Annotated in this window: 57 protein-coding genes (1 of these 57 cut by a window edge); 35 read left to right on the plus strand and 22 right to left on the minus strand. The window is 60.9% G+C overall.

Going from position 1 to position 54,608, the window contains the following annotated elements; translation table 11 throughout:
- Window positions 1-202: 202 nt before the first annotated feature.
- Window positions 203-1,432: an aromatic amino acid transport family protein gene (locus HMPREF3056_RS02695; RefSeq protein WP_049156031.1), complete on the plus strand. Its 1,230-nt coding sequence runs from the start codon at window positions 203-205 to the stop codon at window positions 1,430-1,432.
- 224 nt (window positions 1,433-1,656) lie between these two features.
- On the opposite strand, the gene HMPREF3056_RS02700 is transcribed toward HMPREF3056_RS02695, so the two are convergent.
- From HMPREF3056_RS02700 to HMPREF3056_RS02720, 5 genes are all read right to left on the minus strand, one after another.
- Window positions 1,657-2,430, minus strand: a complete 774-nt coding sequence (locus HMPREF3056_RS02700) for a nuclear transport factor 2 family protein (protein ID WP_070701095.1) — start codon at window positions 2,428-2,430, stop codon at window positions 1,657-1,659.
- A 9-nt stretch (window positions 2,431-2,439) separates the two neighbouring features.
- Entirely contained in the window at window positions 2,440-3,816 is a 1,377-nt protein-coding gene (locus tag HMPREF3056_RS02705; protein WP_070754052.1) for an NAD-dependent succinate-semialdehyde dehydrogenase, read from the minus strand.
- A 148-nt stretch (window positions 3,817-3,964) separates the two neighbouring features.
- Complete coding sequence (locus HMPREF3056_RS02710; protein ID WP_070754053.1) at window positions 3,965-5,005, minus strand: histidinol-phosphate transaminase; 1,041 nt, start codon at window positions 5,003-5,005, stop codon at window positions 3,965-3,967.
- 13 nt (window positions 5,006-5,018) lie between these two features.
- Window positions 5,019-6,356, minus strand: a complete 1,338-nt coding sequence (locus HMPREF3056_RS02715; RefSeq protein ID WP_070754054.1) for an aromatic amino acid transport family protein — start codon at window positions 6,354-6,356, stop codon at window positions 5,019-5,021.
- A 12-nt stretch (window positions 6,357-6,368) separates the two neighbouring features.
- A complete protein-coding gene (locus HMPREF3056_RS02720) occupies window positions 6,369-8,054 on the minus strand; it encodes a thiamine pyrophosphate-dependent enzyme (RefSeq protein WP_070754055.1) in 1,686 nt (561 codons plus the stop codon).
- A 129-nt stretch (window positions 8,055-8,183) separates the two neighbouring features.
- Here HMPREF3056_RS02720 and HMPREF3056_RS02725 point away from each other — a divergent pair, with 129 nt between their 5' ends.
- Window positions 8,184-9,065 (plus strand): LysR family transcriptional regulator, encoded by an 882-nt coding sequence (locus tag HMPREF3056_RS02725; protein WP_232745467.1) that lies wholly within the window; start codon window positions 8,184-8,186, stop codon window positions 9,063-9,065.
- Window positions 9,066-9,494: 429 nt separating this feature from the next.
- On the opposite strand, the gene HMPREF3056_RS02730 is transcribed toward HMPREF3056_RS02725, so the two are convergent.
- Window positions 9,495-10,130, minus strand: a complete 636-nt coding sequence (locus HMPREF3056_RS02730) for a GntR family transcriptional regulator (protein WP_070512278.1) — start codon at window positions 10,128-10,130, stop codon at window positions 9,495-9,497.
- Between the two features lie 185 nt (window positions 10,131-10,315).
- On the opposite strand from HMPREF3056_RS02730, the gene HMPREF3056_RS02735 reads away from it, so the two are divergent.
- The 5 genes from HMPREF3056_RS02735 to HMPREF3056_RS02755 are packed head-to-tail and all read left to right on the plus strand — an operon-like array spanning window position 10,316 to window position 14,853.
- Window positions 10,316-11,320, plus strand: coding sequence for a TRAP transporter substrate-binding protein (locus HMPREF3056_RS02735; RefSeq protein ID WP_070754056.1), 1,005 nt, complete (start codon window positions 10,316-10,318; stop codon window positions 11,318-11,320).
- Window positions 11,313-11,852: a TRAP transporter small permease gene (locus tag HMPREF3056_RS02740; protein ID WP_070512270.1), complete on the plus strand. Its 540-nt coding sequence runs from the start codon at window positions 11,313-11,315 to the stop codon at window positions 11,850-11,852. Before HMPREF3056_RS02735 ends, HMPREF3056_RS02740 begins: the two co-directional genes overlap by 8 nt.
- Window positions 11,849-13,117, plus strand: coding sequence for a TRAP transporter large permease (locus tag HMPREF3056_RS02745; RefSeq protein ID WP_070754057.1), 1,269 nt, complete (start codon window positions 11,849-11,851; stop codon window positions 13,115-13,117). The genes HMPREF3056_RS02740 and HMPREF3056_RS02745 overlap by 4 nt, the downstream gene beginning before the upstream one ends.
- A 13-nt stretch (window positions 13,118-13,130) precedes the next feature.
- Complete coding sequence (locus HMPREF3056_RS02750) at window positions 13,131-13,889, plus strand: HpcH/HpaI aldolase family protein (protein WP_070512263.1); 759 nt, start codon at window positions 13,131-13,133, stop codon at window positions 13,887-13,889.
- Window positions 13,882-14,853, plus strand: coding sequence for a C-terminal binding protein (locus tag HMPREF3056_RS02755; protein WP_070512259.1), 972 nt, complete (start codon window positions 13,882-13,884; stop codon window positions 14,851-14,853). The genes HMPREF3056_RS02750 and HMPREF3056_RS02755 overlap by 8 nt, the downstream gene beginning before the upstream one ends.
- A gap of 145 nt (window positions 14,854-14,998) precedes the next feature.
- On the opposite strand, the gene HMPREF3056_RS02760 is transcribed toward HMPREF3056_RS02755, so the two are convergent.
- From HMPREF3056_RS02760 to HMPREF3056_RS02770, 3 genes are read right to left on the minus strand one after another with little or no spacing between them, the layout of a single operon-like run.
- On the minus strand, window positions 14,999-15,721 hold the full coding sequence (locus HMPREF3056_RS02760) for a sulfite exporter TauE/SafE family protein (RefSeq protein ID WP_070512256.1): 723 nt from the start codon (window positions 15,719-15,721) through the stop codon (window positions 14,999-15,001).
- Window positions 15,722-15,745: 24 nt separating this feature from the next.
- A complete protein-coding gene (locus HMPREF3056_RS02765; RefSeq protein ID WP_070512253.1) occupies window positions 15,746-16,456 on the minus strand; it encodes a TIGR03089 family protein in 711 nt (236 codons plus the stop codon).
- Window positions 16,457-16,501: 45 nt separating this feature from the next.
- Entirely contained in the window at window positions 16,502-18,154 is a 1,653-nt protein-coding gene (locus HMPREF3056_RS02770; protein WP_246822459.1) for an LCP family protein, read from the minus strand.
- An 89-nt stretch (window positions 18,155-18,243) separates the two neighbouring features.
- On the opposite strand from HMPREF3056_RS02770, the gene HMPREF3056_RS02775 reads away from it, so the two are divergent.
- From HMPREF3056_RS02775 to HMPREF3056_RS02785, 3 genes are all read left to right on the plus strand, one after another.
- On the plus strand, window positions 18,244-19,119 hold the full coding sequence (locus tag HMPREF3056_RS02775) for a glycosyltransferase family 2 protein (RefSeq protein WP_168167366.1): 876 nt from the start codon (window positions 18,244-18,246) through the stop codon (window positions 19,117-19,119).
- A 55-nt stretch (window positions 19,120-19,174) separates the two neighbouring features.
- Complete coding sequence (locus tag HMPREF3056_RS02780) at window positions 19,175-20,269, plus strand: mannose-1-phosphate guanylyltransferase (RefSeq protein WP_049156050.1); 1,095 nt, start codon at window positions 19,175-19,177, stop codon at window positions 20,267-20,269.
- Window positions 20,270-20,770: 501 nt separating this feature from the next.
- A complete protein-coding gene (locus tag HMPREF3056_RS02785) occupies window positions 20,771-21,019 on the plus strand; it encodes a WhiB family transcriptional regulator (protein WP_005528147.1) in 249 nt (82 codons plus the stop codon).
- A gap of 97 nt (window positions 21,020-21,116) precedes the next feature.
- On the opposite strand, the gene HMPREF3056_RS02790 is transcribed toward HMPREF3056_RS02785, so the two are convergent.
- The gene (locus HMPREF3056_RS02790; protein WP_070512251.1) at window positions 21,117-21,587 is read right to left on the minus strand and encodes a metallopeptidase family protein; all 471 of its coding nucleotides are present in this window, start codon (window positions 21,585-21,587) and stop codon (window positions 21,117-21,119) included.
- A gap of 93 nt (window positions 21,588-21,680) precedes the next feature.
- Between HMPREF3056_RS02790 and HMPREF3056_RS02795 the strand changes: the two genes are divergently transcribed.
- Together HMPREF3056_RS02795 and HMPREF3056_RS02800 are read left to right on the plus strand one after the other, a co-directional pair.
- Window positions 21,681-22,124: a DUF3499 domain-containing protein gene (locus tag HMPREF3056_RS02795; RefSeq protein ID WP_080975101.1), complete on the plus strand. Its 444-nt coding sequence runs from the start codon at window positions 21,681-21,683 to the stop codon at window positions 22,122-22,124.
- Window positions 22,125-22,229: 105 nt separating this feature from the next.
- A complete protein-coding gene (locus HMPREF3056_RS02800; protein ID WP_070545219.1) occupies window positions 22,230-23,597 on the plus strand; it encodes a phosphomannomutase/phosphoglucomutase in 1,368 nt (455 codons plus the stop codon).
- Between the two features lie 138 nt (window positions 23,598-23,735).
- On the opposite strand, the gene HMPREF3056_RS02805 is transcribed toward HMPREF3056_RS02800, so the two are convergent.
- Window positions 23,736-25,088 carry an FAD-dependent oxidoreductase gene (locus tag HMPREF3056_RS02805; RefSeq protein WP_070545217.1) on the minus strand — a complete coding sequence of 451 codons (1,353 nt, stop codon included), beginning with the start codon at window positions 25,086-25,088 and terminating at the stop codon, window positions 23,736-23,738.
- Between the two features lie 229 nt (window positions 25,089-25,317).
- On the opposite strand from HMPREF3056_RS02805, the gene HMPREF3056_RS02810 reads away from it, so the two are divergent.
- The 4 genes from HMPREF3056_RS02810 to HMPREF3056_RS02825 are packed head-to-tail and all read left to right on the plus strand — an operon-like array spanning window position 25,318 to window position 28,931.
- Complete coding sequence (locus HMPREF3056_RS02810; RefSeq protein WP_070754059.1) at window positions 25,318-26,988, plus strand: nitrite/sulfite reductase; 1,671 nt, start codon at window positions 25,318-25,320, stop codon at window positions 26,986-26,988.
- Complete coding sequence (locus tag HMPREF3056_RS02815) at window positions 26,985-27,239, plus strand: hypothetical protein (protein WP_070754060.1); 255 nt, start codon at window positions 26,985-26,987, stop codon at window positions 27,237-27,239. Before HMPREF3056_RS02810 ends, HMPREF3056_RS02815 begins: the two co-directional genes overlap by 4 nt.
- 11 nt (window positions 27,240-27,250) lie before the next feature.
- Window positions 27,251-27,943 carry a sirohydrochlorin chelatase gene (locus HMPREF3056_RS02820; RefSeq protein ID WP_070754061.1) on the plus strand — a complete coding sequence of 231 codons (693 nt, stop codon included), beginning with the start codon at window positions 27,251-27,253 and terminating at the stop codon, window positions 27,941-27,943.
- Window positions 27,936-28,931 (plus strand): sulfite exporter TauE/SafE family protein, encoded by a 996-nt coding sequence (locus HMPREF3056_RS02825; protein WP_070754062.1) that lies wholly within the window; start codon window positions 27,936-27,938, stop codon window positions 28,929-28,931. Before HMPREF3056_RS02820 ends, HMPREF3056_RS02825 begins: the two co-directional genes overlap by 8 nt.
- A gap of 9 nt (window positions 28,932-28,940) precedes the next feature.
- Here HMPREF3056_RS02825 and cobA read toward each other — a convergent pair whose 3' ends face one another.
- Window positions 28,941-29,669: a uroporphyrinogen-III C-methyltransferase gene (gene cobA / locus HMPREF3056_RS02830; protein ID WP_052750512.1), complete on the minus strand. Its 729-nt coding sequence runs from the start codon at window positions 29,667-29,669 to the stop codon at window positions 28,941-28,943.
- A gap of 29 nt (window positions 29,670-29,698) precedes the next feature.
- Between cobA and HMPREF3056_RS02835 the strand changes: the two genes are divergently transcribed.
- Window positions 29,699-30,652, plus strand: coding sequence for an exopolyphosphatase (locus HMPREF3056_RS02835; protein ID WP_246818603.1), 954 nt, complete (start codon window positions 29,699-29,701; stop codon window positions 30,650-30,652).
- 15 nt (window positions 30,653-30,667) lie between these two features.
- Window positions 30,668-31,915 (plus strand): mannose-6-phosphate isomerase, class I, encoded by a 1,248-nt coding sequence (gene manA / locus HMPREF3056_RS02840; protein ID WP_046647440.1) that lies wholly within the window; start codon window positions 30,668-30,670, stop codon window positions 31,913-31,915.
- Between the two features lie 16 nt (window positions 31,916-31,931).
- Here the strand turns inward: manA and HMPREF3056_RS02845 are convergent, their stop codons facing one another.
- Window positions 31,932-32,855 (minus strand): DNA-directed RNA polymerase II, encoded by a 924-nt coding sequence (locus HMPREF3056_RS02845; protein WP_046647441.1) that lies wholly within the window; start codon window positions 32,853-32,855, stop codon window positions 31,932-31,934.
- A gap of 331 nt (window positions 32,856-33,186) precedes the next feature.
- Here HMPREF3056_RS02845 and HMPREF3056_RS02850 point away from each other — a divergent pair, with 331 nt between their 5' ends.
- The 7 genes from HMPREF3056_RS02850 to hpf all read left to right on the plus strand — a co-directional run bounded on the left by HMPREF3056_RS02850 (window position 33,187) and on the right by hpf (window position 39,830).
- A complete protein-coding gene (locus HMPREF3056_RS02850) occupies window positions 33,187-33,540 on the plus strand; it encodes a DUF4259 domain-containing protein (RefSeq protein WP_046647442.1) in 354 nt (117 codons plus the stop codon).
- 9 nt (window positions 33,541-33,549) lie between these two features.
- Window positions 33,550-34,167, plus strand: coding sequence for a dTMP kinase (locus HMPREF3056_RS02855; RefSeq protein WP_049156073.1), 618 nt, complete (start codon window positions 33,550-33,552; stop codon window positions 34,165-34,167).
- Between the two features lies 1 nt (window position 34,168).
- Window positions 34,169-34,855 carry an MtrAB system response regulator MtrA gene (mtrA, locus tag HMPREF3056_RS02860; RefSeq protein WP_046647444.1) on the plus strand — a complete coding sequence of 229 codons (687 nt, stop codon included), beginning with the start codon at window positions 34,169-34,171 and terminating at the stop codon, window positions 34,853-34,855.
- Window positions 34,856-34,924: 69 nt separating this feature from the next.
- Complete coding sequence (gene mtrB, locus HMPREF3056_RS02865) at window positions 34,925-36,598, plus strand: MtrAB system histidine kinase MtrB (RefSeq protein WP_304440002.1); 1,674 nt, start codon at window positions 34,925-34,927, stop codon at window positions 36,596-36,598.
- Window positions 36,595-38,304: an MtrAB system accessory lipoprotein LpqB gene (gene lpqB / locus HMPREF3056_RS02870; protein ID WP_070517840.1), complete on the plus strand. Its 1,710-nt coding sequence runs from the start codon at window positions 36,595-36,597 to the stop codon at window positions 38,302-38,304. Before mtrB ends, lpqB begins: the two co-directional genes overlap by 4 nt.
- 34 nt (window positions 38,305-38,338) lie before the next feature.
- On the plus strand, window positions 38,339-39,019 hold the full coding sequence (locus HMPREF3056_RS13695) for a ComF family protein (protein ID WP_070701069.1): 681 nt from the start codon (window positions 38,339-38,341) through the stop codon (window positions 39,017-39,019).
- Window positions 39,020-39,191: 172 nt separating this feature from the next.
- Window positions 39,192-39,830: a ribosome hibernation-promoting factor, HPF/YfiA family gene (hpf, locus tag HMPREF3056_RS02880; protein ID WP_046647448.1), complete on the plus strand. Its 639-nt coding sequence runs from the start codon at window positions 39,192-39,194 to the stop codon at window positions 39,828-39,830.
- Window positions 39,831-39,950: 120 nt separating this feature from the next.
- On the opposite strand, the gene HMPREF3056_RS02885 is transcribed toward hpf, so the two are convergent.
- Window positions 39,951-40,262: a hypothetical protein gene (locus HMPREF3056_RS02885; protein WP_141759833.1), complete on the minus strand. Its 312-nt coding sequence runs from the start codon at window positions 40,260-40,262 to the stop codon at window positions 39,951-39,953.
- Between the two features lie 307 nt (window positions 40,263-40,569).
- Between HMPREF3056_RS02885 and secA the strand changes: the two genes are divergently transcribed.
- The gene (secA, locus tag HMPREF3056_RS02890; protein WP_070517842.1) at window positions 40,570-43,134 is read left to right on the plus strand and encodes a preprotein translocase subunit SecA; all 2,565 of its coding nucleotides are present in this window, start codon (window positions 40,570-40,572) and stop codon (window positions 43,132-43,134) included.
- Window positions 43,135-43,295: 161 nt separating this feature from the next.
- Window positions 43,296-43,655 carry a hypothetical protein gene (locus HMPREF3056_RS02895; RefSeq protein ID WP_046647451.1) on the plus strand — a complete coding sequence of 120 codons (360 nt, stop codon included), beginning with the start codon at window positions 43,296-43,298 and terminating at the stop codon, window positions 43,653-43,655.
- Between the two features lie 42 nt (window positions 43,656-43,697).
- On the opposite strand, the gene HMPREF3056_RS02900 is transcribed toward HMPREF3056_RS02895, so the two are convergent.
- Entirely contained in the window at window positions 43,698-44,135 is a 438-nt protein-coding gene (locus tag HMPREF3056_RS02900; RefSeq protein WP_046647452.1) for a hypothetical protein, read from the minus strand.
- A 217-nt stretch (window positions 44,136-44,352) separates the two neighbouring features.
- Between HMPREF3056_RS02900 and HMPREF3056_RS02905 the strand changes: the two genes are divergently transcribed.
- The 4 genes from HMPREF3056_RS02905 (at window position 44,353) to HMPREF3056_RS02920 (ending at window position 46,367) form a co-directional block, all read left to right on the plus strand.
- Complete coding sequence (locus tag HMPREF3056_RS02905; protein ID WP_010189184.1) at window positions 44,353-44,763, plus strand: HAD-IA family hydrolase; 411 nt, start codon at window positions 44,353-44,355, stop codon at window positions 44,761-44,763.
- A 12-nt stretch (window positions 44,764-44,775) separates the two neighbouring features.
- The gene (locus tag HMPREF3056_RS02910; RefSeq protein WP_185963766.1) at window positions 44,776-45,282 is read left to right on the plus strand and encodes a DUF6912 family protein; all 507 of its coding nucleotides are present in this window, start codon (window positions 44,776-44,778) and stop codon (window positions 45,280-45,282) included.
- An 84-nt stretch (window positions 45,283-45,366) separates the two neighbouring features.
- Window positions 45,367-45,708: a hypothetical protein gene (locus HMPREF3056_RS02915; protein WP_070517843.1), complete on the plus strand. Its 342-nt coding sequence runs from the start codon at window positions 45,367-45,369 to the stop codon at window positions 45,706-45,708.
- Between the two features lie 53 nt (window positions 45,709-45,761).
- A complete protein-coding gene (locus tag HMPREF3056_RS02920; RefSeq protein ID WP_070512186.1) occupies window positions 45,762-46,367 on the plus strand; it encodes a hypothetical protein in 606 nt (201 codons plus the stop codon).
- A 17-nt stretch (window positions 46,368-46,384) separates the two neighbouring features.
- On the opposite strand, the gene rsgA is transcribed toward HMPREF3056_RS02920, so the two are convergent.
- Both rsgA and aroA read right to left on the minus strand, forming a co-directional pair.
- On the minus strand, window positions 46,385-47,407 hold the full coding sequence (gene rsgA, locus HMPREF3056_RS02925) for a ribosome small subunit-dependent GTPase A (RefSeq protein ID WP_070517844.1): 1,023 nt from the start codon (window positions 47,405-47,407) through the stop codon (window positions 46,385-46,387).
- Window positions 47,400-48,704 (minus strand): 3-phosphoshikimate 1-carboxyvinyltransferase, encoded by a 1,305-nt coding sequence (gene aroA / locus HMPREF3056_RS02930; RefSeq protein ID WP_070754063.1) that lies wholly within the window; start codon window positions 48,702-48,704, stop codon window positions 47,400-47,402. The genes rsgA and aroA overlap by 8 nt, the downstream gene beginning before the upstream one ends.
- On the opposite strand from aroA, the gene HMPREF3056_RS02935 reads away from it, so the two are divergent.
- A complete protein-coding gene (locus tag HMPREF3056_RS02935; RefSeq protein WP_070754064.1) occupies window positions 48,703-49,365 on the plus strand; it encodes an SOS response-associated peptidase in 663 nt (220 codons plus the stop codon). The genes aroA and HMPREF3056_RS02935 overlap by 2 nt on opposite strands.
- Before the next feature lie 23 nt (window positions 49,366-49,388).
- Here the strand turns inward: HMPREF3056_RS02935 and ybaK are convergent, their stop codons facing one another.
- On the minus strand, window positions 49,389-49,892 hold the full coding sequence (ybaK, locus tag HMPREF3056_RS02940) for a Cys-tRNA(Pro) deacylase (RefSeq protein ID WP_070754065.1): 504 nt from the start codon (window positions 49,890-49,892) through the stop codon (window positions 49,389-49,391).
- 37 nt (window positions 49,893-49,929) lie between these two features.
- On the opposite strand from ybaK, the gene HMPREF3056_RS02945 reads away from it, so the two are divergent.
- Both HMPREF3056_RS02945 and rsrA read left to right on the plus strand, forming a co-directional pair.
- The gene (locus HMPREF3056_RS02945) at window positions 49,930-50,535 is read left to right on the plus strand and encodes a sigma-70 family RNA polymerase sigma factor (RefSeq protein WP_049156090.1); all 606 of its coding nucleotides are present in this window, start codon (window positions 49,930-49,932) and stop codon (window positions 50,533-50,535) included.
- On the plus strand, window positions 50,535-50,807 hold the full coding sequence (gene rsrA, locus HMPREF3056_RS12930; protein WP_080975102.1) for a mycothiol system anti-sigma-R factor: 273 nt from the start codon (window positions 50,535-50,537) through the stop codon (window positions 50,805-50,807). The genes HMPREF3056_RS02945 and rsrA overlap by 1 nt, the downstream gene beginning before the upstream one ends.
- A 72-nt stretch (window positions 50,808-50,879) precedes the next feature.
- On the opposite strand, the gene HMPREF3056_RS13925 is transcribed toward rsrA, so the two are convergent.
- Window positions 50,880-50,954, minus strand: a complete 75-nt coding sequence (locus HMPREF3056_RS13925; RefSeq protein ID WP_012714902.1) for a 50S ribosomal protein bL37 — start codon at window positions 50,952-50,954, stop codon at window positions 50,880-50,882.
- Between the two features lie 95 nt (window positions 50,955-51,049).
- On the minus strand, window positions 51,050-51,307 hold the full coding sequence (locus HMPREF3056_RS02950; RefSeq protein WP_042529827.1) for a WhiB family transcriptional regulator: 258 nt from the start codon (window positions 51,305-51,307) through the stop codon (window positions 51,050-51,052).
- A 562-nt stretch (window positions 51,308-51,869) separates the two neighbouring features.
- Between HMPREF3056_RS02950 and HMPREF3056_RS02955 the strand changes: the two genes are divergently transcribed.
- The gene (locus tag HMPREF3056_RS02955; RefSeq protein ID WP_070754066.1) at window positions 51,870-52,328 is read left to right on the plus strand and encodes a hypothetical protein; all 459 of its coding nucleotides are present in this window, start codon (window positions 51,870-51,872) and stop codon (window positions 52,326-52,328) included.
- Here HMPREF3056_RS02955 and HMPREF3056_RS02960 read toward each other — a convergent pair.
- Both HMPREF3056_RS02960 and HMPREF3056_RS02965 read right to left on the minus strand, forming a co-directional pair.
- Window positions 52,325-53,611, minus strand: a complete 1,287-nt coding sequence (locus HMPREF3056_RS02960; protein ID WP_070754067.1) for an Rv3212 family protein — start codon at window positions 53,609-53,611, stop codon at window positions 52,325-52,327. The genes HMPREF3056_RS02955 and HMPREF3056_RS02960 overlap by 4 nt on opposite strands.
- Window positions 53,608-54,608 carry the 3' portion of a DEAD/DEAH box helicase gene (locus HMPREF3056_RS02965; protein ID WP_046647464.1) on the minus strand. Its footprint extends 379 nt past the window's final position, so 1,001 of the gene's 1,380 nt are visible here — the last part of the coding sequence; the start codon falls outside the window, past its right edge; the stop codon is at window positions 53,608-53,610. Before HMPREF3056_RS02965 ends, HMPREF3056_RS02960 begins: the two co-directional genes overlap by 4 nt.

Genomic DNA, 54,608 nt, shown 5'->3' on the forward strand with positions numbered 1-54,608 from the left:
GGCGTGCTCATCCTCACCTGCGGCCTCGACCACAACGTCATCCGCTTCCTGCCCTCCCTGGCCATCCCGGAAGACTTGTGGCGTGAGGCGCTGCAGGTCGTCGTCAAGCAGTTCAACGAGTACAAGTAGCTCACTCTTTCGCTCACCCGGTTCTTTCCGGGTGAGCTCCTGTTTTATTAGTCCTTAGTTATCGGAGAAGTTTTTGTCCAACAACATTTCTGTGTCGCAGAAGGATGAGTCCACGGCGGAGTTCAAACCCGCGCTGTCCTTCGTGCAGGGCATCGCCCTTATCTTCGGCACCAACATCGGTGCTGGAGTCCTCTCTATTCCTTATGCCGCCCGCAACGGAGGGTTCCTCGCACTCGTTATTGCTCTGCTGATAGCAGGTACCCTCACGACCATTTCCATGCTGTACGTGGCGGAGACAGCCATGCGCACCAAGGCGCCGCTGCAGGTTTCCGGATTGGCGGAGCATTACCTGGGGCAGTGGGGCCGCTGGTTGGTTTTCGTGGCCATCATCGTCAACGGTATCGGCGCGCTCATTGCCTATGCCGCTGGTTCGGGTGACTTGATCAACAACATCTTCGGGTTGCCGCCGCTTCTTGGCACGTTGATCTTCTTCGGCTTCGGTTCGTGGGTGATGTACCGCGGCCTGCACACCACGGGTGCAGCTGAGGGAGCCATCACTGCCGGTATGGCGATCATTATCGCGGTGCTGTGTGGATGGACAATCCTGGGACCGGGTATCAAGGCTGAGAACCTGCTGGTTCTTCATCCCTTCTTCATCGTCCCGATTCTGAACCTCGCGGTTTTCTCCTTCCTAGCGCAGTACGTGGTTCCGGAACTGGTGCAGGGCATGGACCCAGCCAAGCCACAGCAGACCGCGCAGGCAATTGTGCTCGGCATGGTGGTGACGGGCTTTACCTTGGCGTTGGTTCCTTTTGCCGCCCTTGGTCTGCTTGGCATGGAGGTCACCGAGGTGGTGACCATTGCCTGGGGTGAGGCACTGGGGCCGGTGGCCTACTACTTGGCCAATATCTTTGCGCTGGCGGCCATGCTGACGTCGTTCTTGGCGATTGGTTTTACCACCATGCGCAACGTCCTCGACATCTTCCACTGGGAAGGCGTGAAGGGACAGCGCATCGTGGCAGTGGCGCTGACGGTTGTTCCGCCATTGGTGATTTCCATTGCTGGCCTCGGCGGTTTCGTTGCGGCATTGTCCTATGCCGGTGGCTTCGCAGGCGCCATCATGTCCGTCATCCCGGTGATGCTGCTGCACGCCTCCCGTAAGAAGGGCGACCGCGACCCGGGTTGGAACGTGGGCGGACTCGCACACCCGGTAATTCAGGGCACCATCATCGTGGTTTATGTCTTGGCCTTCATCTACTCGATCATTTCCATCCTCGGGTTGGTGCCGGCAGGCTGGGCTTAGGGCCGGCTTTAGATGCGGCACTTTTAGACGCGACGAACTCGCCTAGTTGCCAAAGTTCGGGCCAGATCCTGAGTCAGGAGCGTTGGTTTTGGCAGAACGGGCAGTTGTAGCCCGGCCCTGGAACTAGACCATGCCGAAAACACGAAAAGGCTGGGCTGCTCCCCATATCAAGGAGCGGCCCAGCCTTTCGGCATGCTGCCTAGGTTTGCAACTGAGGCTACGGCCTAGAAGATGCCGTGCTTATGAAGCGCCTCGTCATCGGACGGGACCTCAGAAATGGCATCCCACATTTCGACGAGCTTGCCGTCCTCGACGCGCCACAGCTCGCAATAGGAATGGCGCGCACCAGCGATGCTGCCTTCGGAATGGGTCAGAACGAACTGTCCTTGTGCAACCGTGCGGTGGATGCGCTCATACTCTAGACCTTCGCCATCCTCCTGCAGCTTGGTGAGGAAATCGACACAGTTCTGAGCGCCATCGGCGATATCAGGGGAGTGCTGGGCAAACTGATCATCACGGGTGTTGTCGATGAAGCCGGAGTAATCAGCGCCGATGAGCGAGCGGGTGAAGAACTCGATGACGAACTCTCGGTTCTGCTCGGTGAGGCTCTCATCACCGATCTCGGTAGCGCCATCGAGCTGCGTGCGGCCGCTTGCGTTCGGTTCCGCAAGGGGAACGAGGTTGTCCCAGTGCTCGACAATCTTGTCGCCCTCGACGCGGTAGATATCGAAACCAACGAACGGCTCATCCTCGATGCCGTCGAAGCGACCATGCAAAGCGACGAGGCCGTTGGCTTCGTCGGCAATCACCCGGGCGTTGGTGTACTTCAGACCCTCGCCCAGATCCGTGACAAACTTCTTGAGACCTTCTGCATCATTAGCGATGAGGGGAGAGTGCTCCACGAAGTTGTCGGCGAAGTGCTTGTCCAGGACGGAGATATCGTGGCCGTCGAAAAGCGCGGTGTGGACCTCGAGAACGAAGTTTCCTAGTGACGTCATGGGATCTCCTTAGTTGGCCACGAAGTAGGTGCGCTTGTTGACAAACTCATCCATGCCGTAGGGGCCCAGCTCGCGGCCGTAGCCGGAGTTCTTCACACCACCGAACGGGACCTCGGCGCCCTCCGCCGCGTAGGTGTTGACGTTGGACATGCCGACCTCCAGGCGCTGGGCAATCTTCTCAGCGCGCTCGACGTCCTTGGAGAAGACGCAACCGCCCAGGCCGTACTGGGTGTCGTTGGCCAGCTCGAGAGCCTCTTCGTCGCTGCTGACCTTGAACACGGTCGCCACGGGGCCGAAGAGTTCTTCGTAGTAGACATCAGCGCCAACCGGGACATCGGTCAGCACGGCGGGGCTGAAGTAGGAAGACTTCTCATCCGCCAGCTCACCGCCGACGTGCAGGGTGGCGCCGGCGGCCACGATGCGGTCGATCTGATCCTTGAGGTTTTCTGCCGCGCTGCGCGAAGACAACGGGGTGTAGACGGTTTCGGAAGCCTCCTGCGGGGCACCAGGCTTCATAGCCTTTGCGAGCTCGACCAGCTCAGCGACGAACTCGTCGTAGATATCGTCCATCACGATCAGGCGCTTGTTGGAGTTACACGCCTGGCCGGTGTTGTACATGCGGGTCTCCCACGCATCCTTGGCTGCCTGCTTGACGTCATCGGTGTCGAGGATGACGTACGGGTCGGAGCCACCGAGCTCGAGAACTGCCTTCTTGAGGTTCTTCGCAGCCAGAGAGCCCACCGCAGCACCAGCGCGCTCGGAGCCGGTGAGGGACACACCGCGCAGCTCCTTGTGCTCGATGATCTTCTCTGCCTGCTCGTGAGTAGCGAAGACGTTGGTGTAGACGCCCTTGGGAACACCGGCATCATCCATGATCTTTTGGATGGCAAGCGCGGAGCGCGGGCAGATGGTGGCGTGCTTCAAGACGATGGTGTTGCCGAGCATCAGATTCGGGGCGGCGAAGCGCGCGACCTGGTAGTAGGGGAAGTTCCACGGCATGATGCCCAGCAGAGCGCCGATGGGGCGGCGCTGAATGTAGCCCTTGCCGTCCATCTCGACGGGGATTTCCTCGTCGGCGGCGAACTTCGGGCCGTTGTCGGCGTAGTAGCTAAAGATAGCGCCGCTGAACTCAGCCTCCTCGACGCCCTCGGAGATCGGCTTGCCCATTTCGGTAGCGATGATCTCTGCGAGCTCATCCTTGCGCTCTTCGAAGAGCTCGGCAACGCGCGTGACTACCTTGGCGCGCTCCTCGATCGGGGTCTCGCGCCAGCTGAGGAATGCCTCGTGCGCGGAGTCGACAGCGGCCAGGACCTCCTGGTCAGTAGCGTGATCAAAAGTCTCGAGAACCTCACCGGTAGCGGGGTTTTCTACGCGAAATCCGGACATTGCTTCATCCTCCAATGATTGAAGTGTGTATGGGTTGCGACCCATTATGGGGCTGAATATGACTTAGTGCAAGGTTCGTGCGTTTTATGTCATATATCTCAGTGTGGGCTTATGGGGAACTTGGGTTGAGGGGGTGAAAGGAGGCCACCTAGCCCCGCCAGGGCTCAATGCCCGCGCGTCGCCAGGCCTCCAAGAACTGTGTAGTTTCTGCTTCGTCCGTGATGGATACGCGCACGCCCTCGTCGAGATAGCGGCGGATGACCACGCCTTCATCGAGCAACTTTGTCTCCACCTCTTCGGCATCCGCGCGCGGCAGCCAGACGAAGTTGCCGTAGGACTTCTCGGCTCCCAGCTCCGCGCAGACGCGGTCGCGTTGTGCTTTGGTGATCTCGACGGCGTCGTCAAGCTCGTCGTGGCGCTTGAGCACCTCCACAGCGGCAGTTTCTGCCATGGCGGTCACCGTCAAAGGCAAGGAGAGCAGCTGCAGCGCGTTGATGATTTCCGGTCCTGCCACCGCGTAGCCCACGCGCATGCCGGCCAGACCCCATGCTTTGGAGAAGGTGCGCACGCCGAGCAGATTGGGGTAGCGCTGGTATTCCTCGACTGAATCTGGGGTATCGGGGGCGTCGTTGTACTCCCAGTAGGCCTCATCCAGCAGGACCACGACATCCTCGGGCACCCGGTCCATGAAGGCTCGGAATTCACCGCGCGTGATGACGGTGCCCGTCGGGTTGTTGGGGTTGCACAGGATGATGAGCTTGGTCTTCTCCGTCAGGGCGGCAAGGACTGCCTCCAAATCGACGCGGTAATCCTCCGTGAGCGGGACCAGAATCGGTTCCGCGCCGGCCATGCGCACGTAGAGGGGGTAAGCCTCAAAGCTGCGCCAGGGCACGATGACCTCATCGCCGGTGTGACAGGACGCCAAGATGGTGGCCTGCAGGATGGGCGTGGAACCCGCGGAGACGAAGATGTGATCCGCCGGAACGCCTAGGTAATTGCACAAGGCGTTGGTGAGCTCCAGGCTGCCGGGCTGCTGGTAGCGGTTGGTGGTGCGGGCGGCGTCGGCAACCGCGGCAATAATGTCCTCGGCGGGCTGGAAGGGGACCTCATTGGAGGAGAGTTTCAAGGCATGGGGGAAATCCTTGCCTACCTTGTACTCGGGGAAGCTTGAGAGATCATTACGAAGCATTTTCACGTCCTTTCTAAATCATGTCCCAGATGGTCACGGCCATAATTAGCAGGCCCATACCGAAGACGAAGTAGTTCCACGGGTCATTGCGGAATTGCTTGTACACGTCCAGTTTCTTGAACATATACACCGGAACCAGGTAGACGATGAACGCCACGAAGACACCGGAGACAACCGAAATCATGGAAATGATGGAGGGGTTAAAGATCGCCACGAGCGTGGTGCACACGAAGGCGATGAGATAAATGATGTTGAGCAGCGTGCGGTGCGAGACCTTCTCCGCCAGCTTCGGCGCAGCGTTCTTCAGCAGGTACTCCGTGCCTTCTTCGGTACCGAGCATGTGGCCGAAGTAGGAGGAGACGATGGCGCAGATGACCACGATGGGGGCCATGTAAGCCATGAACGGAGTGCCAGTGACGTTGGCGAAATAGGAGAGCACCGGGATGTTTTGCTCGAGGGCCTCATTCATGCCGTCGGCGCCGAGTGCGAGGACGCAGGACCACACAAAGAACATGGTGAAGACGACGAGCAGGATAGCGGTGTAGAACTCCGTGCGGGAAACGCGCTTTTCGGTCTTCTCGCCGTATTGCGGCTGCATGTCGATGGCGAACTGCGACAGCGCCGCCATGTGGGAGAAGGAGAAGACCAGCACCGGCAGGATGAGGAAGATGCCCTTGATGATGCCGCCGTAGCCATTCGAGCCGTCATCGAAATGGATGAAGCTGTGCGGGTCCCAGCGTGGGATGAGGTAGATGGAGGTGACGGCCAGGGCGATAATCAGCGGGTAGACCAGCACCTGGGCCAGCCAGATCATCGGCTTGCGGCCGATGGCGAAGGCGCCGGTCATCACGCCCACGCAGAGCATGGCCAGCAGCCACCGGTCGAGCGACGGGCCACCCAGCTGGTTGACAATGAAGCTATCCACCGCGTTGGTGATGGAGACACCATAGATGAGGACGGTGGAAAAGACCGTGATCCAGTACAGCACCGCGAAGACGATTCCTTGGCCCTTGCCCAGATACTGGGAGACCAACTCGAGGATGTCCTTGCCGTGGTCCTCCGTGGGCGCACCCGCAACAATGCGTGCATAGGTCCGGTGCGAAAAGTACACCAAGGGGAAGATGAAGACCGTGGCAAAGACCAGCGGCCAGAACCCGAAACCGCCGGCATTCAGCGGCAGGAAGAGGATGCCAGCACCCACGGCGGTGCCGAAGAGCGTAATGATCCACGATGCGGTGGAGGCAGCGGGGCGCTGCTTGGCGACGACCCCATCGCCCACAATGTGCTCGCCTTCCTTCAGCTGGCTAGCGGGTACGGCATTCGAAGTTGGAGGAGTATGTGTCGTGCTCATGGTGAGCCTCCTTTAGCTGGTGGGCGTTTCGTCGGTGTGTAAAACCGGGGAGGGCGGGATAGGCAGGGAATGGGCCTGGTCGGTGATGACGTTGAGAAGCGCTGGTACGCCGTCCTCGGCGATGGCGCGCAGGGCGCGGGCCACGGCCTCCGGTACCTGGGCGTCATCAGTGATGAGCTCGCCGTGGGCGCCGAAGCCGCGGGCAACCGCCGCGAAATCCGGGTTGACAAGCTGCGTGCCGGAAACGCGGTCGGGGAAGTGCTTCTTCTGGTGATCGCGGATGGTTCCGAACTCGCCATTGGACATGACGATGATGAGAAAAGGCGCGCCGTATTGCAGCGCGGTGGCCAGTTCTTGGCCGTTCATGAGGTATTCGCCGTCGCCAGCAATGGTGACGACGGTGCGCTCCGGGAACTGCAGTTTGGTGGCCACTGCGGCCGGGATGGAGTAGCCCATCGAGCCGTTGCGCACGCTGAACTGGGAGGGGTAGACCTGCGAGCGCAGGAACTGCTGGGCCCAGATGCAGTGGTTGCCGGCGCCGAAGGTGTAGATGGAATCCTTCGGCAGCTGCTCGTGCAGCGCGGCGAAGACGGCCTCCATGTGGGCGGTGCCTTCTTTACCGGGACGATAGTCCGCGGGCTCGGGGAGGGTGGCGAAGTCGAGGTGGTTCGCGTGCGCGGCGTCGAACCACTCGCCGCGCTTGTCCTTGCCCTCGACGCTCAGGCGGTCCAGGGTGTGAGCGAAGGCCACGGGGCTCGCCACGATGTGCTCTACCAGCGCCACCGAGTGGCCTCGCAGACTGGTATCGGGGTTGATGGCGATGTTGCGTGCCTGCGGTGACTGGCGCAAGGTGTAACCGTCGGTAGGAACATCACCGAGAACGGCACCGACTTCGATGACGAGGGAGGCAGCTTCCAAAAGTTGCGCCGCGCGTGGGTCGCGCCCATAGCCGAGCCAGCCGGCGTTGGCGGGGGAGTCGAAAGGCACGCGGTCAGCGGCGCGGAAGTCTTGAATGATCGGGATGCGGTGCTCTTCGGCGAAGCGGGTGATCGTCTCTGCGGCTTCCGGGGTCCAGCGCGGGCCGCCGGCGAAAATGAGTGGGCGCTCTGCGCGGCTTAGTTCGCGGGAGAGGAGGTCCAGGTGCTCGTCGGAAAGCGCGCCTTCCGACACCGGGATGGGTGGGTGGATGCTGCCGGTGAACTCCTGGTGGAGAATATCCTCCGGCAGGCCCACGATGACGGGGCCGGGGCGGCCCTGCTGGGCTTGGAAGAAGGCTTCGGCCACGACGCGGGAGGCACGCGACGGATCGTCGAGGACAAAGACCTGCTTGGCCTGGGTGCCGAACCACGCCTTGGGATCGAATTCCTGGAAGGACTCGCGGTCACGATCCGAGATGGGGATAAGGCCCACGAAGAGGACGAGCGGGGTGGCATCCTGCCAGGCGGTATGGATACCCACGTAGGCGTTGGCCGCGCCGGGGCCGCGGGTGACCATGGCGACGCCGGGCTGTCCGGTGGCTTTGCCGTGGGCTTCAGCCATGTAGGTGGCACCGCCTTCGTGGCGGCAGACGATGGCCTTCACGGGGGAATCGTAGAGGCCGTCGAGCACGGGCAGGAAGCTTTCGCCGGGCACGAGGAATGCGCGGGTGACGTTGTGCGCGGCGAGGGATTCGGCAATGGCGGCGCCGACGTGTGACATGGAAACCTCCCTGGGGTTGTTGTGGTAGTGGTCTCATTATTCTTTGGTGATGCCATGTTGTCTAATGTCGAAAAAGCTGGAAAGCCATACCCTCAAGGCATTGGTAGTGGTAGAAGTAAGGGAATGGACATGGTGAAGGCCAAATATTTCCTTGCGGTTGCCGAAGCTGGCACGGTGACTGCCGCCGCGGAGCGCCTGGGCATTACCCAGCCGGCGCTGAGCCGGCAGCTGCGGCGCTTTGAAAAGGAGCTGGACCTGGAGCTTTTCGTGCGGGCCGGTTCCGCACTGGCGCTCAGCGACGCGGCACACGCTCTCATTCCGACGTGCCGCCGCCTCCTCGCCGAATCCGCGCGCGCCGGGCAGGCGGTGGAGGCACTCCGCGCGGGCAGTATCCCGGCGCTGCGCGTGGCTGCTACGCCGACGACGATTTCGACTCTGCTTGCGCCCTTTATCGAGGCCGCTGGCTCGACTATCCCACTGCTCACCACGACCCCGGTTACGCACTACGACGTCTTCGACGCGCTGGAAGGCTCCGCCGACGTGGTGATTGCCACCATCCCGCCGGGCAATGACGTGGCCTCATTGGCGTTGGGCACGATTCCGGTGCGCGCCTGGGTGCTGCCGACGCACCCATTGGCGCTGGAGTGCGCGGGTTCGACCAGCGTGGAGGTTAAAAGGTTATTGCAAGAAAAGATGGCTCTGCCTTCGCGGCGCAGCGTGTCCCGTGGGGTGGTGGATTCCTTCGTGGGCACGGCTGGCTGCGCCTTGGGCTCGCATGTCGAGTGCGATGACACCGCAACCTTGAGCGCCTTGGCCCGCTCGGGCCGAGCCGTGGCCTTGATGACAGAACTGCAGCCGGCGCGGCTGGTGGGTTTCGACGTGGTCGATGGTGAACGGACTCTGGGCGGTGTGCCGCTGGTGGCGGCGTGGTCCCCGGGGCACTTCGCGGGGCAGGAAATTGCGCAGATTGCTGAGCGCTTCCGTAGTTTTATTGCGGGGTCGCTTCGCTAGGGTCTGGTTCTTGGCGCTGAGCGGTGTGCGCGCTTGGTGGGCGGTGGATAAATCTGCCCCAGTTGCCAAAGATTTGGTGCAAAAGGGCGGCAGGTTCATCTTTGACGGCTCCTGTGGCTTGGGTGTTCAGGTGCTCGTGCCCGGCCAAGTGAAAACTCGCTCATGCAATCTGGCTAGGGAAGAGTCCCACAAACCCTATAGGGCACCGGCCAAAACCGTTCAATGATCTGTGTAGGAAAGACTCAATTGGCCATTCAGGGGACTCGGCAACTCTTGTAACCGAATGGGCTGAAGGTTATCGCCGGTTCGTATGGTTGGCATTAGTCACCAAATCAGGGGCCAACTCCGGTGAGGGTAGCTTCGCCCATTCACACAGTGACTTGAATACTCGTCAACACTATTTTCTTGGCAAGATGAAGTCAGTGTAAGCTACAGTGCCTTCTCCCGATTTGAAAACCGGTGTGAGGCAATCTCGAAGTGCTCACGCAATTTCTCTTCCCAGCCCGATCCATCAGCAACAGAGTTGAGTAACTCTTCATGAATCTTGACCTCATTTTGAATGTCGTCATCCTGAGCGCGGTTGACCAAGAGCAATGCTTTGAAATTCCTTTCACAGATTTCCCACATGCTCAAAGCGAGTCGACCTTCGGAAGCTGATAAGAACGATTGATGGAATCGAAAGTCTGCATCTCTTGCGCTGTCCAAGTCATTACTGTTCGCTGCCCGGGCAAAAGCATCCAAAGCTTCTGTCGTCGCGGACCAGTCGGCATCTCTTTCCAGCGCTATCTCAATTGCACGGCGCTCCAAAAGAAACCTAAGCTCATACAGCTCTTTGACCACTTCATTAATGCGATCGCTCACTTTGTAGCTTCGCCCATCTTGCTGAATTAAGCCATCGGCTTCAAGCTTTGCAATTGCATCGCGTACCGGCCCCCGGCTCACCTCAAATTCGCGAGAAAGCCAAGGCTCCGTAAGTGGGGTCCCCTCTGGGAGAGCCCCTGAAAAGATCTCGATGCGTAGTGACTCGGCTACCTGAACACCCAGCGATTGTTGCCTTACGATCATTTTTTCTCCTATGACTCTTGACTCAGTTGTAGCACCTCCGTATTGTATCCCACAATTAACTGTTAACAGTAAACAGTTAATTGGCTCTCACAAGACAAGGAAAGGAGGGTTCAGGGTTGCGCATTCCGACCAAGGCCCAAGGCGTCTTAAACACAAGGATTTCTAGGCGTGGATTCCTAGGAGCCATGGGCGCTGCGGCTCTATCCAGCACTTTAAGCTCTTGCTCTGGTTCGCGTGCGGCTGGTTCCTCAGCCAAAGCAGAGTTCGATCTCGTCATTGCTCATGCCACGACGACCGATCACTTTACGCATCGTGCTTACATGCTTTTTGCAGATCACATCAATAAGGGCAGCGAGGGAAGAATCAACGCAAGGGTTTTCCCCAATGGAGTTTTCGGCGGAGACCGACAGCTCATTGAATCCGTCCAGCTCAACAACATTCAGGCGACCGCACCGTCAACCTCTCCGCTCGCCGCGTTTTCCAAGAACATGAACGTCTGGGATTTGCCGTTCAAGTTCGATTCCCGGGACGAAGCATTTACAGTGCTAGACGGTGAATTCGGACAAGCACGGCTGAAGGAACTCGAGGATGTTCAAATTGTGGGGTTGGGTTACTGGGAAAATGGATTCCGGAATCTGACACACAAAGTTAAAGACTTGGAACTCCCCCAAGGACTCAAAGGCCTCAAAGTTAGAACACTGGAGAACCCGACGCAGATCCGAGCATGGAACGCCACCGGTGCCAGTGCAACACCGATGGCTTTCACTGAGGTGTACACAGGACTTCAGCAGGGAACGATTGACGCCCAAGAAAACCCACTGGCTCTCATCGCCTCCCAAAAGTTTTATGAAGTTCAAAAGTATATGGTGATGTCCAACCATGTGTACACCCCCATGCCGCTCCTCTTGAGTAAGAGATTCTTCGATGAACTTCCTTTAGAACTTCAGGAGTTGGTCAAGGAAGCAGGCACGCTTTCCACGCAATACTGCCGAGAAGAAGCAATCAAAGACGAAGAGAAGTCGAAGAACGCCATCCTTGAGGGTGGAGTGGAAATCCGCGATATCTCGAACCATGAACGCGACCAAATGCGCGAGATCATGTCCGCCGCAGCGGAGTCATACCTCCGTGGGTTGCTTGGAGACCAAATTATTGACGATATGAATAAAGCAGTGGAGGCCAGCCGTGCATAGCGAAGAAACACGTGGCACGTCCCACCACAAGCTTTACGTTGATGAATACATTGGCGCCGGAATCCTCGGCATCATGACCATTCTCTTGTTTGTCCAAGTCTTTTCACGATTCATCCTTCAAAATTCGCTCTCGTGGAGCGAGGAGCTTTCTCGATACATGTTCATTTGGATGAATTTCTTGCTCCTGGGAATCGTGACGCTTCGAGGAGAACACATTGCAATTGATGTGCTGACGTCCAAGCTTAAAGGCGGGGTCAAGAAGATTGCCATGCAGTTTGTAATCATCGCCTGCTTCATTGTCAACATCATCCTCCTTGTTTTCGCAATACAGATTGCGACTACCCTCTTTCAACTCGGACAAACGTCTGCAGCACTTCAGCTTCCAATGTGGGTCGTCTACTCGGCTCTGCCGTTCGGCCTCGTGCTGTGTTGCCTCCGCATGTTGCAAACAAGTGGCCAAATCTGGCTAGGAACGTCACCCCTCTTGGATGACAACCTTGAGCTAGAACTTGCCGAAAGGACACAATCATGAGTCTGGCTTGTCTCTTGATAACGCTTTTCGCAGCACTTGCCCTAGGTATTCCGATTGCGTACTCACTGCTTGCAGCAGGATTGCTCACAATCTTCTTGTTCAATCCCGGTATCTCGTACGGAATGATTGCGCAATACCTGACTACTGCAAACGACTCGTTCCCGATTCTCGCCGTTCCTTTCTTTATTCTTGCCGGCCTAATAATGGGTAAGGGCGGCATTTCCCGCCGCCTGTTCAATGTGGCGAATTCCTTCGTGGGGCATATTCCCGGTGGTGTCGGAGTTGCAGCGGTCTTGACCGCAATGTTCTTCTCTGCGATTTCTGGGTCGGGCCCCGCAACCGTAGCTGCAATCGGCGGCATCATGATTCCAGAGATGATCAAGCTAGGGTATTCCAAGCAATTCTCCGCGGCTCTCATCGCCTCGGCTGGAACGATTGGCGTTGTCATTCCCCCGTCCATCCCCCTCGTTATCTTCGGCGTCGTAACAGGCACGAGTATCGGGGATCTCTTCCTTGCAGCGATCGTCCCAGGAATCTTGATGGGTGTAGTGCTTATTGGATGGGCTATCTACTACGCCAAGAAGAACAACGTTGGTCGTACCGAGAAGTCCACATTGAGAGAGCGACTGCACCAAGTAAACGGCGCAAAGGCAGGCCTCTTCCTACCAATTATCATTCTCGGAGGAATCTACGGCGGCATCTTCACGCCTACAGAGGCAGCTGTCATTGCAGTCGTCTATGCAGTCCTCGTCAGCATGGTTATCTACAAGGAACTGGACTTCCGCGGCATCATGGAAACCTTCAACTCCGCTGCGCTGACGTCCAGCGGCCTGATGATTATTGTCGCCGCAGCTGCAGTATTTAGTCTCTTCCTCACCATCGAAGAAGCTCCTCAGGCTATCGTAAATGCCTTGAGTCACCTTTCAGATAGCCCACTGGTGATCATTATCATCGTGAACCTGATTCTTGTTTTGCTCGGCACCTTCATGGAGACAATTGCTGCGATCACAATTATCAGCCCCATTCTTGTTCCCGTCTTATCACTGGCAGGAATGGATCCCATTCAAATTGGTGTCATCGTCGTTCTCGTTCTATCGATCGGCTTCATCACCCCGCCCCTTGGCGTTAACTTGTTTATCGCCTCCGGCGTTGCCAAAATTCGACCACAAAAAACAGTGGTCGCAATCATCCCCGGGTTCCTCCTCTTGGTTCTCGTGGGCCTCATCGTAAGTTTCATCCCGGCGCTTTCCGTCGGCCTACTTTAAGGAGTTGTACACAATGACTAACCATCGCGAAAATCTCGCAAACGGCGCAATCTACCACGGCCAGTGGCTGATGACTACCAGCACCGACCTCGCTAGGGCTTCGTCTGCCATTGGATTCGATTACGTCTGTATCGACATGCAGCATGGCTTCGCCCGTAATGAAGACATCCTCCGCCTCAGCGACGCGATTCGCGCCGGCGGTGACTCTCTTGTGACGGCACGAGTCGCTGACAACCGATTCACTGAAATTGGAATGCTCGCCGATGCTGGGATCGAAGCCATTATCGTTCCTCTCGTCTCCAACAAGGAACAGGCGAAGGCAGCTGCAGACGCTCTCCGTTATCCGGATCACGGAGGAAACCGTTCCTTCGGCCCTACCGCTCCGATTGTCAAAGGTGACCCCGTGAACACCTCTGATATCAAGCCTCCCCTTCTTTTCGTCATGATTGAGAACGCTGAAGGATTTTCCAACGCAGAAGAAATCTGTGGTGTCGAAGGAGTCGACGGAATTTACATTGGCCCATCGGACCTAGCGCTAGCTGTCGGCTCGACTCCGGGACCGGAAGAGCAAGTTACAACTGATGCTATCGCCAAAGTCCTCGGAATCATCCAGGACGCTGGTAAAATTCCTGGAATCCATTGCAGCCACGGTACTGAAGCTAACAAACGCCGAGAGCAAGGGTTCCGTTTCATCACCACGTCCAGTGATATCGCAGCAGCACGAGCCGGTTTCATTAACGACTTGAAGAACGGACGTGGCACCAATGACTAACAAGCGTGTAGTAATCACCGATCATGAATTTCCCAACCTAGCTGACGAAGAGCGAATTGCTGCTGAAAACGGCGCAACGCTTGAGGTACATAGCGACGTTCTCCAAGAAGACGAAGTTATCGCAGCTACCAAGGGTGCTGATGTCGTAATCCTCGCTTATGCCCAAATCACCCGTAAGGTACTCGAAAGTCTTGCCCCCGGTGCGACCGTGATTCGATATGGAATGGGCTACGAGACAATCGATATGCAAGCAGCAACCGAACTTGGGGTCCGAGTCTGCAACGTTCCAGATTACGGTGCTGACACAGTCGCAGACCACACTGTAATGCTTGCCTTGGCAGCGGTCAGAAAGGTTTTGACCTACCACTCGAATATTGTTCGTGCGAATGACGGGTGGATTGCTGCTCCAGAAGTTGGGCGGATTCCGGCAGTCTCGGATCTTACTTATGCCACTGTCGGGACTGGACAAATTGGTCTCAAAGTTGCAAAGCGCATGCAAGCTTTTGGAGCGACCACCATTGCCTACGATCCTTTTGTTGACAAAGATCTGTTGTCAAAGGAAAACGTTGAGGTTGTCGAACTAGATGAACTGCTTTCGCGAGCAGATGTTGTTTCAATCCACGCCCCGCTTACTGACAGCACGTATCACATCATTGGTGACGCTGAGATTGGCAAGCTGTCGAACGAAGCAATCATCGTGAACACCGCCCGCGGTGCGCTTCTTGACACTGAGGCGGCAGCACGCGCAGTGTCCGAAGGCCGCTTAGGAGGCCTAGCACTCGACGTCATGGAAAGTGAGCCCCTCGAGGAAGGCCACCCGCTTCGGACCGCTCCGAACACTATCCTCACCCCTCATGCCGCTTATTACTCCGAACGGTCTTTGGCCAATCTTCAGTTGTTCGCAGCTGAGGAAATGGGGCGCGCCTTGAGTGAGCAGCCTCTCCGATGCCAGCTCAACCGCTAACCAAACTGGAGTAACGGACAAAAGCTCGCCTCGAGCCCACGCTAGGGCTTGAGGCGAGTTCTTTGTTTTGTTAGCTAGGGCTGTTGGGAGGGGTGAGCTGCGGTCCTAGCAGTCGAGCAAGAAAACTCACGGCATGTTGCGGATACTAGGCAGCAACCAGCCCCTCAACAATGAGCGCCACAGCCGCGCTGATAGCCACCACAAGGACAATGCGGTTGAGCACCTTGGCGTTGATGAAACGGTTGAGGTAGCCGGCGGCGATGAGGCCCACGATGGCTACCGGCAGGTAGGCCGCGGCGGCGGTGAGCTGCAGGCTGGTGATTTGCCCGCTCAAGCCCAAGATTGCCAGCGAGATGGTGCAACCGATGATGAAGGTCCCCGACAGGGTGCCGCGCACACGGGCGGGGTCGTAGCCCTTGAGCACCAACGCCATGGGCGGGCCACCAATGGAGGTGGATGTGCCCAGAAACCCGGAAGCAGCGCCCGCGACTGCAATGTTGGCGGTGGTGCGCTTGGGAGACCAGCCGAGGCTGGACAAGGTCATGGCAAAGATGACGGCGCAGCCGATGAAAAGGGAGAGCCCGCGGTGGGAGAGGGAAGCAATCGCCCACGCACCCGCGAGCGAGCCGGGTATTCGCGCGATGGAGGAAATAGCCACGATGTCCCAGGACACCGCCGAGCGTGCTTTGAGCATCGTGGTAGTTGAGATGACGAAGGCCAGCAGGAGGATGAGCGTGGGAACCAGCTCCGGCTTAATCAGCGCCAAGATGGGGGTGGCGATGGTGCCCAGCCCAAAGCCGATGGTTCCCTGGCAGATAGTGCCCACGAGGATGAGCACGCCGATGAAGATATAAAGCCAGCTGAACATTGCTCTACTATCTCATGACGGCGTTTAGGAGCGGACGGTGACCTTCTCGTTGTCTGCGATGTCCTCCAAGCGGTCGGCCGAGCACAAGCCCGCCACGATGACGGCGGAGCCGCCCGCAGCCAGTGGTTCGAGGACGGCCCGCTGGAAGGAAGCGCTGTCCGTCCAGCCCTGCGAAAGCACGCGTTCAGCGCCCAACTCCGTGGGGAAAAGCTCTGGTAGCGGGGTAGTGGTGCCGTAGAAGTGATCGCCGTAGAAGCGCACGGTGGGGCCGAAGTCGATGGTGCCCAGCGGCAGCTCGCCGCCGCTTTCGACAACGCCGCGGCCAAAAGGATCCTGCGTGACCAGAACCGTGTCGACCAGTGGGGCCGATGCAGAGCCGGAGCCCGCGTCCGCCGCAGCCTTGAGGTAGGCCTCCGGAGAGGTGAACACCACGGCGATATCGTCGGCGTGCGGCTGCGAGGCAGCCGCACCGTCGGTTATGTCGAAGGGGATTCCGGCGGCGAGTGCGCCGAGAGCGATGACGGCGGCCTGCCACGACACAGGAAGGTCGATGAGTATGCGGGAATCGGTTCCAGGCTCAAGGTCGAGCTCTTCCAGCAGCATGTTGGCAATCTTGGAGGTCCAGTTCTCCAGCGTTTGCGCCGAGAAGTCCATGCGGGTGCCGTCAGCTTCGTTGTAGACGCTGAGGCGGGGAGCGGAGGCATCGGCGGACAAGAGATGCTGAAGGAGTTCCATGTCCGCCCATCGTAGGTGGCGGGCGCCAAGCCCGCCACGGTGTCTTTAGTTCACGCAGCGCGGGCCATCGCCGCCCGCGTCGATCTCAGGCGAAACCTCCGCGGTACCAAAGTCATCGCCCGGGGTGCCGACCTGCTGGGTGTCGCCGCCTTGGTCGGGCTCCGCAGCAGCCTCTTCTTCCTGCGCGGAGTCATCCTTCGGGCCGGAGTAGTCATCCGTAGCCACCACGATGAAGGTGTCCGGCTCGAGCTCTTCGTTAGCCGTGACTGGCAGGCCGCCGAGCTGCTCAGCCAAGGCGTGGGCGCGCTCGTCGTTGGCATCTGCGGCAACAATCTGCGATTCGGTGTATAGACCCGACTGCGCGTTGGCCGTACGTTCCACGGTATAGCCCACGTTCTTCAACCACGCGCCGATTCCGCCGGCCATTCCGTCGACGTTGCCGGCGTTGAGGACGTGCAGGTTGAGGTTCTCAGCCACGGGCTTCTCGCCTTCCTCGGCGGCCTTGTCGGTGGCGGCGTCCTCGGACTTTTCGTCCTCCTCGGCCTTCTCCTGAGACTTGGCCAGATCCTCCATGAAGCGGTGGACCTCTGCGGTATCGATGGTCACCACCGATTCGCCATAGTCGCCCACGCCGGTAATTGAGGTCACCGGGATCGTCGTAAAGGTCACGTTGCCGCCGGCCAGCCCGGCCAGCTGGGTGACAAAACCCATGATGTCCCAACCATCGTCGATGACTACGGAGCGCTCCACGGCATCAGCAATCTTGTTGAGCTTGCCCGGAGAGGTCAGGGTTCCCGAATCCAGAACCTTCGACGTCAGCGATGCCATGTAGGCCTGCTGGCGCACGATGCGGTCAAGGTCACCGCGCGGTAGCTCATAGCGCTGGCGCACGAAGGACAGGCCCTCGGAGCCCTGCAAGGTTTGGCGCCCAGCCGGGAATTTAGCGCCCGACATCGGATCATCGACGGCGTCGTTGAGGCAGACGTCGACGCCCCCGACGGCGTCGGTAAGCAGCACGAAGCCCAAGAGACCCACCTCAGCGTAGTGGTCGACGTTGACATCAGTGAGCTTGTGCACCATCGAAATGAGACCAGCGCGGCCAGCCTCCGTGCTCTCCTTCTCCATCTCTTTCTCGGTGTGGGGAGGGGTGTTTCCTGCGGCTTCAGCCTCCGCGTTTTCCTGCTGCAACTCCTCCATCTTGTCTGCTTTGTGCAGCGCAAAGACGGCGTTTATTTTCGTGTTTCCGAAGTCCTCGTCGTGGACATAGGTATCGCGCGGAATGGATACTGCCGTGGCGCGCGAGCCATCATTGGGGATGCGGATCACCATGATGGTGTCGGTGTTTTCCTCGCCCTCATCCACACCGGCATGCAGGTCCGCCAGCTCCTGTTCGGAAAGCGGATTCCCCTTGGCATCCGTGCGAGAGTCCTTGCCCACGAGCAAGATATCTACCGCGCCATCGAGACCGTTGTCCTTGAAACCACCCTGGTTGCCCAGCGCTAGGTTGGAGGCAGAGGAGATGTCATTTCCTAGTTTTCCCACGGTGAAGTAGCCCACGCCGGAGAGCACCAGGACGACAGCAGACAGGAACGCGACGACGGCTTTCACCGGCGTCGATCCTCGTTGGGCGGTGGGCGCGGACTGCGAGGGCGCGGCCTGGATATGGCGGGCGGCGCGCGGGGAGTTCGGGGAAGTCACGGGACTAGTTTAGGTGAGCTCGCTGCAAAAACGTGAAGCAGTGTCGCGGGCGCGTGCGCACGCTGGCGTTGGGTACGCTCAAATTCATCGTGAAGAATATACAGAAACCCCTGGCCGTGGTCACCGTGACCTTTTCCCCTGGCCGTTACCTCAGCGATTTCTTGTCATCGCTGCGCTTGGCGACGTCCCTGCCTACCCTCACCATCCTCGCCGATAACGGCTCAACCGATGGGGTGCCGGAAGCCGCCGCGCGGGAGCATGAGGACGTGGAATTCCTCGATACTGGAGGAAACATCGGCTACGGCGCTGGAATGAATGCCGGCGCACGCTTCGCCCGTGCGCACGGCGTCGATGACGAGTTCTTCCTCATCGCCAACCCGGATGTGACCTTCAGTGAGGGTTCCCTCGATGAGCTGATTGCGTGCGCGCGCCGCCACCCGGATGCCGCGGCGGTAGGCCCGCGCATCGTGGAGCCGGATGGTAGCAACTACCCCTCGGCGCGCGCCGTACCGACGCTGCTCACGGGTATCGGCCACGCGCTGTTCGGAACTATTTGGCCGTCCAATCCGTGGTCGCGCGCCTATCGCGATGACGCCGATATGAACAGCGAGCGCCCGGCAGGTTGGCTGTCTGGATCCTGCCTTCTGGTGCGGTGGGAGGCCTTCGAGCAGATTGGTGGCTTTGATGAGCGCTACTTCATGTATTTGGAGGACGTGGACTTAGGGGACCGCTTCACTCGCGCCGGCTGGCGCAACATCCTGTGCCCGACGGCGGTGATTACCCACGCCAAAGGCCACTCGACGAAAGCGCATCGCGGCGCGATGCTGCGCGCCCACCACGATTCGGCTTACCGCTTCCAAGCGGATAGGCACCCGCACTGGTACCAGGCGCCGCTGCGCGCGGCCTTGTGGTTGGGGCTGCGGGTGCGCGGGCTGATTTTAAGCGCGTGCCGCGACGGCTCCTGAGTCAGGCGCGCCTATACACTAACGGTGACTTATCTGAAAGAGATTAAGGAACGATATGACTGAATCAGCGCCCCAGTGGGGATCGACGGCCGATGCCGTCATTCTGGTGGGAGGTCGCGGCACCCGCCTGCGCCCGCTGACGATTGGCACGCCGAAGCCGATGTTGCCCACGGCCAACTACCCATTCCTCCAGCACCTGCTCGCCCGTATCAAGGAAGCCGGGATTGAGCACGTGGTGCTCTCCACTTCTTATAAAGCGGAGGTCTTTGAGGAGTACTTCGGGGATGGCTCCGATCTGGGCCTGGAAATTGAGTACGTGGTGGAGGAGACCGCGCTGGGTACCGGCGGCGGCATCCGCAACGTCTATGACAAGCTGCGCCAGGACACGGTCATGGTGTTCAACGGCGACGTTTTGTCCGGCATGGATCTCAACGGCATCCTTGATACGCATCATTCCAAGGACGCCGACGTGACGATGCACCTGCTCAACGTCGCTGATCCCCGTGCCTTTGGCTGCGTTCCTACCGATTCCGAGGGCCGAGTAACGGCCTTCTTGGAAAAGACCGAGGATCCGCCGACGAACCAGATCAACGCCGGTTGCTACGTGTTCAAGAAGGATGTCATCGAGACGATTCCGGCTGGCCGCGTGGTCTCCGTGGAGCGCGAGACCTTCCCGCAGCTGCTGGAGTCCGGCCGCCTGGTGGTAGGCCACGTGGATAACTCCTACTGGCGCGATATGGGCCGCCCGGATGATTTCGTCCGCGGCTCCTCCGACTTGGTGCGCGGTATCGCGCATTCGCCGCTGTTGGTGGGGCGCACGGGTGAGTCTGTCGTGGATGAGTCTGCGGGTATCGCCGGTGGCGTACTGCTGCTGTCCGGCACGGCCGTGGGCCGCGGTTCCGTGATTGGGGCGGGCTGCCGCTTGGACGGCACAGTGGTCTTCGATGGCGTCACTATCGAGCCGGGCGCCATCATTAACAACTCCATCATTGCCTCGGGCGCGCACATTGGTGCCAACGCGCACATCGACAACTGCGTCATCGGCGAAGGTGCCACCATCGGCGCGCGTTGCGAGCTGCAGGGCGGCATGCGCGTCTTCCCAGGTGTGAGCATTCCGGACGCCGGCGTGCGTTTTAGCTCGGATGCCTAAACACCTCAGCTAGCTGGGGCAAAGCCTGGGGATAGGCACAGGTCTTGGCGCTGGGAAGTTATCTTCCCGGCGCCTCTTTTCATGCCGTGACGCATGGTTTTTATGGTGCGAATGAGATCCATGTGTTTTGCCCGACTGGGTGGCGACACGCCGAAGAAACCTTGGAATTGTTCACAGGGTCGGGGGTGGCCACTACATGTAGTACCCCCGATGATCACCCCTTAACTAGGAGATCTGTGACTGATGTGAAAGTTGGGGATGCTGTACAGCGTTTTCGCTGGAGCCCAACAAAAATCTTCCGCGACAGGTTGACGATATTTAGTGATCCGGTGTGAAATGACATCAGTGTAATCAACGGCACGGCGGGCGCGGCACCGAGAAATTGTTTCGGTGTAGGGTCGGTGCCACTGAATCAAGAGAGAAACGACCTCGGAGAAAGGAAGCGGCGTGGACAATACAACGAATAACAGCGCTATTCTCCGTGGCGGTGCTGCTGCAGAGATGTCGCTCGATGAACTCTTTGGTGCCGTCGAGCAGGAGTGGCAAGACCAGGCGCTGTGCGCCCAGACGGACCCGGAAGCCTTCTTCCCGGAAAAGGGAGGATCGACGCGCGAGGCTAAGCGCATTTGCCAGGCCTGTGCAGTGCGGGATGAATGCCTCGAATATGCCTTGGAGCACGATGAGCGCTTTGGAATTTGGGGCGGCTTGTCAGACCGTGAGCGCCGCCGATTAAAGCGTGAGATCGGTTAAGCGCAGCGGATCTAGTAGTGCAGCGTCATCGCTCCCCCTTATCGTTTGGGCCCTCAGCCCCAGCGGTGAGGGGGAGCGATGGGTTTTCAGGAGTGGTTTACCAGGTAAAGCGCGGATCGATGTCTCCGGGATCGACGTTCAGGTAATTGGCCACTAGTGCGGTAAGCACGGTCGATAGCAGTTCCTCGCGCTCCTGTGCCGACTGCACGCGCTCCTCAATGGGCATGCGGAAAATGACCAGGCGGGCGCGCGTAGGCTGACCGGCGGAATCCACGCCCGCAGGCACGATGCGCCCTAGTGGAACGGGGCCGTCGGCGATGATCTCATCCGGCATGACCGTCATGTCTACCGACAGGCGCATCCGGGGCACGGTATCAACGGCAAGGTCGAGTCCGGTGAGCTGTTCAGCAAAAGCGTTATGGATGGGGGCGTAGGCCTCGAGCACCGCCATATCGAAGCGCTCGGCGCTGCTGCGATAGCGCGGCGTGTTGTGTGGCAGCAGCGGCCCACGTGCACCGCGGCCGTGGCGGTGGCGGGCCGGGCGGATATGCGGGCGGGGCGTGCTCATGCGGCTTAGTTTAGGCCGGGCTGAAGGAGGGTTGTGGCGAGGCGCGCCGCGTTGGACTATCTAAATCTCAAGTTAGGGTTTAGACTTGGGCGCGTGACTAGCTCTCGCCATTGCTCCCGCCCCGGCTGCGGCCGTCCCGCCGTGGCGACGTTGACCTATGCCTACGCACAGCAAACCGCCGTCGTGGGTCCGCTCTCCGAAGAAACCGATCCCCACGCTTGGGACCTGTGCGAAAAGCACAGCGCCCGCATCACCGCCCCGCAAGGCTGGGAGATGGTGCGTGTTGACCGCATCGAGCTTGATGAGGATGACGACCTCACAGCGCTCGCCGAAGCCGTCCGGGAGGCCGGGCGAGTGACCACTGGCCTGGTGGATGATTCCACGGCCGGCTCCGGTGCCGATCCCATTGACTACTCCGCTACCTTCGACGGCGCCGATCCGCGTAACTCAAACCATCCTGTGTTTCGGACCCGCCGCGTCCACGACGCCCGCCAGCGCCGCCGCGCACACCTGACGGTGGTGCCGGACGCCGAGTAATCGGTCGGAGACTGATTAACCCGTCGGACATTAACTAGCCCGTTAGTTGAGTTTTAGCCCGTCGGACGCGGATTGCCGCGTCCGACGGGGGTATGCTTGTGGGCTATGCGAACTCGTGAACAGCTCAATGCAGTGATCAAGGCCTATGACGTCCGTGGCGTCGTGGGCGAGGATATCGATGACGCCCTCGTGCGCGATACCGGTGCGGCCTTCGCCGCTATCCTCCGCGAAGAAGGGGAGACCACCGTGGCGGTGGGCCATGACATGCGTCCGTCCTCCCCGCAGCTGGCCGCTGCTTTCGCGGAGGGCGCTGCCGCGCAGGGCCTCAATGTCATCCAACTCGGCCTGACGTCGACCGATGAGCTGTATTTCGCCGCCGGCCACCTGAATTGTGCGGGCGCTATGTTCACCGCCTCCCACAACCCGGCGAAGTACAACGGCATCAAGCTGTGCCGCGCGGGTGCTGTTCCGGTGGGCCAGGAGACCGGCCTGGAGCAGATTAAGGACATGCTGATCGACGGCACCCCGGCCTTCGACGGCGAGCCAGGCACCGTGACTGAGCGCGAGGTGCTCGGTGATTATGCCGACTTCCTGCGCGGCTTGGTGCCGCTGGAGAATTCTCGCCCGCTCGTCGTCGCGGTGGATGCCGCGAACGGCATGGGCGGCCACACCGTCCCGGCGGTCTTTGAAGGCCTGCCTTTCGACGTGCGTGACCTCTACTTTGAGCTGGACGGCACCTTCCCCAACCACGAGGCCAACCCACTGGATCCGAAGAACCTAGTGGATCTGCAGAAGTTCACCGTCGAGCAGAAGGCGGATATTGGCCTGGCTTTCGACGGCGATGCCGATCGCTGCTTCGTGGTGGACGAGAAGGGCCAGCCGGTGCCGCCGTCTGCCATCTGTGCGCTGGTGGCGGAGCGCTACCTGGACAAGTTCCCCGGCGCCACCGTCATCCATAACCTGATTACGTCCAAGACCGTCCCGGAGCTCATCGCGGAGAAGGGCGGCAAGGCCGTGCGCACCCGCGTGGGCCACTCCTTCATTAAGGCCCAGATGGCCAAGGAGAAGGCGGTCTTTGGTGGCGAGCACTCCGCTCACTACTACTTCCAGGAGTTCTGGAATGCGGACTCCGGCATGCTCGCGGCCATGCACGTATTGGCGGCCCTGGGTGAGCAGGACAAGCCACTGAGCGAACTGATGGCGCAGTACTCACGCTATGAGGCCTCGGGTGAGATTAACTCCACCGTGGAGGATCAGAAGGCTACGACCCAGCGCGTGCTGGATGAGCTGGCGGACAAGATTGAGTCCGTCGACGAGCTCGATGGCGTGACCGTACAGCTCAAGGGCACCGACGCGTGGTTCAACGTCCGCGCCTCCAACACTGAGCCGCTGCTGCGCCTCAACGTTGAGGCCAAGACCGCTGACGAGGTACAGGCCATCGTCGACGAGGTGCTCGCTATCATCCGCGCTTAGTGTGAAGGCACGTGCCTTCGCACGAAGACCCCGAGCCTTGAGGCGAAAACTGCCCTATCTGACGATTTTCCCCGCGTTCATTGCGGCGGGAGCGATAACTTCGTCAGATAGGGCAGTTTTAATTTGGGTCGAGCCGGCTTAGTCGCGCGAGTGGTTGACCATCTCTTCCCACTCGACAAACTTCTTGCGCTCGCGGCCCTCGGCCTCACCCAGGGCGCGCTCGGCGGCGTCGAGCTTCTTCCAGCCCTCCCAGGTCAGGTGCTCCAGCCCCTTGGACTCGAAGAGCTCGACGATGTCCTCGTCACGGGAGTGGGAGAGGTTGCCTGCTTCGGCGTCGGCAAGCAGCATGCCGATGGTCTCCGTGGCATCGGACTTGGTGTTGCCGATGAGCCCCACCGGGCCGCGCTTGATCCAGCCGGTGGTGTACAGGCCCGGCACGACCTCACCGTCGAGGTCAACCACGTGGCCGCCGTCGTTGTTGATGACGTTCTTCTGCTCGTTGAAGGGAACACCCTCAATGGCATCGGAGCGGTAGCCCACAGCCAGGTAGACGGCCTGAGCCGGCCACTCGGTGAACTTGCCGGTGCCGGAGACGGAACCATCGCCGTTGAGGGCGGTGCGTTCGGTCTTCACAGCAGTAACCTTGCCGTTTTCGCCGATGAACTCCACCGGCTGCTCGAAGAGGTGGATCTGCAGGGTGTGCGGGGCGTCCTTCGGCTCGCGGATGGCGTAGCCTTCCAGGGTCTGGCACACCAGGTCGCAGGACTTGGCCTCTTCGCGGGCCTTGAGGGAGGCTTCGTCGTAGTCGATATCCTCCGGGTCCACCACCACGTTGATGGTCGGGGAGTGGTCGAGCTCCTTGAGCTCCAGCGGGGTGAACTTGGCCTGAGCCGGGCCGCGGCGGCCGAAGACGCGGACGGTGGTGGCCTGGTTCTTGGCCAGGGACTCGTAGACGTTGTCGGGAATCTCGGTGGATTCCTTGAGTTCATCGCCGGTCTTGGCCAGGATGCGGGCCACGTCGAGGCCGACGTTGCCCACGCCGATCACCGCGACGTCAGTGGCGGAGAGATCCCAGGAGCGCTCAAAGCGCGGGTTGCCGTCGTAGAAGCCGACGAATTCGCCGGCACCATGAATGCCCTCTAGATCGGAGCCCGGGATGTTCATACCCAAGTCGCCGACGGCGCCGGTGGCGAAGACGATGGCGTCGTAGTACTCCTCGAGTTCGGAGACGGTGACATCGCGGCCCACGTTGATGTTGGACAGAAGGCGAATCTGTTCGGTGTCGAGCACGCGGTGCAGGGAGTTGATGATTCCCTTAATGCGCGGGTGGTCCGGAGCCACGCCGTAGCGGATGAGCCCGAAGGGGGCGGGCATCTGCTCGATGAGATCGATCTGAACGTTGCCGCCGGTCTTCTTCACCAGGATGTCGGAGGCATAGATGCCGGCTGGGCCGGCGCCGATGACGGCTACTTTCAGGGGCTGCTGAGTCATGATGGCCTTTCGGAATGTTGTAGTAACTAACGAAAGCTTAGGTCTAAACAAGCGTGGGTTTCATTGAACCGGCTTGTCTGCTGGAGGGCAACTGGGCCTAATTACATTCGGAGAACATTGTGGCATAAACCCAGCGTGCTTTGCATATTCGTGAGAAAATAAAAAAGACTGCTTTGTCTACTTTGTCTAGACCGGTAGGTTTTTACTAACCGACGAAAGGCAGCAGATTATGACCACCGCAACGAAGCGACGCCCGCGTGTGAAGAAGCCGGAAGGCCAGTGGAAGATTGACGGCACCGCTCCGCTGAATTCCGACGAGGAGATTAAGCAGGCCGACGATGCCCTGGCCGTGCGCCAGCGCGTTATCGATATCTATTCCAAGCAGGGCTTTTCCTCCATCCCCGCCGAGGATCTTGCCCCGCGCTTTAAATGGTTGGGCTTGTACACCCAGCGCAACCAGAACCTTGGCGGCGAGATGACCTCCAAACTCAGTAACGCCGAGTTGCAGGATGAGTACTTCATGATGCGCGTGCGCTTCGACGGCGGCCGCGCCGATCCCGCCAAGTTGCGTGCCGTAGGAGAGATTTCGCGCGACTATGCGCGCTCCACCGCGGACTTTACGGACCGTCAGAACATCCAGCTGCACTGGATTCAGATTGAGGATGTCCCCGCCATTTGGGAGAAACTGCGCTCTGTGGGGCTAGATACTCTGCTGGGTTGCGGCGACGTCCCCCGTGTCATCCTGGGCTCACCGGTAGCGGGAGTGGCCGCCGACGAAATTATCGATGCCACCCCGGCCATTGAGGAGATCAAAAATGAGTACCTCTTGCGCGATGAATTCCACAACCTTCCGCGTAAGTTCAAGTCTGCCATCTCCGGCAACGCCCGCCAAGACGTCACCCACGAAATCCAGGACGTTGCTTTCGTGGGCACGAATCACCCTGAGTACGGGCCCGGCTTCGATTGCTTTGTCGGCGGAGGCCTGTCGACCAACCCGATGCTTTCGCAGTCCCTCGGCGCATGGATTCCGCTCGAGCGCGTGCCGGAGGTATGGGCCGGTGTGGCGCGCATCTTCCGCGACTATGGCTTCCGCCGCAACCGCAACCGCGCGCGCCTTAAGTTCCTCGTAGCGCAGTGGGGCATCGAGAAGTTCCGAAAGGTATTGGAAGAGGAATACCTCGACGCGCCGCTTCTCGACGGCCTCCCGCTCCCCATCACACCCGGCAACCGCGATCATGTGGGCGTGCACCGCCAGCAGGATGGCAAGTTCTACGTCGGCGTCAAACCCACCGTGGGGCATGCCACCGGTGAGCAGCTCATCGCCATCGCCGACGTGGCCGAGAAATTCGGAATCAACCGCATCCGTACGACCCCGATGAAGGAGCTTCTCTTCCTCGACGTGGAAGAAGAGGATATCCCTGCCCTGTCCCGCGCCTTGGATGAGACGGGCCTGTACTCCCAGCCCTCGGAGTTTCGCCGCGGCGTCATCTCCTGCACCGGCCTGGAATTTTGTAAGCTCGCGCACGTGACCACCAAGGCCCGCGCCATCGAGCTCGTTGACATCCTGGAAGACACCCTCGGCGATCTCGACGTCCCGCTCTCCATCGCCCTCAACGGCTGCCCCAACGCTTGCGCGCGCTCGCAGGTATCGGACATCGGGCTGAAGGGACAGATCGTGACCGATGCCGAGGGCAATCGCGTCGAAGGATTCCAGGTCCACCTGGGCGGTGCGCTCGGCCTCTCCCCGGACTGGGGCCGCAAGTTGCGCGGACACAAGGTGGTGGCCGATGAAGTGCCCGACTACGTCATCCGCTTGGTCAATAAATATAAGGAGCAGCGCGAGGACGGCGAGCAGTTCCGCCACTGGGTCCTGCGCGCGGACGAGGAGGACCTGCAGTGAATTTTCGCCGTCAGCCCAACCCGAACCGTAACCACCCAGCCTTTTGTCCCTACTGTGCCGGGACAAACCTATTTCCCGATGAGGAAGATGATTTTGCCTGGAAGTGCGAGGAGTGCCTCCGCATCTTTTCCGTACGCTTCCACGGCCAGGACGATGCCCCCGTAGCGCCTGCGCCGGCGGTCTCCTCCACGGAGGCGCTGCAGCGCTCTCTCGCTCGCCGCGGCCACTCCACCGCGAAAGCTCACACTTGAGGAAACACACCATGACCGCCCCGACCGCTACTACCGCTTTACTAACCCTGTCACACGGCTCACGCCACCCCGAGGCCGCAGCGAACGTTATGGCCCTGACCCACGCCGCTGGCGAGCTAGCCGGGGTGCCGGCTACCGCCGCACACTTGGAATTCAATGACCCGCCGCTCGATGAGGCGGCGCGCAGCCTAGCAGCGCAAGGGGTACGCGAGGCGGTCGTTGTGCCTTTGCTCTTTACCGAGGGCTACCACCAGCGCATCGATGTTCCTGCAGCTTTGGCCCAGGCCTCTGCGGCGTCCGGAGTGCGCCTTCATCAAGCCCGTGGCCTCGGTACTGGTGAGGATATGGCGCGTCTGTTGGCTAAGCGCGTTCCCGAGGGGACAGATACTGTTGTGCTCTATTCTGTCGGCTCCTCCGATGAGCGTGCCAATGCTGCCGTCGCGGATCTAGCACGACGCGTCGGTGAGCTCACCGGATGCACAGCGAAGGTTGCCTATGCGACGCGTGGTGAGCGCGAGCCCGTTGGCTCAGATGGCAATCAGGAGGTCGTCGTGCCACTCTTTGTGAGCCCCGGCCTGCTCTTAGATCGCCTCGACGAGGATGCAGGGCACAGGGGCGGGGAGTCCCGGCAGGTGCTCCCTCCGCTGGGTGAGGCACTCGCCGGCATTGTTTCCCACCGTTATGCGGAGGTGGCCCGTGCGTAGCCTCATCCTCATCGCGATTGCGGGTGCCGCCGCGCAGCTTGTCGACGGCGGCATCGGCATGGGCTTCGGTGTTACCTCCACCACCATCCTGCTGCTGGCGGGTTTGGGACCGGCGACGGCCTCCGCCGTGGTGCACACCTCGGAGCTGGGTACCACCTTGGTCTCCGGAATCAGTCACTGGCGTTTTGGCAACGTGCATTGGCCCACGGTGCTCAAGCTCGGCGTGCCGGGAGGTTTGTCGGCCTTCATTGGAGCGACGGTTCTGTCTAACCTCTCGCTCGAGGCTGCCGCGCCCGTAACGTCTGCGATTCTCGTGGTCTTAGGCATCAACCTAGTCTGGCGCTTCTCACGCCCACGGATCAGTACATCGCAGGAGACCCGACAGCACTCCACTCCTTTTCTCGCGGGGCTCGGCGTGGTGGGAGGCTTCGTCGATGCTTCGGGCGGCGGTGGCTGGGGCCCGATTTCCACCTCGACGCTCATGGCGGTCGGCCGCGAGCAGCCGCGGCGCATCGTCGGCACCGTCAACACCGCAGAATTCCTCGTCACTTTTGGCGCCACGGCGGGCTTCATCGTTGGCCTCTGGGAGGAGATCGTGGCTAACGCCGCCGCGGTTTTAGCGTTGCTTATCGGCGGGATGATCACCGCACCGATTGCGGCGTGGCTCATCTCCCGCATTAACCCCACGCTCCTTGGAGGCTTCGTGGGCACGGCTATCGTGACGCTCAACATTCCGAAGGCCCTAGGGTGGGCGCTGGCGCATCAGCAGGTCCTTCTTCTGCAGGTCGCTGCGCTGGTCCTCGGTGTTGCTCTCACGGTCTGGGCGAACCAGCGCCGGGCTCGATCCGCACAGAGCGCGGAGGGGGATAGCATTTCGCAGCAGCGCACTGGCAGCCGAGTCGTTGAAACGACGGAGCCGACCGGCCGCGAGGGCGCCCATGCAGGCAGCTCCGCGGAATCGGAGGAAGAGCGCGTCGGAGTTGAGTAGAACTCGGGGCTAGAGCCCAGCAACCTCACCGATGACGATGACCGCCGGGGGAGCCACCGAGTGCTCCTCCATGGTGGCCCCCAGCTCCGCGAGCTCGCAGCTGAAGGCCCGCTCACCATCGAGGGAGCCCTCCTGGATGATGCGCACGGGGGTGTGGGGGGAGAGGGAGGCGTCGATCAGCGCGGCGGCGATGGCGGCCGCGTTCTTGACACCCATAATGACGGATAAGGTAGCCCCGGAACGTGCCAGCGCTGCCCAATCCACCAAGGACTTGGGGTGGCCTGGCGGCAGGTGCCCGGAGACCACAGTGAAGGCGTGGACCACCCCACGGTGGGTCACCGGCGTTCCCGCCAGGGCGGGCACCGCGACGGCCGAGGTCACCCCGGGGACGACCTCCACCGGGATGCCCGCCGCAGTGAGTGCAGTGAGCTCCTCGAAGCCACGCCCAAACACGTACGGGTCCCCGCCCTTGAGGCGGACCACGCGGCGCCCCTGGCGGGCATTCTCCACGAGGATCTCGTTGATACGCTCCTGGGCAACCTGGGCGCGGTAGGGGATCTTGGAGACGTCGATGAGCTCCTTGGCGTCAATATCGCACAGCTTATCTAGCTGGGCAGTGGGACCGAGGTGATCGGCCACGATGACCTCGGCTTCCTGCAGCGCGCGCATGCCGCGCACGGTAATCAGATCCCACGCGCCTGGGCCGCCGCCGACAAGGACTACCGGATGAATGCTCATGGCCACTGATCCTAGCTATGCTCGGGCCTATGACTTCCTATGACCCCGAAACCGTGGGCTTCTTTGACATCGCCCACGAAGGCGCCCAAGCGCGCGTGGTGGCTGCATCCGTGCCGGAGCTTGCTCGCGTGCTGGGCGGACTCCGTCCGCGAAGCCTCGTCATCCTTGCCGCCGACCAAGTTTCCCGCGCTGCCGCTCACGTTGCTGTGGGCCTAGCTGAGCCCGCTGAAGTCCCCATCATGGTTAGCGAATCGCTGCCGCGCTTTACTGGTGCCCTCGACGTCGTGGTGGTGGCGGGAGATAGCCCATGGGCGGAGCGCGCGCTGCATACCGCTGCGCGCCGGGGTTCCACGACCATTCTCCTCAACGAGATCGAGGACGCACCCGAAGACGCCATCGTCATAGACACTTTGCCCACCGCCGAAGGGATTTCCCCGGTGCGCGTGATTACAGCTGTGCATGCGGTGTACGCGGTGCTGAGCGAAGACCCAGTTCTCGTTTCTCGTCGCGTGGAGGACGTCGCCGATGCCGTGGACCGTGAGCTGGAAGCACTATCCCCGCAACGTGACTCCACGACGAATCCTGGGCGCGCGTTGCGTGAGTTCGTAGAGGGCGGCCGGGTCATCCACAGCAGCGGGCCTGATCCCTATGCGCTGTCAGAAGAGCGCACGCGCGTGCACCTCGACGCGCTTGTTGCCCGCATGGCCGGTGAGCTGTGGGCAGCCCACGGGCTGGGAGGGACCGTTGTTGACGCGGAAGGCTTAGGGCCGATTCTGCAGACAGACCAGACTGACATCTTCTATGACCCGTTTGAAGCGGAAGAGCCTTTGGTACCCTTGAGAGTTGTTTTATGGGGACAGGAAGAGGCGAACCTTCCCCACTCTTTCGCAGCAGCGAGCGCCGATACCTCCTGTGGGGAATTGGCCCGCGCGCTGCAGCTGATTACGCGCAGTTATGCCGCGACCGCCTACGACGTGAAATAGAAACAGAGGAAGTCAATGAAGTTGCTCACCAGCGCTGCCCGCAACTACTCGTGGGGTTCGCGCACGCTGATCCCCACGCTGCTCGGCGAACCGGAAGCTACTAGCCCGGTGGCTGAGCTGTGGTTCGGCGCGCACCCGGCTGATCCCTCGACGGTGGATGGCGAGAAGCTGGATGAGATCATCGCCGCGGATCCGCAAGGACAACTGGGCAAGCGGGTAGCGGAAACGTACGGCGCCGGACTGCCCTTCCTGTTGAAGATCCTGGCTGCCGCCGAGCCGCTGTCGCTGCAGGCGCACCCGTCCAAGCAACAGGCCGAGGAAGGCTTTGCTCGCGAGAACGCGGAGGGTATCGAACTCACGGCGGCCAACCGCAACTACAAGGATGACAACCACAAGCCGGAGCTCATCGTGGCACTCACAGAGTTTTACGCCATGGCGGGCTTCCGCCCCCTCTCGCAGACCCGCAGCCTCTTCGCGGCTTTGGACTGCGAAGAGCTCGCGCACTACGAGGGCATGCTCGATCCGGACCCCGCTGCCGAAGGCGACAGCCTCCGCGCGCTGTTTACCACGTGGATCACTATCCCCAGCGCTAAGCGCAAGGAGCTTATCAGCGCGGTGGTAGCCGCGGGCGAGCGCCTGCGCGAAAGCCAAGCCGGTGAGCCGTGGATGTCTACCGTGATGGGGACCGTGTCGAAGATCAACGAGCAGTACCCGGGGGACATCGGCGTGCTGGGCGCGCTGCTGCTGAACCACATCGTCTTGCAGCCGGGTGAGGCGATCTACCTTGACGCCGGACAGCTGCACGCCTATGTGTCTGGTCTGGGCGTGGAGATCATGGCCAACTCCGATAACGTGCTGCGCGGCGGCCTGACCCCGAAGTTCGTTGACGTTCCTGAGCTGGTCAAGGTCCTGACGTACCAGGCGGCGGAGGATCCGCGAGTGGAGCAAATAGCGCACGCAGACGCAGCTGGAAAGGAAGCAACGGGCAGTATTACGGGGGCCACGGCGTGGGCCTACCCGGTGCCGATTGAGGAATTCTTGCTGGACCGCGTGGAGCTTTCCGCTGCGGACTCCGCCGAGGTAGACAGCGACGGCCCGATGATCCTGCTGTGCACCGCTGGCGCGGCCACGGTGAGCAACGACGAGGGGGAGAGCGTGGACTTCAGCGCTGGCCACGCGGCATGGATTCCAGCCAGCGACCCAGCCGCCACGATCCGTGCCGCGGAGACCGAAGGCGCGGAGGTATTTGTCGCTCGCGTCTAGAGCTTAAGGTGCACCTTTAGAGGTGCACCGCTGCCGGTTCGGCGGCGGGTTCCATGGGTTTCTCGCCCGGCTTAACGGCGGTGGGGGTTTCTGCGGACGGTTCCTTCGCGGCGGGGACGTCATCCGTTGGGGCTGCCGGGGTGGGGGCCTCATTGGTCCGGTGCGCCTCGGATTCGCGCACCAGCGACTCTATCGCCTCATTGCCGTGCTGGGCAGACTCGTCCCACTGCTTTTGCTCGGCTTCGGTCGGCTCACGGTGTTCCGTAACGGAGTCAGGCTCGGCCCCGGGCTTCGGGGCTTCTTGGGCGAGCCCGGCCGGCCGCGGGTTGAAGGAATCAGAAGCCTCGGTGGGTTGCTGCTCGGTCAACTGGGGGTTGTGCTCGCGTTCCCCGCGGGATTCCTGTGGGGCCGAATCCTGCGGTGCGGCAGTCTGCGGCTCCAGGGTGGCCGGCGGTGGCGTTGGCTCGGTGTGCTGCGGGGTAGAGCCAGGTGCCACGGATTCGGAGGCCGTGGACGGGTCAGTCGAGGGAGCCGTCGCTGGGGTGGTAGCAACCGGTGCCGGCGGGTTCTGCACGTTCTGTGTCGCCTGCGGTTGCTGGTTCTGCAGCGAGGAGACGTTATCCGGGCGGTAGACGGCCGTGGGGCCAGCGGGCTCCGTGTTGTTGACAACGGCGTTCGGCGCTAAGTACGGATCCTCTGCCGGCGCAGCAACCGGCGTGTGCGAGTCCTTCGACTGGGTGGTCGTCGGAGAAGCCGTGGTGGTGTAGGAGTGCGTCGCTGATGAGGACGTGGTGGCTGTGCTGGACACCGCGGTGGCGGCCGAGGGCTTAGCCACGACGGATTCGGGTGCGCTCATGCGCCACACCGCGACGCCCACGGCGACGGCACACAGGAGGCCGGCCGCCACGAAGGCGAGGATGCGGCGTGAACTGCTCGTCATGCGGGGCGCTCTCCTAACTGCACAAAGGTCACAAGTCGGTAACAACGATAGCACGAATATAGGGATAGTAAATGGCCTGGGCAATAACCCCTGTTCATACCTCTTTCCACAATGCAGGCAGGTCGGTATTACAGGGAACTGTGGCGCAGCTGTAATAAAACGGGCTCATTGGCCGAAGCCTTGCATAAGGGCGCCTAAAGAATGGTAGAAATTGGATTAGATAGCGGCTGGCGGTGGGCGCGCCCCACGACGCCACACTGACCCACCGTGGACACAAGAAAATAGACCCCAACATAAACCCCCTGTTCGCGTAAAAGATGAAGGAGAAACAATGAGCTCATGGGATGAGGACATCTTCGCCGACGAAGTCAACGTCGACTTCTTGGATGAACTGGCAGACCTTGAGGACGAAGAGATCGTTGCCGCGGTCGATGATGCCTGCGCCCTGGCGGTCTCCGGTGAGGATCAGACCGAGGACGAGCAACGCAACGCGCTGGCGGCGGCCACGATTGCCGCGATTTGGGCGGGCGCCCCATTCAGCGCCGGGGAGGTGGTTGAGGACTACCCATTCATTCGTGATCTGGCCGGTTCCGGAAGCGAGAACCTCAACGAGCACGCCCTCGAGCTGCTCGAAGGCGTCGAGGAGGACTACGACCTCGAGCCCTTCATCGAGGCGCTTTCCTAGTACGCCAGCATGCTGATCAGTATTGAAGGAATCGATGGTGCGGGAAAGAACACCATCACCCAGCGTCTGCGGGAAGAGCTCGACTGCGAGGTCTCGGTCTTAAGCTTCCCGCGCTACGAAGACTCCGTGCACGCGCAGCTCGCGCAGGAAGCGCTCTACGGGCGCATGGGAGATCTCACCGATTCGGCCTACGGGATGGCCACTCTCTTCGCCTTGGACCGGTGGGGCGCTAAGGAACAGCTGCTCGCCGCCGAATCCGCAGACTCCTTGCTCATCCTGGATCGCTACGTGGCGTCGAACGCGGCCTACTCCGCCGCAAGGGTGGGCGGGGAGCTCATCGTTGACTGGGTCTACGAGCTCGAGTTCGAGCGTTTTGGCCTTCCCGTTCCGCAGTTGCAGATCTTCTTGGACACTGACGTCGAAGTCGCCGGCCAGCGCGCCGTAGCCCGGGCGGCGGAGGATGAGGGGCGCCATCGCGATCGCTATGAGCGGGATGCGGGGCTGCAGGCCCGCACGGCCGCTGCTTACCGTCGTCTAGCGCAGCAGCAGTGGGCTGGGCAGTGGATCGCCACCGCGGATGCCGATATGATTATCCAAGCTGTCAAGGAGCTTGTAGGAGAACAATAACGTGGCACCGAAAATCTTGGTCGTGGATGATGACCCGGCAATCGCCGAAATGCTCACCATCGTGCTCGAGGCAGAGGGGCTGGAACCTATTGCCGTCAACGATGGTAACGAGGCCATCCCGGCCTTCCGCGAGCACGACCCAGATCTGATCCTGTTGGATCTCATGCTTCCGGGCATGAACGGCGTCGATATTTGCCGTGCCATCCGCACCGAGTCTTCTGTGCCCATCGTCATGCTCACCGCGAAGACGGACACCGTTGATGTGGTTCTCGGCCTCGAATCGGGGGCGGATGACTACATCACCAAGCCCTTCAAGCCCAAGGAACTCATCGCCCGCATCCGTGCGCGCCTGCGTCGGATCGACGGGGGCTCCGGAGAGATCATCGAGGTAGGGGACCTGCTGATCGACGTTCCTGAGCACACCGTCACCCGCAAGGGCGGCGAGGAAATCTCGTTGACCCCGCTGGAGTTCGACCTCCTTTTGGAAATGGCCCGCAAGCCCGGGCAGGTCCACACCCGTGAGGCGTTGCTCGAATCCGTTTGGGGTTACCGCCATGCCTCGGATACTCGCCTCGTCAACGTGCACGTTCAGCGCTTGCGCGCCAAGATTGAGCACGATCCGGAGGATCCACACATCGTCCTCACCGTGCGCGGTGTGGGGTACAAGACTGGAAAAACCGCCGAGTAAAGGACTGCCGCTATTTTTGGTTGGTTAGCGCGAGCCCGGGATGGCATCGTCGAGCGCTGGCGTACGTCCCTGCAGACACGCGTGCTGGGCATGATGCTGGTGGCCTCCACGGTGGTCATGATCATCCTGGCCTACGCCCTGGTGTCGGTGCTCACGCAGCAGCTGGTGAGCCAGAAAGAGGACACCGCGCTGCAAGAGCTCGACCGCGCCCGCGTAGCCGTGGAGCAACAGATTGACGCGACAGGAACGGCTAACTCAACGCAGGTACGCATCAACTCCGCACGCGCTGCACTGGGGCAGATGTCGGCACAGCAACCCGATGCCCAGGCCGTGTACGAGCCGGTCATCCTTGTGGAGAACTCCGACGGCACAGCCACCACCTCACCGGAGGGTTACCGCATCCCCGATGGCATGCGGGAGCTCGTCGGTCAGGGCCAAGTCGTGCAGCAGTACGCCACGGTGGACCAGCAATCGGGGGCTACCTACAACGCACTGATGGTGGGCACGCCCATTGAAAGCGACATCCCGAATACCCAGGTCTACCTCGTGTTGTCCATGGAATCTGAGGAATCCACGATGGCGCTCATGCGTGGTTTGCTCTCCGCTGCTGGAGTGGTCGTCGTGGTTCTCCTCGTGGGCATCGCGTGGCTGGCTACCCAGCAGGTGATCGTGCCGATTCGCTCTGCCTCGCGTATCGCGCAGCGCTTTGCCGCCGGTCACCTGCGTGAGCGCATGGTGGTCAACTCGGATGATGAGATGGGCCGCCTTGCCTCCTCCTTCAACGACATGGCGGATAAGCTCTCCAAGCAAATCGCCCAGCTGGAGGAGTATGGCGATCTCCAGCGGCAGTTCACCTCCGACGTGTCGCACGAGTTGCGCACGCCGCTAACCACGGTGCGCATGGCGGCGGATGTCATCGCGGAGGACGCGGATGAGTTCAACCCTTATACCAAGCGCTCGGCGGAGCTGCTTATCAAGGAGCTGGATCGCTTCGAGGACTTGCTGGCGGATCTGCTGGAGATCTCTCGCCACGATGCGGGCGTGGCGGATCTGTCCACGGCCTCCATCGATATTCGCTCCTGCGTAGACTCCGCGTTGAGTCAGGTAGAACACCTCGCCGCCGAGCTCGACGTGGACGTCATCGTTCATATTCCGGAGGAACCCGTGGCCGTCGAATGCGATTCACGGCGTGTCGAGCGCATCCTGCGCAACCTGCTCGCGAATGCCATCGACCATTCTGAGGGAAACCCCGTCACCGTGGATATCGGGGCGACGGAGGACGCCGTCGGTATCGCAGTCACCGACTCCGGTGTTGGCCTCAAGGAGGGCCAGGAGGAGTTGGTGTTCAACCGATTCTGGCGTGCGGACTCTTCCCGTAAACGCCATTCTGGCGGAACCGGTCTGGGCCTTGCCATCGCCCGCGAGGATGCGGTGCTGCACGGCGGTACGTTGGACGCTATTGGCTACTTTGGCGTGGGCTCGCGCTTCCGCCTTATCCTGCCCCGCACACCAGACCAGAAGGTAGAGTCCGAGCCCATCGCTTTGGAGGTCCCAGGTGCACCGGGGCAGGTCGAGGCAGAAGAACAATCCGCGCTCGAGTTGACCTCGGAGCCGGACATGCCCGTGTTGAAAGGTGATTCGGACACAGGAATCGTGTGGCCTTCAGAGCGCGAATCCCGTGGCGTGGACACGCCTTTCAATCACAACACCGTTCCTGATTTCGAGGAGGAGGCCCAGCGATGATGCCGGCCCGCCGCCCACTCGCAGTGTTCAGCTGCGTTGCGCTCATAGCCCTCGTCGGGTGCTCGACCTTGCCGAACAACACGGATCCGCAAGTGATCGGGACTTTCGAACCGCATGACCGGGCAGACGATGCTGTCGTCGAACCGCGTACAGATAGCGAGCCTGATCTCCTCGTGCGTGACTTCTATTCGGCGGTGGCGATTCCCACCGGTAACTACGCCGCCGCCCGCACCTTCCTTTCGACGAATATAGCTAATTCCTGGGACCCCACGGATACCGTTCTGGTGGTGGATTCCATCGATCTCGTGACGTCCAATATGGAAGACGGCGACCTGGAATACTCGGTCCGCGGCAATATTATTGGCCGTTTGGCCAATGGCGGGGCTTATGTCCCCGATAATTCGCGCATCGAAGCAACCGTCCGACTGCGCCAGTTCAATGGGCAATGGCGCATCACGGATTTGCCCACTGGTGCTGTGATTGAGCGCACCGAACTGCGCAACCGCTACCGGCCGCAGTCGCTGTACTTTTTCGATACAACCCAACGCCTGCTGGTGGCGGACCGTCGTTGGCTCTATTCGGGGAAGGAGTCAATCGCCTCGGAGCTAGTGACCCTGCTGCTGCAGGGGCCGTCCTCCGATATCGCGCCGGCGACGTCCACCTTAAGCCCCAAGGACGCTACCTTCTTGGGAATCAACGATGGCGTCTACGAGTTCAGCGGGATGGCAGGAATGACCCAGGAGGAGCGCCTCAAGTTCGCCGCCCAGTTGGTCTGGACCCTCAACAACGCAGAGATCACGAAATCAGTGCGCGCCACCATCGATGGCAGCCCGCTTGTCGACGGCATGGAGGAAATGACCATCGATGACTTTGCTGAGTTCAACCCAGAGGTGGCTGCCCAGTCCGTGCCTAAGCTCTACGCGGTCAATGACGGCTCACTCCTCGAGGTTAAAGGTGAAGGCAGCACCGAGGTGCAGGGAATGGCCGGGCAGATTCACGATATCCAGTCCGCGGACGTCTCCGATGAGGGCATGGTCGCCGCGGTACGCAAGCGCTCTGAGAAGGAGTCACAGCTGGCGATGGGCGAGCTCGGCCACGAGCTCAAGGATTCGGTCAAGGGTGAAACTTTAGCCCGCCCCACCTTCGAGGTGGGAGGACAGGTGGCGTGGACCGTCGTCGACGGCAAGCACGTGGTCCGCGTGACACGCTCGCCGGCCACCGGCGAGCTGAGCACCGCGGAGGTGGACACCTCCGCATTAGAGAACGTGGAAGGCGAAATCTCCGTCATCCGGCTGTCCCTGACGGGAGCGCGTATCGCCATGATTATCGATGGCAGCATTTATACCGGTGTGGTTGCCCGCGCGACGTCGGGTGAGCGGCGCATCGTCAACGTTCACCAGGTGGGCCCAGAGCTGGCCGGCTCTGCTTTGTCGGTGGAGTGGCAGACAGACGGCTCCCTGCTCGTGGGTACCTCGGCGTCGAGCTCTCCGGTGTGGCGCATCGAGCAAGACGGATCTTCGGCCACCACACTGCCCACCGGAAATATCACCGCACCCGTGGTCGCGGTGGCCTCTTCGCCGTCGACGCTTTATGTCACCGATGCGCATGCGCTGCTGCAGCTTCCCGCGGGTGGATCCGAGCGTTCTTATTGGCGTGAGGTCGAAGGCCTGCAGGGAGTGCGTTCCTCTCCGATTATCGCTCGTTAGAGGACAGCTCAGGAGTCAGGCTAGAGTTGGGTGCATGCCGAAACATCGGGGGATAGGTGAGGCCACCGCCGCGCTCATGGAGCTGTTCCTCCCGCGCCCGTGCGCCGGGTGCGGGGGTGAGACCTCTGCGGGTGGCGTGCTGTGCGCTGCCTGCCAGCACCACCTGCGCCAGATTCCGCGCCGTGTGGAACGTCCGCAGCCATTAGGGTTTCCGGCGTGGGCGCTCGGACCGTATTCCGATACCCGCCGCGGGGTCATCATCGCGATGAAGGAACGCGGACACCAGGCGGTGCGCGCGCACTTAGGCGCGGTGCTTGCCGCTGGCATCGACTACCTGCGCGCCCGCGGCGACATTCCGGAGACCGCGCTGTTGGTGCCCGCCCCGACACGGGCGTCGTCGGCCCGCAAGCGTGGTGGTGATCCGGTGACCGCGCTATGCCAGGCGGCGTCTGCTCGGCTTCCTGGTTGGGACGTGGTTAATGCCTTGATGACGGCCGAAGGCAGTGCGGATCAGTCGCAGCTCAACGCCGCGGAGCGCACAGACAATATGCGCAGTGCCGTGCGGTTGCTGCCGGCCGCCCGTACGTTGGCGGGGCGCAGCGTGCTGCTTGTCGACGACGTCATCACGACCGGCGCGACACTCCGCGCCAGCGCAGCTCGCGTGTGGGCCGTCGGGGGTGACGTGGCGGGGGCGATTGCCCTGGCAGATGCGTAGGGTGGAGCGACATCCAGCGTCTGTAGAGGGGGCCAGTGAACCCGTTGGTTATGACCAGTGGTAGCATGAGGGGTGTCACAGGGAAGCGGACACTAAGCCCCGAATCACAGGCTTGAATGAGGTCCGCAGAATGTGCAGTCATTCAGTCCCCACGAGTAAAGGGAGGCATTACATGTCCCAGCAGACCAACGCTCAGGTCACCATCACCGGTCGTAACGTGGAGGTTCCGGAGCACTTCCAGGAACGTGTCACTGAAAAGCTAGCCAAGATCGAGCGCCTTGATCCGACCCTGACCTTCTTCCACGTGGAGCTGCAGCACGAGCCGAACCCGCGCCGCGAGTCTGAGGCAGAGCGTCTGCAGATTACCGCTACCGGTAAGGGGCACATCGCCCGCGCTGAGGCTAAGGAAGATTCGTTCTACGCCGCACTCGAGACGGCTCTGGGCAAGATGGAGCGCTCCCTGCGCAAGGTAAAGGTGCGCCGCGAGAACGTGAAGTCCGGCCACCGCGCTCAGAAGGGTACCGGTCAGATTGCTGCCGAGCTGGTCGCCGAGGCTGAAGCGGCTAAGCCCGGTAAGGAAGAACGCTACATCGACCCGTACGCAGAGACGGTCGAGGACGTTCGCCCGGGCCAGGTTGTGCGCTTCAAGGAGCACCCGGCCACCCCGATGTCCGTGGATGATGCACTCAGCGAGATGGAGCTGGTCGGCCACGACTTCTACCTCTTCATCAACGAAGAGAACAACAAGCCGTCTGTGGTCTACCGCCGCCACGCCTTTGACTACGGCCTTATCTCCCTGACGGACGCTTAAGGGCTAAGCGTCCGAAGGGCTAAGTATTAAGCCCTTCGGGAAAATTATCCCGGCTACAACACGTTTCCCCGCGCTGCACATGCAGCGCGGGGAAACGTGTTTTCGTTTATCGCGACGCAGCTATATTCCGAATTGGCTGGACAGGTGCACTTCGGCCTCAGCTAGCTTTTGCAGTGGCAGCATGAGCAGGGCCACTGGGGCGAACAGAATCAGATCCAGTCCGAAGTTTTCGGTGGGATGCGACCCTGGGCGGTGGGAAGTGGCGATGGCATCCATGGTTCCGGTCATGATCGCGTCATAGGTCCACATGGCGCTACCACCGCGCGGTGCTTCAGAATCATCAGCCACGGCGGCGGGGGCGGTTATGGTGCTCAAAGCTAAAGCTGCGGAGGTAGCGGTAGCTACGGCAATCTTGGAGAACTGCATAGTCATTCCTGTTCTGTCTCGTTCTGCGTCCGGGTGAGTAGGGGACTGCGGGGGTGGGGGAGTGGGCGCCCTTGTCGCGCCCTTATATAAACCTTCGTTGTGAGGCGCGCAACTGTTAGCAGTTGGTTGTTAGGAGTTCGTTGCGGCGCCGCGCTCTGTGGTTCTGAGAAAACACAGGATGGACGCGCGTGCGGGCGCGGGCTGAGTATCGGATTTTGCGTTTTGGGTTGGGTGGCGAATCGATACGGAAAAGCTAGTGAGTACAATGGCGACGAGTTAACTTTATTGTCGCGACCAGAAGGACTATCTAGACGTGTTTGGACTTTCCAAGCTGCTCCGTGCCGGTGAGGGACGCACCGTCAAGCGCCTGGCTAAAATTGCTGATGATGTTATTGCCCTAGAAGATAAATTCGCGGCGCTGTCGGATGACGAGCTTAAGGCTAAGACAGACGAGTTTAAGAAGCGTCTGGCGGATGGCGAAAAGATGAATGACATGCTTCTCGAAGCATTCGCCACCGTGCGTGAAGCCGCCTGGCGCGTGCTCGACCAGAAGCACTACAAGGTGCAGATCATGGGCGGTGCCGCCCTGCACTTTGGCAACGTTGCCGAGATGCGCACTGGTGAGGGTAAAACCCTGACGTCGCTGTTGCCGGCCTACCTTAACGCCCTCGAAGGCAAGGGCGTCCACATCGTGACCGTCAACGACTACCTGGCTAAGCGTGACGCCGAGATGATGGGCCGTGTTCACCGCTGGCTGGGACTGTCCGTTGGCGTCATCCTCTCCGAGATGCGCCCTGCAGAGCGCAAGGAAGCCTATGCCTGCGACGTCACGTACGGCACGAACAACGAGCTGGGCTTTGACTACCTGCGCGACAACATGGTCCGCTCACTCGATGAAACCGTCCAGCGCGGCCACAACTACTGCATCGTGGATGAGGTTGACTCTATTCTGATCGATGAGGCGCGTACCCCGCTCATCATTTCCGGCCCGGTCGATGGGTCCTCTCAGTTTTACGGAGTCTTTTCCAAGCTGGCCCCGAAGATGCGCGAGGGCATCCACTACGAGGTGGACCACAAGAAGCGCACCATTGGTGTGCTTGAGGAAGGCGTGGAATTCGTCGAAGACCAGCTGGGCATTGAAAACCTCTACGCACCTGAGCACTCCCAGCTGGTGTCCTACCTCAATAACGCTTTGAAGGCGAAGGAGCTCTTCACCCGCGATAAGGACTACATCGTCCGCAATGGCGAGGTCCTCATCGTGGATGGATTCACCGGCCGCGTGCTGGCTGGTCGCCGTTACAACGAAGGTATGCACCAGGCTATTGAGGCGAAGGAAGAGGTGGAGATCAAGAACGAGAACCAGACGCTGGCGACCGTTACCCTCCAGAACTACTTCCGCCTTTACGACAAGATTTCCGGCATGACCGGTACCGCAGAAACTGAGGCGGCCGAGCTGCACTCCATTTACGGTCTCGACGTGGTGCCGATTCCGACCAACAAGCCGAACCAGCGTACCGACCACTCCGACCGCATCTACAAGACCCAGGAAGCGAAGTTCGCTGCGGTGGTCGATGACATCGAGGAGCACGTGGCTGCCGGTCAGCCGGTGCTCGTTGGTACCACCTCCGTGGAACGCTCCGAGTACCTCTCCCAGCTGCTGAGCAAGCGCGGCGTCAAGCACTCGGTGCTCAACGCCAAGCACCACGAGGAAGAGGGCCAGATCGTCGCCCGTGCTGGCCGCCCTGGCACCGTCACCGTGGCCACCAACATGGCCGGTCGTGGTACCGATATCGTGCTCGGTGGCAACCCCGAGGTCATCCTGGATGAGAAGCTGCGGGACCGCGGCCTCGATCCCTTTGAGGACGAGGAGAAGTACCAGGAAGCCTGGGACGCTGAGATCGAACAGGAGAGGGAACGCTCCAAGAAGATGGGCGATGAGGTCCGTGAGGCCGGCGGCCTGTACGTGCTGGGCACCGAGCGCCACGAGTCGCGCCGTATTGATAACCAGCTGCGTGGCCGTTCCGGACGTCAGGGTGACCCGGGCGAGACCCGCTTCTACCTGTCCATGCGCGATGAGCTCATGGTGCGCTTCGTGGGCCAGTCCATGGAGAACATGATGAACCGCCTCAACGTGCCGGATGACGTGCCGATTGAGGCCAAGATGGTGTCGAACTCTATCAAGGGTGCGCAGGCACAGGTGGAGAACCAGAACTTCGAGATGCGTAAGAACGTGCTCAAGTACGACGAAGTTCTTAACGAGCAGCGCAAGGTGGTGTACGCCACCCGCCACGACATCCTTGAGGCCAACGACATCAAGGACAACATCCGGACGATGATCAATGACACCGTGTCTGCCTACGTGGCAGGGGCTACTGCCACCGGTTACGTGGAGGACTGGAATCTCGATGAGCTGTGGAATGCGTTGGATTCCCTGTACGGGCCGACCATGACACATGAGGAGCTCGTTGACGGCACCGAATACGGCGCTGCCGGCGAACTGACCGCGGAGCAGCTGCGCGATGCCCTCCTAGCTGATGCCAACTCCGAGTACGACAAGCTCGAAGACGCTGTGACTGCCATCGGCGGAGAGAACCAGATGCGCAATACCGAGCGCATGATCATTCTGCCGATCATCGACCAGAAGTGGCGCGAGCACCTCTATGAAATGGATTACCTCAAGGAAGGTATTGGCCTGCGTGCTATGGCGCAGCGCGATCCCCTGGTGGAATACCAGAAGGAGGGCGGCGACATGTTTAACGCCATGAACGACGCAGTGAAGGAAGAAACCGTCCGCCAGCTGTTCATGTTGCGCAAGCAGTTCAAGGCCCAGGAAGAGGCGAGCGCAGCGGGTGAAGCAAACGCGGAAGCGGAAGCTTAATCTGCCGCGGCTTGAAACTGCGCTGACGCGCGGGCGCTAGAAAGCGCGGAAAGTGATGAGGCGCCGTGTGGGAAGAACTCCCCACGGCGCCTTTTTATTGGAAGCAGTTAGGTATATACTGTCAAATTATTAATTGTTCTGCTTCGGAAGGTTGAGTTAGTATGCGCCGCTTGTCTCTGCGAGTAGGTCTCTCCGTGTTCGCATCTGCCACCCTGTTGGGCGGCGGCGCAGCTGCGTCAGCTATCGAGCTTGCTCCCGAGGAGCAGTGCCAGCTCTCTTCCGTCTTGAGCTCGCAGGACGATGAGTCCTCCAAGGACGCCGTGCTCAGCTCCCAGGACACCGTGGCCAATCAGTGCGGCGCTGCGTCTGCTCCGGAAACCTCCGAGGAAGCTGCAAAGAACCTGCCTGTGGTCGGAGCCACCATGTTTGGCGGTATCAGCTTGGCCCTGGTGAGTGCGTCCGCGGCGTTCGCCGGCATCGATTGGACGCCCATCTTGATCAAGCTCGGTTCGCTTTTTTAATCTCCCGCAGTTTCCAGCCAAGGTTATCCCTTGGCTTTTTGTTTAGCCTCCCGTAGCTTGCCGGTCGCTTCCAGCGATACTGGGGCTGGGGCCGACTGAGAGTAACCGGAAGGAACGTATGTGCCGCCCGGCTGCGGAGCCGGTGAAAGCACGCTGGTGCGAACCTATCAGCACTGAACCGAAGAACTCGCCGTTTGCGCGCGCATGCAAGCTGGTGAGTGCCATGCCCCCGCGGAGCTCTGCCGCTGCATGGGCCTTCCGCCACGCGCGTACATGGGTGATGATTTCTGGAGCAAAGCGCGGGTTGTTGAGATGGCTCATCGGCCGCAAAGCGGCGGCAACTTCTAAAACAATGACGACGAGCCCGTGGATCTCGTCACGTGTGGCGAGGTCACCAGCAGTGGGCTCGCGCTCATAGCGGATACGCTGTGGAGCAACATAGAGCTGCAGATGGCTCATGCCGGGGATGGGGGTGTACATGTGGAATCCGGTCCTTATCCGCGACGAGCAGCGCGGAGAAAGGCGTTCGGGCAGGAGAAGGCGAGCGGAGGAAAGGAAGCTGGACGCACGTTCATTGTGCCACGCTGGCGGCATCCTCGGCTAGAAGGCGCTGCGCCTTGGCCTGTGGGAGCAGGCGAGCGGTATGTTCGCTATACTTTCGGACGATAAACACAGCTCAATGCGAAGGGTAGATAATATGCGTGGACTCATCGTCGATTTTGTAGGCGTGCTTGACGGCACCGAAGAAGACGTCAAGCGCTGGCGGGAGCTGTTCGCCGCCGCGAAATCCAACGGAGTCGCCACCGCTATTCTCTCTAACGATCCGGGCGGCCCAGGCGCGGAGCACATTCGCGAGTGGGAATACCGCGGCATCGTTGATGCCGTCGTGCTTTCCGGTGAGGTCGGTGCGGAAAAGCCGGATCGTGCTGCCTTCCAGGCTGCAGCGGACGCTATCGACCTGCCGATTAATGACTGCGTCATGGTAGATGATTCCATCGTCAACGTCCGCGCCGCGGTGGAAAATGGCATGGTGGGCATGCTCTACACGGTCTTTGACCGCACCAGCGTGGAAGTCCAGGCAGTCTTCGACATTGAAGGTGAGTTCTAAGTGTCGAAGGATGTGCGCGTCTTCCTGCCAGCTACTTTTGCCATGCTGACAGAGCTGGAAGAAACCGGCCAGCTTGCTGCCCGCAGTGGTTGGGGATTTACAGTAACCCCGGCGCTGCGCGAGTTCTACACTGAGGGCGACGAAGAAGAGATCGAATACTCTGCCTTCCTCGAAGCTTCCATGGCCTCCCTGCGGCTCTTGGCCATCGGCGACGAGGAGAAGTTCCCGCACCGCCGAGTGGTGATCTCCGTCGATGTTGATGATTCAGTAGTGACCCCGAAGCCGGACATGGGTGAACCAGTCGTGGCGCTCAACCCGGCCACCATCACGAAGGACAACCTGCAAGCCATCCACGTGGACATCGAGGAATCCGAGGCTGCCACCGCCAAGGCTATCGCCGCCATCGACAATGCTGACCTCGGCGACGAAGACGCCGAGCTTGCCGTCGGTGATGCCCTGGATAACTTCATGGCCTTCTATGATCCCACTGAGCTGCCCATCCTCGTAGAACTGCTCTAGGATCACCAGCGTTAACAGCCCTAACGCGAGTGGTGGTGCTACTCTAAGCCCTTATTGCCATTGCTTGAGAAAAGGAGCACCATCATGAAGGCAACTCGCCTTGCTAGCCTTATCACCGCTGCAGCCCTGAGCGTCACAACCCTCGTTTCAGCACCAATTGCCGGGGCAGAGGAAGCAGTAGCGCCGGCAGCGCAGAAAAATCAGACCGCGCAGGGGAGCTCTGCTCAGGAAGCGGCTCCCAGCGAACCTGACCCCAACAATCCGGACCCCAACATGGCCGTGATGCCTAAGACTCCGTGGCTGCGCATCGTTGAGGGCTCCTCGCAAGGACCGATGGGGGTTATCGTCGCCATTCTCTTCGGAATTATCAGCATCGGCTTCGCTGTGTACAAGGAGTTCGGTGATTACCTGCCCAAGTTGGGCTAAATGCTGATAGTCTGCTGGAGTAAAACTCAGCTCGATCGAAAGGTCCCCTCAGCATGACTTCCTCTCGTCTTCGCCGCGTAGTTGCTACCTCCACCTTGTCCGTCGCACTTGTTGCTGGCGGAATCGCTGCCCCCACTGCGGGTGCGGTGACCACCTCCATCAAGAATGACAAGTGCACCATCACGTTGAGCGAGGACGAAGCCAGCGACCTCAAGAACGCGGAGTCCAAGGACAACGACGTCGACAGCAGCCTGCTGAAGGATGGCCTTAAGATTTCGCCCAAGGACGCGGAGAAGCGTGCTCGCGACGTAGAGAACCAATCGGACGAGCTCTACCGTGCTCTGGCTGGCTATGAGGCAGAGGTCGAGCTCGGTGACGAGGACGCCGTCAAGCGCGCTAAGAACAACATCAAGGTAGCCGAGACTTTCCGCGACATCGCGCCGGAGTACGTCAAGGCTCTCGATGCGTGTGCCAAGAAGGAAGAGTTCAACAAGAAGGCACCGAGCGGTGATAACACCTCCTCCAACATCGACAAGGGTGGCGCCATCATCCTCGGTGTATCCGGCGCCCTGACGGTGTTCTTTATGGCTCTCCGCGCTGCCAGCCCCTTCCTGAAGACCGTCCTGCCGCCGCAGCTGGCGGCTATGCTTCCGGCCTAAGCTTGAGGGCTTAAGGCCTAAGCCCAATCGACGTTGGTGCGCAGGGAGGCCAAAAGGCCCCGCACTGCGTCGCGACGGCGCGCAGAAGCAGTGCCTTCCTCGATGTTTAAGTCCAGGCCGCACTCAGGGTCCGCGGGCGGCCCAGCATGCGTGCAGCCGCGCGGGCAGTCCTCGATGGCTTCGGCCAGATCATCGAAGACCTCGATGACGTTCTCCGCGTCAATGTGGGCTAAGCCAAAGGAGCGGATGCCGGGGGTATCAATGATCCACCCGCCATTCGGCGTGCTTCCTTCCGCCGGCAGGCGCAATGCCACCGACTGCGTCGAGGTGTGGCGGCCCTTGCCCACGGCGGAAACCTCGCCGGTCTCTCGGTTGGCGTCCGGGACAAGCCGGTTCACCAGGGTGGACTTTCCCACGCCCGAGTGGCCTATGAGGGCCGTGACATGTCCATCAATTGCGGCACAGACCTGCTCCAGCCCATCGTCGACGCCGGCCTCCACCACCGTGACATCCAAGTCCGCAAACTCTTGGGCAAACGGAGTGGGGTCGGTGAGGTCGGTCTTCGTTAGACATAGGACCGGCTGGATATTGCCGGCAAAGGCCGCGATGAGGGCACGCTCCACGAATCCAGAGCGCGGCGGTGGATCCGCCACGGCGCTGACGATGAGCAGGCGGTCCGCATTCGCCACCACGATGCGCTCATAAGGGTCAGTGTCATCCGCGGTGCGCCGGAGGACGGAACGGCGTTCCTCCAGCTTGACGATGCGTGCCAAGGTGTCCTTGCGCCCGGAGGTATCGCCCACGACGCCGACGCGGTCGCCGACCTCGACGGGCGTGCGGCCCATCTCGCGGGCGCGCATCGCGGTGACGACTGGGCCATCGTTATCAAGGGCAACCCCCCAGCGCCCGCGGTCCTTGGTGATCACCATGCCGAACTTGGCATCCTTGTGCTTTGGGCGGTCCTTCGTGCGCGGGCGCGAGCCTTTGCCGGGCCGGATGCGGACATCGGATTCGTCATAGCTGCTCGCGCGCCTAGCCACGGATCATGGCCTCCCACATCCCGGCGAAGCCGGGCAGAGTCTTGGACGTGGTATCGATGTCCTCGACCTCGACCCCTTCGACTGTTAAGCCGATGATGGCGCCGGCGGTGGCCATTCGGTGGTCGGCGTAGGAGTGCCACTGCCCTCCGTGGAGTGGGGCAGGGGTGATGCGGAGGCCGTCGTCAAGCTCGGTGACGTTGCCTCCCAAGCCGTTGATCTCGGTAGCGAGGGCCGCCAGACGGTCCGTCTCGTGACCGCGCAGGTGCGCGATGCCGGTCAACGTCGAAGGCGTGGAGGCCAGCGCGCACAGCGCAGCCACGGTCGGGGTGAGTTCACCGATATCGCCCATGTCGAGATCGATACCACGCAGACCTGCTAGACCCTCCTCTGGGCCGGTGACCTTCAGGTAGGGATCCTGGTGAGGTGCCTGCGGGACGTACTCAACCTGAGCTCCCATCTGTTCCAGGATGCCGCGGAAAGCATCACCTGGCTGGTCCGTTTCCTCCGGCCAGTTCGGGATGCTCACGCTTCCGCCACAGGTGGCAGCAGCGGCAAGGAAAGGAGTGGCGTTGGAGAGGTCCGGCTCGATATACCACTCGCGGCCTTCAATCTTTCCAGGGCGCACGACCCAATTATCTTCGCCCGCGACCACATGCACGCCGGCATCACGCAGCATGCCGATGGTCAACAGGATGTGGGGCTGGGAAGGTACGGTGCCGCCTTCGTGGCGCACGCTGAGCCCGTAGCGGTAGCGCGCACCGGCCAGGAGCAGGCCAGAGACGAACTGGGAGGAGGCGGAAGCGTCAATGGTGACCTCGGCGCCCTCTGGGACACCATGGGGCGTGATGGTCAGCGGCAGGCTATCGCCCTTGATGTCAACGCCCAGCTCACGCAGGGCCTTCGTCATGGTGGACATGGGGCGCTTGCGCGCATACGGGTCGCCATCGATGATGACGGGGCCATCCGCCAATGCGGCTACCGGTGGCAAAAAGCGCATAATCGTGCCGGCCAAGCCGCAATCGACGGTCGCCCCATGCAGCTGGCCCGGGGTCACACGCAGGTGCGGGCCCCAGTCGGAGATCCCTACGCCCATGGCCTTCAAGGCTTCTTTCATCAGGTCAGTATCGCGGGAGATCAGTGGGTTGTAGATGATAGAGGGGGAGTCAGCCAGCGCGGCGAGGATGAGGGCGCGGTTGGTCATCGACTTCGATCCGGGGACTTCTTGAGTCCAGGACAGCGGGCCGGTGGGTTGTGGAGCACTCCAGTAAGCAGACATGTAGTCCATAATAAAGGGCATGTGCGGAAGATTTGTTCTGTTCACCGAGTCCCTACTGGAGGAAGTCGGAGCGTGGGAGTCCATTACGGAAGTTCATGCGCCGGAAGGCCTGCCGCCAGCACGCTATAACATTGCTCCGACCCAGCCCATCGCCATCGTGCGGGTTGCGGAGGAGACCGCCCGTGTGGAGCCAGCGCGCTGGGGACTTATTCCGCATTGGAAGAAAGACCTCGACGGCCCGCCCCTGTTTAATGCCCGCGCGGAGACTGTGGCGCAGAAACCTTCCTTTCGCGATGCCTTCAAGGCGCAGCGCTGCGTCATCCCTCTGGATGGCTACTACGAGTGGAAAGCCGGGGAAGATAAGAAGGCCAAGAAACAGCCCTACTATGTGACCGGACCCGATGGCCTACTGTGGGCGGCTGGTTTGTGGGCCACGGGGATGGAGAGGCTCTCAGCCACGATGGTGACCACGGATGCCACTGAGGAGATGGCGTGGCTGCATCACCGGCTACCCAAGTTTCTGACTACAGATGAGATCGCACCTTGGCTGGCGGGGGAGGCGCTGTTGGAGCCGAGCTGTGTGCGCGGCTTTCAGGCACACCCGGCGGACCCCGCGGTGGGTAACGTCCGCAACGACTACGCAGAGCTTATCGACGAACCACCGGCCGCCACCTTGTTCTAGTACGCGAGCTCTAGTCGGCAGAACTAGTCGGCGAGCACGTCGGCGAAGGAGAGCTCCAGGACGCGGGGGAGATCTTCCGGATTCATCTCGATATCGAGGCCACGCTTGCCACCGGAGAAAAAGATGGTGTCGAAGAGTAGCGCCGTTTCATCAACCACTGTCGGGAGGATGTGCTTGTGTCCCAGCGGGGAGATGCCGCCGGGGATGTAGCCGGAGGACTTGGAGGCGTCGGCAGGCGCGGCCATTGTGGCCTTGGACGCACCGAAAGCGGCGGCGGCCTTCTTGAGGCTGAGCTGGTGGGTGACCGGAAGGACGCAGACGGCAAGTTGGCGCTTGGGGCCTTTGCCGGCGCTCAGATCAATGACGAGGGTTTTGAAGATGCGTTCAGGAGCAACATCGAGGGCCGCAGCGGCTGCCTCGCCGAAGTTTTCGCGACCGCCGTCGAAGGTAGAGACGCGGTGGTCAATACCTGCCTCTTCGAGGAGTTTGAGAGCGGGGGTAGCGGCACGCGGGGTCTTCTTGGACATATAAACCACCCTAGTCCGGAGCGCTAGGATGGTCGGTATGGCCACAGAAACGACGAGCGAGACGCTTCAGAAACAGCGGTTGTTTGAGGAGCAAGCCTTGCCCTTGCTGGACCAGCTCTACGGCGGAGCGATGCGTCTGACGCGGAACCCGCAAGACGCGGAGGATTTGATCCAGGAGACCTACCTCAAGGCCTTTAGCAACTTCGATTCCTTCAAACAGGGCACGAACTTGAAGGCGTGGCTGTACCGCATTATGACGAATACCTATATCAACTCCTACCGGAAGGCCAAGCGCCGCCCGGTGGAATCCTCCGCGGATGAGCTTAGTGACTTTCAGCTGTATACCACGTCCGGGCATGACTCCACGGGCCTAGAATCAGCGGAGGTCGAAGCGCTCAAGCAGATGCCGGACTCGGAGATTTCCGAGGCCATGAATGACCTGCCGGAGGATTACCGCATGGTGGTGTACTACTCGGATGTGGTGGGTTTGGCTTATAAGGAAATCGCAGAAGTGATGGGCACCCCGTTGGGGACGGTCATGAGTCGCCTCCACCGCGGAAGAAAATTACTTCGCGCGGCGTTGAAGGACGTAGCACGAGAAAAAGGCATTGGTCGCAACCACCCAGAGATGGAGGAGAAGTAATGGAACGCGCAACAGGACGCAATTGCGGTGCGTGTAACTCTCCCGAGGTTGAAGCGCTCTTTCGGGAGCTGTTCGATGAATCAACGAGCTATGCGCGAGCACTGGAAATCCGCGAGCACCTCGCGCAGTGCGATGCCTGTCAGCAACGCGTAGAGAGTGAAGAAGTAGTCCGAGCACTTGTGCGCAAATGTTGCGGGGGACAGGCTGCACCGCAGTCACTGCGCCAGCGCATTTGCGTGGAGATTACGCGGACTGAAATCACCTGGGGCTAGGCCTCGGCGTATAAGCAAAGGGCTCGTTCCCGTCCTCGGAATGAGGAAGGAAACGAGCCCTGAATGCTGACGTTATGCGTTAGGACGCTTGCCGTGGTTAGCGGACTTCTTACGGCGATCCTTGCGCTTACGGCCACGCTTGCTCATCGCGTACTCCTTCTGTTAAGGGTAAATGAACTTATTTAACTGTAGCGGCAGGGTATGCCGGAGTGTTAATCGGGGGTGTGCCTTCTGAGGGGTCTTTAGGCGGAAACGCGAGCGCGGGCGCGGCTGCGGTTGCGGCGCTTGATGGCGCGGCGCTCCTCCTCGGAGAGACCGCCCCAGACACCAGCGTCCTGGCCGGATTCCAGGGCCCACTTGAGGCAGGAAGAGGCAACTGGGCAGCGGTTGCAGACCAGCTTGGCCTTAGCGATCTGGGTGAGAGCAGGGCCGGAGTTACCGACAGGGAAGAAGAGCTCCGGGTCTTCGTCGCGGCAAACAGCTTCGTGGCGCCAATCCATGATTGAAATCTCCTAACAAATTTTTGACAGCAGTGGGTGAAAGTAGGCGCACCTAGGACAGTTCACAGCTGTGAACTGTTCCGAGTGCTACGGGGTGAAGTGGACTGGTCTGCGGTCAGTGGGGCCCTGTCTCGAGTTGGGGCCAGCGTCGACGCCGCCGTGGTTCACTTTCTGTTAACTCGAAGTTTGCTCCGAGTTATGAACTGATTTAACAGCTCGTTGTTTTTGCTACCTGAGAATAATGACACGTTTACTCAAAGTCCGCTAGGGGTAAAGGCTAAAAAGTGTCCAAAGTCACTAAAGAAATGTGGTCGCTTTAGGGTTTGCTAATGGATTGAAGGCTGTAAGAAGACTGTCAATAATCCGCCTACCAGCGCTGATAGGGGTAAAACTGTGAGTGTGGTGACCTGGATCGCGTCAAATCCATATTCAGGCCTCTGCCCCCGAAAACTCTGTGTATGGGAAGGCCTAGGTGAATACCATGGACGGTACCTGCAGGGCGGGGGAGTCTGCGGTGTGGAGATGGCCTAAACCGCCGGGGTAAGAAGTAGACTAAGCGGCCGTGAACAAGAAGAAGAAACAGTCCTCGGCTACGTCTCCCCGGACCGTTGGGAATGGCGCGCCGCCTTCGGTCATCGCGGCGGCGGGCATCGCGGTGGTTCAGTCCATCGCCGTTATCATCTTTGGCATTTTCCTCATCGTCCGTGAGGTATCTGGCGCTGAAAACGACTCGATGGTTTCGGACTCAGGCGCGACGGGCTTCGTCGGCCTGGGCACGGCTATCTTCATTTTTATCGTCTTCGGCTTTGTCATCATTGGCTCCTGGGCCTTCGTCAAAGGCAAACGCTGGGGCCGCGGAGCCATCGTGCTGGTGGAATTCATCCTGGGCGCCATGGCTTTTCAGATGTTTAGCGGCGGCTCAGTGCTGCTAGGCATCGTGACCTTGGCAAGCGCCGGGCTTGTCCTATACCTGCTTATGGCGCGGCCCGAGGCGGCGCAGTGGGCTGAAAGCCACTTCTAGGATGCCTTGAGCGCTACGGCAGTATCCCCGCGCTGCTCAACGATGACCGAACCGGACAAGGTCAGCGAAATCGGGCCGGAATAGCCATCGCGGTCGACGGGGATGGTGCGCTCAGTCTTACCGGACGACCAATCCACCACGTCGATTCCTTCTTCAGTGGGCACGAGAACGCGTTCGTCAACGGCAATGCCGGTGCCCAGCGCTTGCTCTAGTACGTGGTCAACCTTGAGCTGAGTTGGTGTAAAGAGGTAGAGGCGCTCGCCATCGAACCACGTCATGTGGTGGGGCAGATCGGCTACGGCAGGGGCAAAGGGGGAGGCGGAGTCGGTGATGGATGTCGAAGGTTCCACGTCCGTGGACGACAGCGCTTCACCCTCAAAATTATAGGACACGATGCGAGGCGTATCGCCCGGCAAGAAGACTGCGGCCGCCTCCTGTCCGTAGGCGACGAGGCGCGCGCCCGGATCCTCGATCTCGATGTCCTTGGAAACCTCCGGGGAGCGGGAATCCTCCGGTGTGGCCGTCTGGATACGCAACCACGTGGCATCCGGAGAATCCGGGCAGGATTCGGTCACCGCCATCGTCTCGGTACGGGTCAGCGCTGATGTGATGGCGCAGTCCTCGTGGGGCTGCATGTTGGGTTCCTGCTTGGCATCGACATCGCCGTACTCCACCGTGCGCACGAGGTCGGAGCGCCACAGCTCTACCCGCTCGGCGGAGACAGTTCCCACGCGGTCGTTCGAGACGATGGGGACCACCTCGTCAGAATTGCGGGCGCTGCGGGTATCGGAATACTGGCCGGAAGCAGCATCGATCGCCACCACATCACCGCAGCCGTTGCCCGCATCATAGGAAGCCACAATCTTGTTCCACGCTGTGCCGAGCGAACACAGGTCGGCATCGCGGCGCTGATAGGTCCACACCTCATCGCCGGCAGCATTCGTGGCGCTCAGGGTGTCGCCGTCATGGGTCACCAGCAGGCCCTTCGACGACACAGCCCGGGCTTGGCCCGGGACTAAGGCGTTGGGCAGGCTGAAGGATTCGGTGAGGGAGTTCGGGACGGCGGTGAAAAGCGCTGGCTCGGCGTTGGCAGCAGCATCGACTGCCGGGGTGAGCTCAGCTTTGTGGATCGGTGCGGTGATGACCGCACCGCCGATGGCGATGGCGCATACCGCGCTGATCGCGCCCACGGCAATCCAGTCCGCCTTCGTGGAACGCAAAATGGGTGCCTTCTTCGCAGCGGCGTTGTCGACCGGGGATTCTTGGGCGTGCTCGGTGCTCATCGGCGTCCTCCTTGGCGGGGATTGCGTTTACGGGAACGAGTGCGGCGCGAAGCGCGGGCTGAGCGCGTGGATTCGCCACGCGGGGAGCTTCCACGCGGGGAGCCCGAGCGCCGGGGTCCACCCAACACCTTGGTGGGTGGGCCGACCGTATCGGCAACCCCTTCCGGAACATCAAGTGCTTCCATAAGCTCCGGAGAAGTGCTGAACCACTGCGGTGGCTCCGCCTGGCCCAAGTCGAGCTCATCGTTGATGACCTGCCACTTGCCCAGCTCGTCGTAACCGACGAGGGTCACCGCCGTGCCCGTATGGCCGGCGCGGCCGGTACGGCCGATGCGGTGAACAAACGTCATTGGATCGTCCGGAACCTGATAGTTGATGACGTGGGTGACATCATCGATGTCGATGCCGCGGGCAGCGACATCCGTGGCCACTAGAATCTCCACGGTGCCGTCGCGGAAGGCATCGAGCGAGCGCTCGCGTGCTTTTTGATCCATGTCGCCATGAACCGCGCCCACCGCGAACCCGCGCTGCGCCAGCTCCTCCGCGACGGCGGCCGCCGAGCGCTTCGTGCGCGTGAAAATGATGGTGCGCCCGCGGCCGTGGGCCTGCAGGACCTTTCCCAGTACCGCAATCTTGTCCATGCGGTGCGCTTGGAAGGTGACCTTGCGGGTGGAGGCATGGGTCTGCTGGGCGTCGGCAGATTCGGCACGGATATGCACCGGCTGGTCCAGGAATGTGCGAGCCAGCGTCACGATGGGGCCAGGCATAGTGGCGGAAAAGAGCATGGTCTGGTGCGGGTTGCCGTGCAGCAGGGAGAGAATCTTCTCGATGTCCGGAAGGAAGCCCAAGTCCAGCATCTCGTCGGCCTCATCCAATACAAGAACGCTGACCTGATCGAAGGATAAGTGCTTCTTCTGGCAGAGATCGAGGAGGCGGCCCGGGGTGCCCACGACGACGTCCGCGCCTGCGTTGATCTGTTTGATCTGCTCCTCATAGG

The organism is Corynebacterium sp. HMSC056F09, from assembly GCF_001815785.1.
In the GTDB taxonomy this organism is placed as follows: domain Bacteria; phylum Actinomycetota; class Actinomycetes; order Mycobacteriales; family Mycobacteriaceae; genus Corynebacterium; species Corynebacterium hiratae.

Excerpts from the sequence above, each read along its gene's own strand:
- HMPREF3056_RS02960 (WP_070754067.1), bottom strand. The coding sequence starts at position 53,611 with ATGAGCACCGAGCACGCCCAAGAATCCCCGGTCGACAACGCCGCTGCG.
- HMPREF3056_RS02800 (WP_070545219.1), top strand. The coding sequence starts at position 22,230 with ATGCGAACTCGTGAACAGCTCAATGCAGTGATCAAGGCCTATGACGTC.
- ybaK (WP_070754065.1), bottom strand. The coding sequence starts at position 49,892 with ATGTCCAAGAAGACCCCGCGTGCCGCTACCCCCGCTCTCAAACTCCTC.
- manA (WP_046647440.1), top strand. The coding sequence starts at position 30,668 with ATGAAGTTGCTCACCAGCGCTGCCCGCAACTACTCGTGGGGTTCGCGC.
- HMPREF3056_RS02760 (WP_070512256.1), bottom strand. The coding sequence starts at position 15,721 with ATGTTCAGCTGGCTTTATATCTTCATCGGCGTGCTCATCCTCGTGGGC.
- HMPREF3056_RS02855 (WP_049156073.1), top strand. The coding sequence starts at position 33,550 with ATGCTGATCAGTATTGAAGGAATCGATGGTGCGGGAAAGAACACCATC.
- HMPREF3056_RS02835 (WP_246818603.1), top strand. The coding sequence starts at position 29,699 with ATGACTTCCTATGACCCCGAAACCGTGGGCTTCTTTGACATCGCCCAC.
- HMPREF3056_RS02785 (WP_005528147.1), top strand. The coding sequence starts at position 20,771 with ATGTCGCTCGATGAACTCTTTGGTGCCGTCGAGCAGGAGTGGCAAGAC.
- HMPREF3056_RS02820 (WP_070754061.1), top strand. The coding sequence starts at position 27,251 with ATGACCGCCCCGACCGCTACTACCGCTTTACTAACCCTGTCACACGGC.
- aroA (WP_070754063.1), bottom strand. The coding sequence starts at position 48,704 with ATGCCCTTTATTATGGACTACATGTCTGCTTACTGGAGTGCTCCACAA.
- HMPREF3056_RS02895 (WP_046647451.1), top strand. The coding sequence starts at position 43,296 with ATGCGCCGCTTGTCTCTGCGAGTAGGTCTCTCCGTGTTCGCATCTGCC.
- HMPREF3056_RS02810 (WP_070754059.1), top strand. The coding sequence starts at position 25,318 with ATGACCACCGCAACGAAGCGACGCCCGCGTGTGAAGAAGCCGGAAGGC.
- HMPREF3056_RS02885 (WP_141759833.1), bottom strand. The coding sequence starts at position 40,262 with ATGACTATGCAGTTCTCCAAGATTGCCGTAGCTACCGCTACCTCCGCA.
- HMPREF3056_RS02725 (WP_232745467.1), top strand. The coding sequence starts at position 8,184 with ATGGTGAAGGCCAAATATTTCCTTGCGGTTGCCGAAGCTGGCACGGTG.
- HMPREF3056_RS02900 (WP_046647452.1), bottom strand. The coding sequence starts at position 44,135 with ATGTACACCCCCATCCCCGGCATGAGCCATCTGCAGCTCTATGTTGCT.
- HMPREF3056_RS02715 (WP_070754054.1), bottom strand. The coding sequence starts at position 6,356 with ATGAGCACGACACATACTCCTCCAACTTCGAATGCCGTACCCGCTAGC.
- HMPREF3056_RS02920 (WP_070512186.1), top strand. The coding sequence starts at position 45,762 with ATGACTTCCTCTCGTCTTCGCCGCGTAGTTGCTACCTCCACCTTGTCC.
- HMPREF3056_RS02735 (WP_070754056.1), top strand. The coding sequence starts at position 10,316 with ATGGGCGCTGCGGCTCTATCCAGCACTTTAAGCTCTTGCTCTGGTTCG.
- HMPREF3056_RS02780 (WP_049156050.1), top strand. The coding sequence starts at position 19,175 with ATGACTGAATCAGCGCCCCAGTGGGGATCGACGGCCGATGCCGTCATT.
- HMPREF3056_RS02700 (WP_070701095.1), bottom strand. The coding sequence starts at position 2,430 with ATGACGTCACTAGGAAACTTCGTTCTCGAGGTCCACACCGCGCTTTTC.
- HMPREF3056_RS02745 (WP_070754057.1), top strand. The coding sequence starts at position 11,849 with ATGAGTCTGGCTTGTCTCTTGATAACGCTTTTCGCAGCACTTGCCCTA.
- HMPREF3056_RS02720 (WP_070754055.1), bottom strand. The coding sequence starts at position 8,054 with ATGTCACACGTCGGCGCCGCCATTGCCGAATCCCTCGCCGCGCACAAC.
- HMPREF3056_RS02850 (WP_046647442.1), top strand. The coding sequence starts at position 33,187 with ATGAGCTCATGGGATGAGGACATCTTCGCCGACGAAGTCAACGTCGAC.
- HMPREF3056_RS02765 (WP_070512253.1), bottom strand. The coding sequence starts at position 16,456 with ATGGAACTCCTTCAGCATCTCTTGTCCGCCGATGCCTCCGCTCCCCGC.
- HMPREF3056_RS02950 (WP_042529827.1), bottom strand. The coding sequence starts at position 51,307 with ATGGATTGGCGCCACGAAGCTGTTTGCCGCGACGAAGACCCGGAGCTC.
- HMPREF3056_RS02945 (WP_049156090.1), top strand. The coding sequence starts at position 49,930 with ATGGCCACAGAAACGACGAGCGAGACGCTTCAGAAACAGCGGTTGTTT.
- HMPREF3056_RS02750 (WP_070512263.1), top strand. The coding sequence starts at position 13,131 with ATGACTAACCATCGCGAAAATCTCGCAAACGGCGCAATCTACCACGGC.
- HMPREF3056_RS02845 (WP_046647441.1), bottom strand. The coding sequence starts at position 32,855 with ATGACGAGCAGTTCACGCCGCATCCTCGCCTTCGTGGCGGCCGGCCTC.
- lpqB (WP_070517840.1), top strand. The coding sequence starts at position 36,595 with ATGATGCCGGCCCGCCGCCCACTCGCAGTGTTCAGCTGCGTTGCGCTC.
- HMPREF3056_RS02915 (WP_070517843.1), top strand. The coding sequence starts at position 45,367 with ATGAAGGCAACTCGCCTTGCTAGCCTTATCACCGCTGCAGCCCTGAGC.
- HMPREF3056_RS02905 (WP_010189184.1), top strand. The coding sequence starts at position 44,353 with ATGCGTGGACTCATCGTCGATTTTGTAGGCGTGCTTGACGGCACCGAA.
- cobA (WP_052750512.1), bottom strand. The coding sequence starts at position 29,669 with ATGAGCATTCATCCGGTAGTCCTTGTCGGCGGCGGCCCAGGCGCGTGG.
- HMPREF3056_RS02790 (WP_070512251.1), bottom strand. The coding sequence starts at position 21,587 with ATGAGCACGCCCCGCCCGCATATCCGCCCGGCCCGCCACCGCCACGGC.
- HMPREF3056_RS02705 (WP_070754052.1), bottom strand. The coding sequence starts at position 3,816 with ATGTCCGGATTTCGCGTAGAAAACCCCGCTACCGGTGAGGTTCTCGAG.
- hpf (WP_046647448.1), top strand. The coding sequence starts at position 39,192 with ATGTCCCAGCAGACCAACGCTCAGGTCACCATCACCGGTCGTAACGTG.
- HMPREF3056_RS02730 (WP_070512278.1), bottom strand. The coding sequence starts at position 10,130 with ATGATCGTAAGGCAACAATCGCTGGGTGTTCAGGTAGCCGAGTCACTA.
- HMPREF3056_RS02755 (WP_070512259.1), top strand. The coding sequence starts at position 13,882 with ATGACTAACAAGCGTGTAGTAATCACCGATCATGAATTTCCCAACCTA.
- HMPREF3056_RS02710 (WP_070754053.1), bottom strand. The coding sequence starts at position 5,005 with ATGCTTCGTAATGATCTCTCAAGCTTCCCCGAGTACAAGGTAGGCAAG.
- HMPREF3056_RS02935 (WP_070754064.1), top strand. The coding sequence starts at position 48,703 with ATGTGCGGAAGATTTGTTCTGTTCACCGAGTCCCTACTGGAGGAAGTC.
- rsrA (WP_080975102.1), top strand. The coding sequence starts at position 50,535 with ATGGAACGCGCAACAGGACGCAATTGCGGTGCGTGTAACTCTCCCGAG.
- HMPREF3056_RS13695 (WP_070701069.1), top strand. The coding sequence starts at position 38,339 with ATGCCGAAACATCGGGGGATAGGTGAGGCCACCGCCGCGCTCATGGAG.
- HMPREF3056_RS02805 (WP_070545217.1), bottom strand. The coding sequence starts at position 25,088 with ATGACTCAGCAGCCCCTGAAAGTAGCCGTCATCGGCGCCGGCCCAGCC.